The 46,264-nt window shown below is 70.7% G+C and carries 52 protein-coding genes and 1 pseudogene; 34 read left to right on the top strand and 19 right to left on the bottom strand.

All coding sequences use genetic code 11. From position 1 onward, the window contains the following. Positions 1–1,061, top strand: a 1,061-nt coding sequence (locus tag GFJ45_RS04575) for a glycosyltransferase (protein ID WP_153394619.1), incomplete at its 5' end; no start/stop codon positions are given. After that, positions 1,058–2,227: a glycosyltransferase gene (locus GFJ45_RS04570; protein WP_153394617.1), complete on the top strand. Its 1,170-nt coding sequence runs from the start codon at positions 1,058–1,060 to the stop codon at positions 2,225–2,227. The genes GFJ45_RS04575 and GFJ45_RS04570, both read left to right, overlap by 4 nt. On the opposite strand, the gene GFJ45_RS04565 is transcribed toward GFJ45_RS04570, so the two are convergent. The 3 genes from GFJ45_RS04565 to wecB all read right to left on the bottom strand — a co-directional run bounded on the left by GFJ45_RS04565 (position 2,221) and on the right by wecB (position 5,103). Continuing rightward, complete coding sequence (locus GFJ45_RS04565; protein ID WP_153394615.1) at positions 2,221–2,853, bottom strand: MBL fold metallo-hydrolase; 633 nt, start codon at positions 2,851–2,853, stop codon at positions 2,221–2,223. The two genes, GFJ45_RS04570 and GFJ45_RS04565, sit on opposite strands and share 7 nt — an antisense overlap. Further along, a complete protein-coding gene (locus GFJ45_RS04560; RefSeq protein ID WP_153394613.1) occupies positions 2,853–3,938 on the bottom strand; it encodes an S-(hydroxymethyl)mycothiol dehydrogenase in 1,086 nt (361 codons plus the stop codon). The genes GFJ45_RS04565 and GFJ45_RS04560 overlap by 1 nt, the downstream gene beginning before the upstream one ends. Positions 3,939–4,035: 97 nt before the next feature. Beyond that, on the bottom strand, positions 4,036–5,103 hold the full coding sequence (wecB, locus tag GFJ45_RS04555) for a non-hydrolyzing UDP-N-acetylglucosamine 2-epimerase (RefSeq protein ID WP_228386486.1): 1,068 nt from the start codon (positions 5,101–5,103) through the stop codon (positions 4,036–4,038). 289 nt (positions 5,104–5,392) lie between these two features. Between wecB and GFJ45_RS04550 the strand changes: the two genes are divergently transcribed. Continuing rightward, positions 5,393–6,010: a hypothetical protein gene (locus tag GFJ45_RS04550; protein ID WP_153394609.1), complete on the top strand. Its 618-nt coding sequence runs from the start codon at positions 5,393–5,395 to the stop codon at positions 6,008–6,010. Between the two features lie 24 nt (positions 6,011–6,034). Here GFJ45_RS04550 and GFJ45_RS04545 read toward each other — a convergent pair whose 3' ends face one another. Next, positions 6,035–6,460 (bottom strand): hypothetical protein, encoded by a 426-nt coding sequence (locus GFJ45_RS04545; protein WP_153394607.1) that lies wholly within the window; start codon positions 6,458–6,460, stop codon positions 6,035–6,037. A gap of 140 nt (positions 6,461–6,600) precedes the next feature. Beyond that, the gene (locus GFJ45_RS04540; protein WP_228386485.1) at positions 6,601–7,713 is read right to left on the bottom strand and encodes a pyridoxal phosphate-dependent aminotransferase; all 1,113 of its coding nucleotides are present in this window, start codon (positions 7,711–7,713) and stop codon (positions 6,601–6,603) included. A gap of 924 nt (positions 7,714–8,637) precedes the next feature. On the opposite strand from GFJ45_RS04540, the gene GFJ45_RS04535 reads away from it, so the two are divergent. From GFJ45_RS04535 to GFJ45_RS16260, 3 genes and pseudogenes are all read left to right on the top strand, one after another. Continuing rightward, complete coding sequence (locus GFJ45_RS04535; protein ID WP_153394603.1) at positions 8,638–9,063, top strand: hypothetical protein; 426 nt, start codon at positions 8,638–8,640, stop codon at positions 9,061–9,063. Positions 9,064–9,321: 258 nt separating this feature from the next. After that, positions 9,322–9,807, top strand: a pseudogene (locus GFJ45_RS04530) (dihydrofolate reductase family protein). A gap of 89 nt (positions 9,808–9,896) precedes the next feature. Continuing rightward, positions 9,897–10,049 carry a hypothetical protein gene (locus GFJ45_RS16260; protein WP_194288517.1) on the top strand — a complete coding sequence of 51 codons (153 nt, stop codon included), beginning with the start codon at positions 9,897–9,899 and terminating at the stop codon, positions 10,047–10,049. 326 nt (positions 10,050–10,375) lie between these two features. On the opposite strand, the gene GFJ45_RS04525 is transcribed toward GFJ45_RS16260, so the two are convergent. Further along, entirely contained in the window at positions 10,376–10,684 is a 309-nt protein-coding gene (locus GFJ45_RS04525; RefSeq protein WP_153394601.1) for a DUF1330 domain-containing protein, read from the bottom strand. A gap of 415 nt (positions 10,685–11,099) precedes the next feature. On the opposite strand from GFJ45_RS04525, the gene GFJ45_RS04520 reads away from it, so the two are divergent. Then, a complete protein-coding gene (locus GFJ45_RS04520; RefSeq protein ID WP_153394599.1) occupies positions 11,100–11,537 on the top strand; it encodes a VOC family protein in 438 nt (145 codons plus the stop codon). A 122-nt stretch (positions 11,538–11,659) separates the two neighbouring features. On the opposite strand, the gene GFJ45_RS04515 is transcribed toward GFJ45_RS04520, so the two are convergent. After that, a complete protein-coding gene (locus GFJ45_RS04515) occupies positions 11,660–12,241 on the bottom strand; it encodes a DinB family protein (protein ID WP_153394597.1) in 582 nt (193 codons plus the stop codon). Between the two features lie 185 nt (positions 12,242–12,426). On the opposite strand from GFJ45_RS04515, the gene GFJ45_RS04510 reads away from it, so the two are divergent. Continuing rightward, complete coding sequence (locus tag GFJ45_RS04510; RefSeq protein ID WP_153394595.1) at positions 12,427–12,822, top strand: VOC family protein; 396 nt, start codon at positions 12,427–12,429, stop codon at positions 12,820–12,822. Between the two features lie 323 nt (positions 12,823–13,145). Here the strand turns inward: GFJ45_RS04510 and GFJ45_RS04505 are convergent, their stop codons facing one another. Further along, positions 13,146–13,793, bottom strand: a complete 648-nt coding sequence (locus tag GFJ45_RS04505) for a response regulator (RefSeq protein ID WP_153394593.1) — start codon at positions 13,791–13,793, stop codon at positions 13,146–13,148. Next, entirely contained in the window at positions 13,790–14,938 is a 1,149-nt protein-coding gene (locus tag GFJ45_RS04500; protein ID WP_153394591.1) for a sensor histidine kinase, read from the bottom strand. The genes GFJ45_RS04505 and GFJ45_RS04500 overlap by 4 nt, the downstream gene beginning before the upstream one ends. Before the next feature lie 123 nt (positions 14,939–15,061). Between GFJ45_RS04500 and GFJ45_RS04495 the strand changes: the two genes are divergently transcribed. Continuing rightward, positions 15,062–15,589 carry a DUF6326 family protein gene (locus GFJ45_RS04495; RefSeq protein ID WP_323368709.1) on the top strand — a complete coding sequence of 176 codons (528 nt, stop codon included), beginning with the start codon at positions 15,062–15,064 and terminating at the stop codon, positions 15,587–15,589. Positions 15,590–16,235: 646 nt separating this feature from the next. Here GFJ45_RS04495 and GFJ45_RS04490 read toward each other — a convergent pair. After that, positions 16,236–16,844: a hypothetical protein gene (locus GFJ45_RS04490; RefSeq protein ID WP_153394589.1), complete on the bottom strand. Its 609-nt coding sequence runs from the start codon at positions 16,842–16,844 to the stop codon at positions 16,236–16,238. A gap of 131 nt (positions 16,845–16,975) precedes the next feature. On the opposite strand from GFJ45_RS04490, the gene GFJ45_RS04485 reads away from it, so the two are divergent. The 3 genes from GFJ45_RS04485 (at position 16,976) to GFJ45_RS04475 (ending at position 20,572) form a co-directional block, all read left to right on the top strand. Continuing rightward, on the top strand, positions 16,976–18,160 hold the full coding sequence (locus tag GFJ45_RS04485) for a sensor histidine kinase (protein WP_153394587.1): 1,185 nt from the start codon (positions 16,976–16,978) through the stop codon (positions 18,158–18,160). Beyond that, positions 18,157–18,813 (top strand): response regulator, encoded by a 657-nt coding sequence (locus GFJ45_RS04480; protein WP_153394584.1) that lies wholly within the window; start codon positions 18,157–18,159, stop codon positions 18,811–18,813. Before GFJ45_RS04485 ends, GFJ45_RS04480 begins: the two co-directional genes overlap by 4 nt. 274 nt (positions 18,814–19,087) lie before the next feature. Beyond that, positions 19,088–20,572 carry a hypothetical protein gene (locus GFJ45_RS04475; RefSeq protein WP_153394582.1) on the top strand — a complete coding sequence of 495 codons (1,485 nt, stop codon included), beginning with the start codon at positions 19,088–19,090 and terminating at the stop codon, positions 20,570–20,572. 649 nt (positions 20,573–21,221) lie between these two features. On the opposite strand, the gene GFJ45_RS04470 is transcribed toward GFJ45_RS04475, so the two are convergent. The 3 genes from GFJ45_RS04470 to GFJ45_RS04460 form a co-directional block, all read right to left on the bottom strand. Next, the gene (locus GFJ45_RS04470; RefSeq protein ID WP_153394580.1) at positions 21,222–21,944 is read right to left on the bottom strand and encodes an alpha/beta hydrolase; all 723 of its coding nucleotides are present in this window, start codon (positions 21,942–21,944) and stop codon (positions 21,222–21,224) included. A 282-nt stretch (positions 21,945–22,226) separates the two neighbouring features. Then, positions 22,227–22,820 carry a DUF305 domain-containing protein gene (locus GFJ45_RS04465; protein WP_228386484.1) on the bottom strand — a complete coding sequence of 198 codons (594 nt, stop codon included), beginning with the start codon at positions 22,818–22,820 and terminating at the stop codon, positions 22,227–22,229. A gap of 242 nt (positions 22,821–23,062) precedes the next feature. Further along, complete coding sequence (locus tag GFJ45_RS04460) at positions 23,063–23,452, bottom strand: four-helix bundle copper-binding protein (protein ID WP_228386488.1); 390 nt, start codon at positions 23,450–23,452, stop codon at positions 23,063–23,065. Positions 23,453–23,588: 136 nt separating this feature from the next. Between GFJ45_RS04460 and GFJ45_RS04455 the strand changes: the two genes are divergently transcribed. Next, positions 23,589–23,975, top strand: a complete 387-nt coding sequence (locus tag GFJ45_RS04455) for an ArsR/SmtB family transcription factor (RefSeq protein WP_153394576.1) — start codon at positions 23,589–23,591, stop codon at positions 23,973–23,975. Here GFJ45_RS04455 and GFJ45_RS04450 read toward each other — a convergent pair. Next, positions 23,943–24,710, bottom strand: coding sequence for an alpha/beta fold hydrolase (locus GFJ45_RS04450; protein WP_228386482.1), 768 nt, complete (start codon positions 24,708–24,710; stop codon positions 23,943–23,945). The genes GFJ45_RS04455 and GFJ45_RS04450 overlap by 33 nt on opposite strands. Positions 24,711–25,409: 699 nt before the next feature. On the opposite strand from GFJ45_RS04450, the gene GFJ45_RS04440 reads away from it, so the two are divergent. Then, entirely contained in the window at positions 25,410–25,661 is a 252-nt protein-coding gene (locus GFJ45_RS04440) for a hypothetical protein (protein ID WP_153394574.1), read from the top strand. Between the two features lie 24 nt (positions 25,662–25,685). Here the strand turns inward: GFJ45_RS04440 and GFJ45_RS04435 are convergent, their stop codons facing one another. Further along, the gene (locus GFJ45_RS04435) at positions 25,686–26,369 is read right to left on the bottom strand and encodes a DUF4386 family protein (RefSeq protein ID WP_153394572.1); all 684 of its coding nucleotides are present in this window, start codon (positions 26,367–26,369) and stop codon (positions 25,686–25,688) included. A gap of 405 nt (positions 26,370–26,774) precedes the next feature. Here GFJ45_RS04435 and GFJ45_RS04430 point away from each other — a divergent pair, with 405 nt between their 5' ends. Further along, on the top strand, positions 26,775–26,951 hold the full coding sequence (locus GFJ45_RS04430) for a hypothetical protein (RefSeq protein ID WP_153394570.1): 177 nt from the start codon (positions 26,775–26,777) through the stop codon (positions 26,949–26,951). 271 nt (positions 26,952–27,222) lie between these two features. Continuing rightward, the gene (locus GFJ45_RS04425; protein ID WP_153394567.1) at positions 27,223–27,426 is read left to right on the top strand and encodes a cold-shock protein; all 204 of its coding nucleotides are present in this window, start codon (positions 27,223–27,225) and stop codon (positions 27,424–27,426) included. An 80-nt stretch (positions 27,427–27,506) separates the two neighbouring features. On the opposite strand, the gene GFJ45_RS04420 is transcribed toward GFJ45_RS04425, so the two are convergent. Further along, complete coding sequence (locus tag GFJ45_RS04420; protein WP_228386481.1) at positions 27,507–27,914, bottom strand: hypothetical protein; 408 nt, start codon at positions 27,912–27,914, stop codon at positions 27,507–27,509. 47 nt (positions 27,915–27,961) lie between these two features. Next, the gene (locus tag GFJ45_RS04415; RefSeq protein WP_153394565.1) at positions 27,962–28,132 is read right to left on the bottom strand and encodes a DUF2200 family protein; all 171 of its coding nucleotides are present in this window, start codon (positions 28,130–28,132) and stop codon (positions 27,962–27,964) included. A gap of 52 nt (positions 28,133–28,184) precedes the next feature. On the opposite strand from GFJ45_RS04415, the gene GFJ45_RS04410 reads away from it, so the two are divergent. From GFJ45_RS04410 to GFJ45_RS04340, 16 genes are all read left to right on the top strand, one after another. Then, positions 28,185–28,679 (top strand): HAD family hydrolase, encoded by a 495-nt coding sequence (locus GFJ45_RS04410; protein ID WP_228386480.1) that lies wholly within the window; start codon positions 28,185–28,187, stop codon positions 28,677–28,679. A 7-nt stretch (positions 28,680–28,686) separates the two neighbouring features. Further along, the gene (locus GFJ45_RS16670; protein ID WP_267128844.1) at positions 28,687–28,932 is read left to right on the top strand and encodes an HAD family hydrolase; all 246 of its coding nucleotides are present in this window, start codon (positions 28,687–28,689) and stop codon (positions 28,930–28,932) included. Positions 28,933–29,005: 73 nt separating this feature from the next. Next, positions 29,006–29,605 (top strand): hypothetical protein, encoded by a 600-nt coding sequence (locus GFJ45_RS04405; RefSeq protein WP_153394563.1) that lies wholly within the window; start codon positions 29,006–29,008, stop codon positions 29,603–29,605. Between the two features lie 56 nt (positions 29,606–29,661). Further along, entirely contained in the window at positions 29,662–30,207 is a 546-nt protein-coding gene (locus GFJ45_RS04400; protein WP_153394561.1) for a GrpB family protein, read from the top strand. Between the two features lie 62 nt (positions 30,208–30,269). Continuing rightward, the gene (locus GFJ45_RS04395; RefSeq protein ID WP_153394559.1) at positions 30,270–30,884 is read left to right on the top strand and encodes a maleylpyruvate isomerase N-terminal domain-containing protein; all 615 of its coding nucleotides are present in this window, start codon (positions 30,270–30,272) and stop codon (positions 30,882–30,884) included. Positions 30,885–31,028: 144 nt separating this feature from the next. Beyond that, complete coding sequence (locus tag GFJ45_RS04390) at positions 31,029–31,427, top strand: hypothetical protein (protein ID WP_153394557.1); 399 nt, start codon at positions 31,029–31,031, stop codon at positions 31,425–31,427. Between the two features lie 34 nt (positions 31,428–31,461). Beyond that, positions 31,462–32,040, top strand: coding sequence for a dihydrofolate reductase family protein (locus GFJ45_RS04385; RefSeq protein WP_153394555.1), 579 nt, complete (start codon positions 31,462–31,464; stop codon positions 32,038–32,040). Between the two features lie 232 nt (positions 32,041–32,272). Beyond that, positions 32,273–33,196 (top strand): DMT family transporter, encoded by a 924-nt coding sequence (locus GFJ45_RS04380; RefSeq protein WP_323368708.1) that lies wholly within the window; start codon positions 32,273–32,275, stop codon positions 33,194–33,196. Positions 33,197–33,263: 67 nt separating this feature from the next. Further along, entirely contained in the window at positions 33,264–33,401 is a 138-nt protein-coding gene (locus GFJ45_RS04375) for a hypothetical protein (RefSeq protein WP_153394550.1), read from the top strand. Between the two features lie 138 nt (positions 33,402–33,539). Next, entirely contained in the window at positions 33,540–35,432 is a 1,893-nt protein-coding gene (nhaA, locus tag GFJ45_RS04370) for a Na+/H+ antiporter NhaA (RefSeq protein ID WP_153394548.1), read from the top strand. A gap of 21 nt (positions 35,433–35,453) precedes the next feature. After that, entirely contained in the window at positions 35,454–36,806 is a 1,353-nt protein-coding gene (locus GFJ45_RS04365; protein ID WP_153394546.1) for a dihydrolipoyl dehydrogenase family protein, read from the top strand. Between the two features lie 46 nt (positions 36,807–36,852). Next, positions 36,853–37,155 carry a UBP-type zinc finger domain-containing protein gene (locus tag GFJ45_RS04360; RefSeq protein WP_153394544.1) on the top strand — a complete coding sequence of 101 codons (303 nt, stop codon included), beginning with the start codon at positions 36,853–36,855 and terminating at the stop codon, positions 37,153–37,155. Between the two features lie 78 nt (positions 37,156–37,233). Beyond that, a complete protein-coding gene (locus tag GFJ45_RS04355; RefSeq protein WP_153394542.1) occupies positions 37,234–38,364 on the top strand; it encodes a glycosyltransferase in 1,131 nt (376 codons plus the stop codon). Continuing rightward, a complete protein-coding gene (locus GFJ45_RS04350; RefSeq protein ID WP_153394540.1) occupies positions 38,357–39,448 on the top strand; it encodes a glycosyltransferase in 1,092 nt (363 codons plus the stop codon). Before GFJ45_RS04355 ends, GFJ45_RS04350 begins: the two co-directional genes overlap by 8 nt. A gap of 90 nt (positions 39,449–39,538) precedes the next feature. Further along, positions 39,539–40,891, top strand: coding sequence for a nucleotide sugar dehydrogenase (locus GFJ45_RS04345; protein ID WP_153394538.1), 1,353 nt, complete (start codon positions 39,539–39,541; stop codon positions 40,889–40,891). Further along, positions 40,888–42,861, top strand: a complete 1,974-nt coding sequence (locus GFJ45_RS04340) for a DUF6541 family protein (protein ID WP_153394536.1) — start codon at positions 40,888–40,890, stop codon at positions 42,859–42,861. The genes GFJ45_RS04345 and GFJ45_RS04340 overlap by 4 nt, the downstream gene beginning before the upstream one ends. Before the next feature lie 3 nt (positions 42,862–42,864). Here the strand turns inward: GFJ45_RS04340 and GFJ45_RS04335 are convergent, their stop codons facing one another. Next, positions 42,865–43,644, bottom strand: coding sequence for a glycerophosphodiester phosphodiesterase (locus GFJ45_RS04335; RefSeq protein WP_153394534.1), 780 nt, complete (start codon positions 43,642–43,644; stop codon positions 42,865–42,867). Between the two features lie 61 nt (positions 43,645–43,705). Beyond that, positions 43,706–44,524, bottom strand: a complete 819-nt coding sequence (locus tag GFJ45_RS04330; protein WP_194288515.1) for a spermidine synthase — start codon at positions 44,522–44,524, stop codon at positions 43,706–43,708. A 65-nt stretch (positions 44,525–44,589) separates the two neighbouring features. On the opposite strand from GFJ45_RS04330, the gene GFJ45_RS04325 reads away from it, so the two are divergent. Beyond that, a complete protein-coding gene (locus tag GFJ45_RS04325) occupies positions 44,590–45,189 on the top strand; it encodes a CDP-alcohol phosphatidyltransferase family protein (RefSeq protein WP_153394532.1) in 600 nt (199 codons plus the stop codon). 3 nt (positions 45,190–45,192) lie between these two features. Then, positions 45,193–46,131 (top strand): phosphatidate cytidylyltransferase, encoded by a 939-nt coding sequence (locus GFJ45_RS04320; protein ID WP_228386478.1) that lies wholly within the window; start codon positions 45,193–45,195, stop codon positions 46,129–46,131. Positions 46,132–46,264 lie beyond the last annotated feature (133 nt).

Raw genomic sequence — 46,264 nt, 5'->3', positions numbered from 1 at the left:
CGGCCCCCGCGGGTCCGCCGGCCGGGGCCGCTACCTCCGGGCTGCCGGCGCGGGTCCGGGCTGTCGCCGCAGACGTCTGGATGCGGCTCTACCAGGCGGCGCGGCTGGGCTGGTTCTGGGCGGGCGTCGTCGCCGAGGCCCGCCGGTGGCGACCCGACGTCGTCCACGCCAACGACGCCAACACCCTGGCGCCGGCCCTGCTGCTGCAGCGGCTGGCCGGGTCGGCCGTCGTCTACGACTCCCACGAGCTGTGGCTGCGCCGCAACATCCGGCAGGACCGCTGGCTGGCGCCATTGGTCGAGGCGGTCACCGAGCACGTCGGTGTCCGGCGCGCCGCCGGGGTGATCACCGTCTCGCCGTCCATCGCCAGCTGGTTGCGGCGCCGCTACCGGCTGGCCGAGGAGCCGGTGCTGGTGCGCAACATCCCCCGCTACGACGGCCACCCGCCACCGCCCGAGGGCGGCCGGCTGCGCGAGCTGGCGGGGCTGGGGGCCCAGCACAAGGTCGTCGCCTACACCGGAGGCATCACCACCGGGCGCGGGCTGGAGGAGACCCTCGAGGCGCTGACGCTGCTGCCCGGCGACGTGCAGCTGGTACTGCTCGGCTACGGCGACCCCGCCTACATCGCACGGTTCGAGGCCCGCGCGGCCGAGCTGGGCCTGGCCGAGCGGGTCCACCTGGTCGGCAAGGTCCCGTCCGCGCAGGTACCCGCGACGCTGGCCGACGCCGACGCCGCGGTGGTGTTCGTGCGGCCGGTCTGCCTGTCCTACCGGTACTCGCTGCCCAACAAGCTGTTCGAGTCGATCCACGCCGGCCTGCCCGTGGTCGCGGCCGACCTGCCGGACACCGCCGCCGTCGTGCGCGAGCACGGGGTGGGGGAGGTGTTCGACGCCGCCACGCCCGCCGAGCTGGCCGAGGCCATCGCCGACGTGCTCGCCCGGCCGGAGGCGTTCCGCGCCGCCGCGCGCGCGGCGGCAGCCCGGCTGACCTGGCAGCAGGAGGCGCGGCGCCTGGTCGGCCTGTACGACCGGGTGCTGCGCCGCCGGGGAGACCGGATATGACCGGGGCGGGCGGCCGCCCGCGGCTGCTGGTGATGGCCTACTCCCCACTGGCCGGCGACGCGCGGGTGCTGCGGCAGCTGCGGCTGCTCACCCCCGACTACGAGGTCACCACCCTCGGCTACGGCCCGGCGCCGGCGGGGGTCGCGGCCCACCTGCGGCTGCCCGACGGGGTCTCCTCCTGGGCCAAGGACCGGCGGCTGCTGGTGCTGCGCCGCTACCAGGCGGCCTTCGACACCGCCCCGGTCACGGTGGCCGCCCGGCGGCTGCTGGCGGCGCACGAGGGCGACTTCGACGTGGTGCTGGCCAACGACGCCGACACCGTGCCGCTGGCGCTCGAGCTGGCCCCGCGCGGCGGCGTGCACGCCGACCTGCACGAGTACCACCCCCGGCAGAACGAGGAGCTGCGCCGCTGGCGCTGGTTCGTGGGCCCCTACTACGAGTGGCTGGTGGCCACCCATGTCGCGCGCGCCGACTCGGTCACCACGGTGGGGCCCCGGATCGCCGAGGAGTACCAGCGGCAGTTTGGCATCGAGGCCGGCGTGGTGATCAACGCCCCCCACCACGTGCCGGACCTGGAGCCGACGCCGGTGCATCACCCGCTGCGGCTGGTGCACAGCGGCAACGCCATGCGGGGGCGGCTGGAGACGGTGCTGGCGGCGATGCCCCGCATCCGGCGCGCCGCCACGCTCGACCTGTACCTGGTGGCCAACGACCCGGGGTACCTGACCGAGCTGCAGGGCCGCTACGAGGGCTCGCAGCGGGTCCGGATCCACGACCCGGTGCCGCCGGACCAGCTGCCCTCGGTGCTCAACGAGCACGATGTCGGCGTCTACGTGCTGCCGCCGGTGTCGTTCAACCACGAGTACGCGCTGCCCAACAAGCTGTTCGACTTCGTGCAGGGCCGGCTCGCCCTTGCCGTCGGTCCCAGCCCGGAGATGGCGGCGGTGGTGGAGCGGCACCGGCTGGGCTTCGTCGCCGAGGACCACAGCGCCGAGGCGCTCGCCGCCACCATCGACGCGCTGTCGCCGGAGCAGGTAGCGGCCGCCAAGGCCGCCAGCCACGCGGCCGCGGCCGAGCTGTCGGCCGAGCGGCAGGTGCAGGCGTGGGCCGAGGCGGTCGCGCGGCTGGCCGAGCAGGACGCGGGTGCCCCGCGTCCCCGTCAGTGACCCTGGTCCAGCCACTCCTGCCGGTGCGGGGCCTCCTGGCCGATGGTCGTGGAGTCGCCGTGGCCGGTGTGCACCACGGTCTCCGGGGGCAGCGTCAGCAGCCGGTCGGTGATCGAGGCGACGATCGTGGGGAAGTCGCTGTAGGAGCGCCCCGTCGCGCCGGGCCCGCCCTGGAACAGGGTGTCGCCGGTGAAGACGACGTCGAGCGCGGGCACGTGGAAGCAGCAGGCGCCGGGGGAGTGCCCGGGGGTGTGCAGCACCCGTACCTCGGTGCCGGCCACGGTCAGCACCTGGCCGTCGGCCAGCTCCTCGTCCGGGGCCCGGTCGTGCACCTGGTCCCACAGCACCCGCTCCTGCGGGTGCAGCAGGATAGGGGCGTCGGTCGCCGCCTGCAGCTCGGGCGCGACCCGCACGTGGTCGTCGTGGGCGTGGGTGCACAGGATCGCCAGCACCTCCCGCCGGCCGACCACCTCGCCGATCGCGGCGGCGTCGTGCGGGGCGTCGATCACCACGCACTGGTCGTCGTCGCCCAGCACCCAGATGTTGTTCTCGACCTCCCAGCTGCCGCCGTCCAGGGAGAACGTCCCCGCGGCCGTGCCGTGGTCGATCCGCAGCTCGCCGGCCATCAGAGCACCACCACCGAGCGCAGCACGTCGCCGCGGTGCATCTTGTCGAAGGCCTGCTCGACCTGGTCCATCCCGATGGTCTCGGTGACGAACCCGTCCAGGTCGAAGCGGCCCTGCCGGTACAGGTCGATGAGCATCGGGAAGTCCCGGGAGGGCAGGCAGTCCCCGTACCAGCTGGACTTCAGGGAGCCGCCGCGGCCGAACACGTCGAGCAGCGGCAGCTCGATCCTCATGTCCGGCGTCGGCACCCCGACCAGCACCACGGTGCCCGCCAGGTCGCGGGCGTAGAACGCCTGCTCGTAGGTCTCCGGGCGACCGACCGCCTCGACGACGACGTCGGCGCCGAAGCCTCCGGTGAGCTCCCGGATCGCCTCGACCGGGTCCTGCTCCCGGGAGTTGATGGTGTGGGTGGCGCCGAAGCGGCGGGCCTGCGCCAGCTTCCGCTCGTCCACGTCGACGCCGATGATCGTCGTGGCGCCGGCCAGGGAGGACCCGGCGACCGCGGCGCAGCCGACCCCGCCGCAGCCGATCACCGCGACCGCGTCGCCACGGGTGACGCCGCCGGTGTTGACCGCGGCGCCGAAGCCGGCCATGACGCCGCACCCCAGCAGCCCGGCCGCGGTGGCGGGGGCCTCGGGGTCGACCTTGGTGCACTGGCCGGCCGCGACCAGTGTCTTCTCGGCGAACGCCCCGATGCCCAGCGCCGGGCTCAGCGGCGTGCCGTCGGCCAGCGTCATCGGCTGGCTGGCGTTGGCGGTGTCGAAGCAGTACCAGGGCTGGCCGCGCTGGCAGGCCCGGCACTGCCCGCAGACCGCGCGCCAGTTCAGGACCACGTAGTCGCCGGGGGCCACGTCGGTCACGCCCTCGCCGACCGCCTCGACGGTCCCGGCGGCCTCGTGGCCGAGCAGGAACGGGTAGTCGTCGCTGATCCCGCCCTCGCGGTAGTGCAGGTCGGTGTGGCACACGCCGCACGCCTGCACCCGGACCACGGCGTCACCGGGCCCTGGGTCGGGCACGACGACGTCGACGAGCTCGACCTCGGCTCCCTTGCTGCGGGCGACCACGCCCGTGACGGTGCTCGGCACTGCCCCTCCTTGCGTCGGTGACCTGTGATCCTCCGGGACCGGTGGGTCGTCCGGATGGGGCCACGGTAGCGGCCGCCGTCCGGTCAGGGGAGGGGCGTCAGCCGGAGACGCCGGCCAGCGCGTCGAGGGTCCGGGCGGCGGCGTCGCCGGTGCCGTAGGGGGCAGCGTCGGTGGCCGGCGGCTGGTCTCGGGAGGCGGCGGCGGCCAGTTCGGGCCCGGGCTCGACCAGCACGTTCCAGCCCAGCTCGACGGTCTCGGTCCATTCCGTCTCGGTGCGCACCGTGGTGCACGGGGTCCGCAGCAGGAAGGCCTCCTTCTGCAGGCCGCCGGAGTCCGTCACGACCCCGCGGGCGGCGTCGACGGCCGCGACCAGGTCCGGGTAGGCCAACGGGTCCCGCGTGGTCAACGAGCCGCCGTGCAGGTCCAGCCCGTGCTGGGCGGCACGGGCCCGCAGCCGCGGGTGGGCCAGCAACACCACCGGGTGGTCCACCCGCTGCAGCGCGGCCACGACCGCGGCCAGCCGGCGCGGGTCGTCGGTGTTCTCCGCGCGGTGGATGGTGGCGACCGAGTACTCCCCGGGAACCAGGCCCAGCCGTGCGGTCACCGCGGCTGGGTCGGCCAGCTCGGAGCGGACCTTCAGCAGCACGTCGGTCATCACGTCGCCGACCAGCACCGACCGCTCGGCCAGCCCCTCGGTGGCCAGGTGCGCCATCGCGACCTCGGTCGGGGCCAGCAGTAGGTCGGCGGCGTGGTCAGTCATCACCCGGTTGTGCTCCTCGGGCATCCGCCGGTTGTAGGAGCGCAGCCCGGCCTCCAGGTGTGCGACCCGTCGGTGCAGCTTCACTGCCGACAGCGCCCCCGCCAGCGTGGAGTTGGTGTCCCCGTAGACCAGTACCCAGTCCGGGTCGTAGTCGGTGATCACGCCGTCCATCCGCGCCAGCATCGCCCCGGTCTGCTCCCCGTGCCCGCCGCTACCGACCTCCAGGTGCACGTCCGGGTCGGGGATGCCGAGATCGGCGAAGAACACGTCCGACAGCATTGGGTCGTAGTGCTGTCCGGTGTGCACGATCACGTGCTCCACGCCCCGCCGCGCCGCCTCAGCCGCTACCGGCGCCAGTTTGACGAACTGCGGCCGGGCTCCCACCACGCTCAGCACACGCTGCACCGCTGACTCCTCCCATTCGGACTGGTCGCCACTGTAGCCAGGCGTGGGCCAGGTGCATGGGCTGCAAACCAGCCTGTGCCCGAGCGGAGGAGGCAGGCCTTGCGGTGTTGGCCGGTGGCGCACTGGGCGTGACCGCACTCGAAACGGCCACCTCGTGCGCATCATTGACCTCAAAGGCAGATGAACGGGGTAGGGGCACAGGCACGGCGTGGAGGGCAGAGCGCCGTCCGGCAACGTCCTGACATGCCGATGACAGCGCGCACGCCTCGTTCGCGACTACAGTCCAAGCATGGGGCCGACATCGCGCGGTCCGGTCACTGCCACGGAACTGAAGGCTGAGATGGAGCGGCGCCTCGCGGAGGATTTGGAGTACCGCGCCAAGGTCGAGCGCCTTGAGGCTGAACGGGTGCGACAGTTGCGGGCCACGGAAGCGCCGGTCGTGGAGGACCTCGCAGGCGCTGGGATCGACGTGTCGACGGTGTGGGACCTCCGCAAGCGACCTGAGTCCCGGGCCGTTGCCATCCCGATCCTGCTGAACCACCTAACTCGGGACTACCCCGACGGCGTCCTTGAAGGAGTCGGCCAAGGACTCGATGACAGGACTGCCCGCGATCGGTGGAGGGAGCTGAAGGACCTCTATCTCCGGACCGAACGCCCGGTGGTTCGCGACCGATTGGCCGCGGCGCTCAGCGACTGCGCCGTCAAACGGCACTACGAGGATCTACTCGCGCTCCTGGCGAACACAGATCTGGGCGACACGCGCATCTACTTCCTGCGCCCGGTGAACCGAATCGGCAACCGGATGAGCCCGGGGGCCGGTCGAGCCGTGGTCGAGTCGTGGACTGACGATCCCGTCCTCGGCAAGGAGGCCAGTGCGATCCTGAATGGGCGCGGGCCCAACGACTAGGCCTGCCATCCGGAACTGCCGCGTTCAGGAGAGCATTCGATACGTGGCGTGGGACTCGACCCAGGCACCGCTCTCGCGATTCGGCCACGGAGCGTCGGCCGGCTCCGTCTCGCACAGCTCGACGTGAACCGTTCCTCGGTCCTCCCAATCCTGCCCCGCGTACCGCAGCTTAAGGACGAGGTAGCGCCCGGTCCTGACTTGTCGCTTGCCGCGTACGTCGCCGGTCGCAGTGATCGGCTCCTCGAGCTCGACGACGCACGCAGGACTGTCGTTCTGACCGGGTATCCACTTCAAGACAGTGCCGACGACCTGCTCGCGGCCACGCAGCCATGGCGGCTCGAAGTCGTAGCCGCCGGCCAGGCTGATGCGAGAGCCAACTGGTGTCTGCATGGTGGTCGTGAGTCTCTCAGCGCCCCGGCCGAGCACGTCCTTATCTGCCGCAGTCCCCATGGGGACGGGTCGTTGTCCGCCTCAAGTGGGATGGCCCGTGGCCGCTGGTTTGGCTGCTACGCCGGCAGACGACCGCAAGGAGTAGCAGTCGCTGTAGAGGTACTCGCCCGTAGACTGCCAGCGTTCGACCCATGCAAGCCTCAGCCTGGGGAACCAGCGTCCGTCGAGCTACGGCTGTGGGCTGTCAGCGCGTCACTGACCCGGGACAGTGCCTCGGTGAAATCGGCCGGCGCCAGGTGCCCGAAGCCCACTCTGAAGACCCGATCGTCCTCGCCGAACCAGGATCCGGGTGCCACCCGGACGTCGCGTTCGGCCAGGGCTCGGTAGAAGGCCGCTACAGCGTCGTCGGGGACGACGTCGGGGTCCAGCCGCAGGCAACATACGGCACCAGCGTCGGGAGGCACGTATCCGACGGGATGGTCCTGCACCCAGCGTGCCAGCTCATCCAGAGCTGCACCCAGCCGCTGCGCCCGGGGAGCCAGGATCTCGGCGCCCCGGCGGAGCACCGCGGCAGCAAGGGCCTCATCCACGGTGGAGCAGCTACTCGTGGAGACCGATTTGGCGTTGCTTAAGCGCTGGTGCAGCATCGGGTCGCTGGTCGTGAGCCAGCCGATCCGCAGACCCGGGGCGCCGTGGGCCTTGGACACCGACGCACAGGTCACCACCCGTTCCGAGAGGCCGGCGGCAGAGCGGGCCGGCAAGTCCTGGCCGTAGGTGCTGGCACGGTAGGTTTCGTCGACCAGCACGACCGCGTCCGGGGCACGGTCGGCGACCAGGGCGAGCAGCTCGTCCAACTCCTGTGCCGTGAAGGAGACACCGGAGGGATTCTGCGGCGAGGCCAGCGACACCAACCGGGTGCCCGTTGTCAGCACGTCGGCGAGGGCAGCCACCGGTAGACGGTAGCCGCCCTCGAAGCGCAGCTGCACCGTCTCGACCCGCGCGCCCAAACCCTCGGGCACCGCACGCGCCGGAGGAAAGCAGGGGGCGACGACCACCACATGATCTGCAGGGCCGCAGCGGTCCTGCGCCAGCAGGAACATGGCCGACACCGCACCGACAGTCACCAACACGTCTTGCGCGCCGACACCCGCCTCGGCGGCGATCAGGGCGCGCAGCTCGGCCCCGCCGTGCGAGCGGCCGTATCCAAGCGCGATAGACGTCAGCTCGTCAGCCTCGAGGAGGTCGCCCACGCGCAGCGGCGGACAGGTGCTCTGCGCCAGGTCATACCGCACCGGCACGTCGACCAAGCTCATCATGTCCCAGGGGGGGTAACTGACCACTCTCATTCCTCCGTGCCGCTGGTGGCGGCGGTTCATGACGCCGAACTGATCCACAACTCCTAGTTCCATCGAACCGCACACCGTGGCCGCCCGCCTGCCCACGCGCGGTCCGGCCGACCGCAGCCGACGCAAGTGCCCCACACACCGGCTCGCTCAAAACAACTTGCAGCCCTCGTCGGATGGGGCGTCTTAAACGTTGCCGAAGGGCTGCTCGACATCAGATGCTCGGCGTGCACGACGTCCGCGATGACCTCGGCGCGCCGTTGTCGTGGAACATCGGCTTCCTCATTTCGGGATGCTTCTCATCGTTGGCGGATGGGCACTGCACAAGCATGGGGTGGGCACGATGGAACGGCACCGGTCTGCCACCGACCGAGCGCGTCACGTGTCGTGAAGCGAGCCGGTCGATACGGGAGTCCAGCCGATTACGAGTTAGACCGTTCGATGGAGTGCGGACCTGGTCGTGGCGGCGGCTCCCGACTACTTCGCAAAGAACTTTCATCACGCTGTGCGCGCGGAGGGACGCCACCGCACTCCTTGGTCGAGCACGGTCATGTGCCCAGGGGTGCGTCGCTGACACGCTTCATGGATGCGCGCAGACGTCCCAAGGTCTCCGGGCGAGAGCGAACTGTTGCGCCAATGGCAGGTCCGTAACTTCTGCCCACGCCACGTACCCCTCACCCACGCCACGTACACCTACCCCCGTGTGGCAGCCAGGCCAGAGAGTCGGCGAGGACCGCCATGCCCCGATTCGCTTCGCGGTACTGCGTCTGGGTCGGGAGGTTCGTCATCTGGGTAGATGGTTTTCACACAGCCATCATCGCGTGTGCCTGGCTCAGCGCACGGATCTGCCGCGACCAGTGATTTCAACGTCCGGCTCGCCATAGGATCGCCGCCATGCAACCGCTGGCGGAGTTGACAACTAGGCGCCCCTGGCATTGGGGCGTCGCTGTGCTAGGCGACCTGCATACAGAGGTACCCACGGACTTCGGTAGAGGCGTAGTGGCTGTGGGACACGACGTGATCGCGCTGAAGGTTCGGCATGCCCAAGACATCGATAGCGACAAGTTCGAAGGCGACTGGGAATGGGCTACGGCCTCATTCCACGTGCGTTCCCTCGTAGACGAAGAAGCGACGACTAGGCACGTCCTGTGCGACACGGTCATCTCGACAGGTCAAGCCTCCGTCGGGCTCGGCGATGCGGACGGGATGCTCCTAATCCCCACGCCTGGCGCGCGCACTCGTGTGATCGTCTCTGTCACGGAGGTCGACTCCACAGGGCTCGAGTCGGTTTGGGTTGATCTCGTCGCAGTCGAGAGCTGAGCTGCCGACCGTGGGCAATGCACGCTCACCAGCGGAGGCTTCGGTGGCCGGAATATCCTCAACTGCCGCTGATCGTGCCGGTGTGGCGGACGTTACCCACACGGGGCGGAAGATTCTATCGTCAGACCACACGGAGGGTTGGCCTGTACGCCGAATACCGACTCACGAGAGGCTGACGCCGTGCGGCAGCTGACCTTCGGCATGAACCTGAGCCTGGACGGCTACATCGCCGCGCCGGGCGACGACCTCGGCTAGAGCGTGCCGAGGTGCTAGCTGTCCAAGTGGTTCTCCGTCCGGGTGGATGCGGCGGGCCTGACGCTGTACGGGCGCAGACTGTAGGAGACGATGAGTTCCACTACGCCGAGCGCCGACCAAGCAGCCTGTCGCCACGCCGGCGCAGATCGAGTTCGCCCGCCGCTGGCTGAACATGCGGAAGGTGGTGTTTTCCTCAAGGAGCAGCGCGGTCGACTGGAACGCCCGCCTGGTCACCGGCGCCGCGGTCGCCGGGACCACTCGGCTCACGACTGAGGACGGCGGTGCCAAGGACGTCGGCGGCGCCACCCTCGCCGCGGCGGCCCTGCGGGCGGGGCTGATCGACGAGTACGCGATCGTCACTCGCCCGGTCCTGGTGGGGGCGGCACGTCGTTCTTCACGGCGCTGGACCACTGGGTCAACCTGAACCTGGTGGAGACCCGGACGCTTCCCGACGGCGTGCTCCTGATCAGGTATGAGACAAGGCCCTGAGTACCCGACCTGGGATCGGCGCGGGCTCGGGCCATCCAAGGATCCCATGGCCGTTCGGGGATCCCTTAAACTCGGCACAGGAGGCAGCCATGAGCGTTCAGCCCGACCGTGAGCTCGAGGTCCTCGAGGAGGACCAGACCGTCCCGCCGCGCCCGGAGGAGGCCATCGCCGACGTCGACCATTCGCGCGAGGGCGAGAGGGCGCCTGCGCCGGACGGGGACGGCACCTCTGCAGAGAGGTAGTACGCGCGCGTGGTAAGCCTCGAGACATCGACGCTCAGCGCTCCCCGTGAAGAGCTAAAGCGAGGCTAATGCCTCACCTCGGGCAGCCGGGCAGATCGCGCTCATGCCGCACGGGGCGTGGTAGCACGCTACTCCCGCGTAGCGCAGTCGGAAGGTGGGCGACTCGACTGGCGTCGGGCCTGAGGCTCGCGCTTCACTTCCGCCAGGGGTTGAGGCGGTAAGAAGTGTGTGGGCGACGTCTAGATCTGTGTCCTCACGCTGATCTCTTTGCGGCTGACGTGACTTTGGCGGTGCACAGCGCCTGAAGTGCGGCGCGGCCGGACTGCCTACTCTCGCGGCTGCGGCCCGTCGTACCCCTCCACCACGACGATGTCGGCGTCCGCAGCCTCGCGCCTGAGTGCCATCGCCTCGGCATACTCCGGGGAGCGGTAGCACGCCAGCGCGGTGGCGTAGTCAGGGAACTCGATGACCACGTTTCGGCCGCGCGATTCCCCCTCGACGCACTCGAACGTCCCGCCACGCACGAGGAAGCGCGCCCCATACCGCGCGAACGCCACCGCGTTCGCCTCCACATACCTGCGGTATCCCGCGTCGTCGGTGACGTTGACCCGTCCGATCCAGTAGCCCTTCGCCATGACCCGACCGTAGACCGCGCACGTTCAGTGGGGCACGTCGGGAGTACCAATGGGTCACGCCGGTGATCCACCGAGCATCAATACCGTCGTGTTGGGGCTGGCGGTAGGCTAAGTCGAAGGGTGGCACGCTTGCTCCCCGAGTGGCTGGCCACCAATGACCAGCCAGGACATCCCGATCTGCCGCGCGGAGGACGCTGGCCTTCGGCGCGTCCGCTCATGCCGCGATCCCCTCGTGCTTGAGGCCGCGTCGGGCGTGTCAAGGATCGAGCACGACCCTGGGGCGCACCTTTGCCGCTCGATCCCACGAACCCTCGAGGGGCGTACAGACGCTCGACTGGGAGCCTTCCCGTGGCCTGCCGGGCCTGGGTGAAGTGTTGGCCGAAGCAGATCGTCGCGACTCAGTAGCCTGCAGTGCATGCCCATCGAATTGGAGAACGTCGGTATCGCCGTCCGCGACCTTGAAGCGACGATTGCCTTCTTCACCGGCTTGGGGCTGACCGTCATCGGCCGTGACACGGTCAGCGGAGAGTGGACCGACACCGCCGTCGGCCTCGACCGTAACCACGCAAAGATCGCCATGCTGCAGACACCAGGCGGCAACGGGCGCCTTGAGCTCTTCGAGTACATCCATCCCGACGCAGTCGACACCGAGCCCACTCGGCCCAACGAGATCGGCATGCACCGAATCGCCTTCTCGGTTGACGACATCGACGAGGCCCTCCAGATCGCAGCAAGGCACGGCTGCCGCCCGCTGCGCGGAGTGGCGACCTACGCCGACATCTACAAGCTCACCTACATCCGCGGCCCGAGCGGCATCCTCGTGATGCTCGCCCAGGATCTGACCAAGAACTAGCCGCCATCGAACGCGGAGAGACCCGCATCCCTGCGCCGCTTCGCGCGCACCTCCCCCTGACGGGAGCGCAAGCGTGCGCCTCTGCCGCTGACGGTGAAATGCGTTGAACTGCCGGTTGGCGCTCAGAAGCGTTCAGCAAGGGCAGTCAGCTTGGCGACGTAGGCCGGCCAGTCCTGATGTTCTGGGAGGTTGAAGAACTTGGCGTGGAGGCCAGCTTGGCCGTCGATCTGCTCGCGGAGGACGTCTGCGTGTCCGACGTGTCGGGACAGGTCGACGATCACGTGCACCATGAGCTCATGCAAGGTGACCGGAGTGGTGTCCCGCCACCACGGCACCCGCCCGAGCGCGTCCAGCGGAAGCTCCTCGATGGTCGCGTCAGCGAAGGCCCACACTCGCCGGTAGAGGTCGATGATGCCGTCGCAGGTCTCGTCTTCGGTGGCGTACAAGTCGACCTGAGGGTCGGCCTCATCCTCACCCGTGATCCGCTCATCGGGAGTCGGCCATTCGCGGCCAAAGGTGTCGCCGAAGTACCAGATCTCGGTGTTGGTCATGTGCTTGACGATCCCAATGAGGTTCGTGCCGGTGGCTGTTCGCGGCATACGCAGGTCGCGCTCGCCGAGGCTCTCCACCTTCCACAGCAGCGCCTCTCGCCCGCCCCGCAGATAGTGACGAAGGACAGCCTTGGGCTCCATCAGACCGTTCATGGGGTCAGTCTGGACCGTTGGCCCGGGATCCCTCTCCAAACGACCGGGACGGGTCATCGCCACGGGGCTCCGACCCGCGCACGCTCATCCGCTCTTGCCGCGATCAGCGGAGGCGCCGATGAATCTGTGGTCTGGCGTCGGTCCTAGTGTCGAGCCCTTCACAAGTACGCAGAGAGAGGCATCCGATGACCGACGAGCGCACACACGAGTACACGCCCGGCCTGCACGGCTGGATCACCCACACCGAACTGTCCAGCAACGACCCGCAAGCCACTCGTAGCTGGTGTGCCGACGTGTTCGGCTGGGTTTTCCAGCCGGCCTTCCCGAGCCCCGCGGGTGAATATCACCTGTTCGCCTACTCCGAGCAAGGCGGTGGTGGCATCCGGCAGACCGCATCGGGCGAAGTGCCCGGCTCGATGCCCACGGTGCACGTGAAGGACACCGACGAGGCGTACCAAGCCGCGCTCGCTGCTGGCGCGGAGCCGGTCGGGGAACCGCACGACGTGATGCCCGGCGTGCGCATCGCGCTGGTTCGTGCGCCCGGCGGCGTACCCTTCGGGCTGTCCGGGCCGACCGCTTGACGGCGGACAGGAAGGGCAGGGATCCACGCTGACGCGCCAAGCTGCTACACCGAGCATGCGTTTTGCGGCCATCCGGTCATGCCGCCCCGAGGACGCGCGCGTCCGACTTTGCCGCGGCGAGGACCGCTTGGCTCGTCGCCTGTGCCTTGGTGAGGCTCGCTACAGTGCATCGTGTGTCTCAGCGACTCTTGTGCTGACGCTGGTTGGCTTCCACAGCGCGGCCGTTCGCTCGGCTGTCGGACTGGCTTGGGTGGGCGCGACTTTCGCCTCCCGGCTTTCTGGTCTGTTACCGGTGATGCGGTGTGAGCAGTGGCGCTCGGAGCTCAGGTGCGCCCCGTCTCGTGAGCCCAGATAGCGACTTCGACCCGGTTGCGCGCGCCGAGTTTGCGCATCAGGCTGGCCAGGTGGGTCTTGACGGTGCTCGGACTGATGTGGAGCTCGGCGGCAATCTCGCTGTTGGTTCGGCCTTGCGCGACTGTGACGAGCACTTCCTCCTCACGGGCGGTGAGCGGTTCTATCGGCTGCGTGGGTCGTGCACTCTGCGAGGCGGCGAAGGCTTCAAGTAGGCGGACGGTGACGTTGGGGGCGATGAGGGCGTCTCCATCGGCAGCCGCGTGGATTGCCTGGGTCAGGAGTGCTGGTCCGGCGTCCTTGAGCAGGAAGCCCCGGGCCCCGGCTTGCAACGCTTCGTAGACGTACTCGTCGAGGTCGAACGTGGTGATCACCACGATTGGTAGGGGGTCGGTGACGTCGGGTCCGGCGAGCTGGCGGGTGGCTTCGATGCCGTCCATCAGCGGCATGCGGATATCCAACAGGCCGACATCAGGACGTAGCTGGCGAGCCAGGCTCACGGCCTGGCGTCCGTCGGCGGCCGCGGCGACGACCTCGATGTCGGGTTGGGCGTCCAGGAGCATCGTCAGGCCGGTGCGCACGATGTTCTGGTCATCGGCGATGAGCACTCGGATGCTCATAGCGCGGTACCGGCGCGGGGCAGCATCGCCTCGACGCGCCAGCCGCGGCCGGCGGTGGGGCCGGCGTGGAATGTGCCGCCCAGCAGGGTGGCCCGCTCCCGCATACCGATCAGGCCATAGCCAGACGCGTTGCCGACGGGTGTGCTGGGGACCCCATCGTCCTCGACCGTCAACTGCACCCGCTCGGGGTTCCCCACGACGCGCACCGTGACCCGGGTCGCGTAGCGCGCGTGCCGTCGGGCGTTGGTGACCGACTCCTGGGCCAAACGGTAGAGCGCGGCGTCGAGCGCGGGGCTGAGGTCGTCGAACTCACCTAAGAGGTCCACGTGGACCTGCGGCCCTCCCTCGGCGTCGCCGGCGAGCCGCTCGAGGTCAGCCACGCCCGGGCGTGGCGCGAAGTCCGCCTCCTCGGTGGCGCGCAGGACACCGACCATGGTGCGCAGTTCGGTCAGCGTTCGCGAGGCCGCGTCCTCGATGACAGCAAGGACCTCGGTGGCACGCTCGGGGTGGGAGGCTGCGACGGCACGTCCGGCCTGGGCCTGGATGGCGATGCCGGAGACGTGGTGAGCGACTGTGTCGTGGAGGTCACGCGCCAGCTGCTCGCGCTCCCGGGCCTTCGCCTCGTCGATCTCCCGGGTGCGCGTCTTCGCGTGGTAGCGGACCGCAGCGCCCAGGGCTGCGGCGAACAGGAAGAACCCATACGCGGCCACCATCTCTGCCGCGCCCTCCGGGTCGGCGACGTGAGTGATGACCAGCCAGACCAGGATGACCCCGAGCCCGACCGCGGCCTCACGGCCGGCTCCCCACCGGAACAGCGCATAGGCCAGGACGCTCACCGCCGAGATGCTGAACAGCAGACCGGCCTCTTCCCCTAGCAAGATCCTGGCGACATCGACGGCGGTGAGCGTGCCGAAGGAGACCGCGACCGCCCCCAGAGGGTGGCTTCGTCGCCACAGCAGGGGGGCAAGGACAACAAGCACGACGAGGAGCACCAGCGGGCGCGACGCCAGGTCCTCGCGGAGTACCGCCTCGGCCACCGACCACGCCAGGAGCATCGCGACGAGCGCCCAGTCCCGCCACCCCCGTCCTGGCGGGTCCGGGGGTCGAGGCTCAGCCCACAACGAGCGGAGCGCCTTCATCAGCATCTGTCCAGCGTAGGGACGCCGCGGCAGCCGCGTATCAACCAAAAGGACGAGACAGCGACCGTGCCATCGGCCAGCCGAACTCCGGCCCGCGGGCCGATGTAGCCACCGCTGCACTCAACGATCGTGAACCTACCGATCCTCACCACGACAACGGAGCCCATGATGAGAAACCGTCAACCCACCACCCCGCTGGAGAGCCTGCGCATACCGGTGCAAGCCAAGCTCGCGGCCGCCTGGACCAGCTTCATGTTCCTCTACATCTACGTCGACTACTTCCACCTGTACAAGCCCGGCGTCGTCGACGACATCCAGGCTGGCGTCGTCTGGGAGTTCGACATCAGCCCGCTGTTCTTGACCGTTGGGCTCGCGTCCGTGGCGATCCCGGCCCTGATGGTGATGCTCTCCACGACCCTGCCCGCCCGTGTGAACCGCGCTACGAACCTCGTCGTGGCATCGCTGTACATCCCCTACTCGATGTTCAACGCGGTAGGGGAGTCCTGGGACTGGGCCTTCTTCTACGGCCTGTCCATCGGACTCGAAGTGCTGCTCCTGGCATTCATCCTTCGCTCCGCCTGGACCTGGCCCCGCACCGCGTCGCCGGCGAGCATGCCGACCAGCCGTGAGGCCGATCGCATCCGGCAGCGAGCGTGAGCCCAAGAACAGCCACCGCCTGCTCGCAGCGGCCGGTCTCGATGCCGCGGTGTGGGGTCCGCTCCCTAACCGTGGGACACCGACCTCTACGGGACGAGGGGGTAGGGGCCTCCCATGGCCCCTACCTGTAGGTCCAGGTCATCGGATGCAGCAGCTGAGGTCATCGGGACAGCGGTCATGACAGCTGCTCCGACCGGCCCGCCGCACCACGTGCACGCACCCCCCACCGCCGGGACACCGGCCCGTTGCACCTTTGCGCTGCGTCACAGACATCGTTCCGCACGTGTCGGCGTCCGCGTCGGTGGGCGCACGGACGCTCCGGTGGCAGGCAGGCGTGCCCCATCGTGCACATGGAGGGCGGCATGCTCGCTCAACTCGGGCTTGTCCAGTCGTTGGGCCGCGCCGTCGCTAAGCCTGGCGAAGTCGGCAGCGGATCCTGAGATGACTTCGATGACCGCGCGTCTGTGCGGGGTGGTGCCGTAAGCGGCCCAGCAAGCGGCGCAGGAAGTCCCGGCCGGACCTCCCAGGCCATGCTCGGTGTGGTGAGGAGGTGGCGAGTGTCGTCGGACGATGATCCGCGACCCTGCGCGGGCGGCCGATGACTGGTCTGGATTACACCGGCCACCCGCCAGCCCTCGCGCAGTCTCTAACGGTGCGCGAGACGAAGAGCACCGGCCACCATGCCTGCGGCGATCAGCCAATGCGATACGACCTCGACCACGCCGCTGCCGGAAAAGAAGTGGAGCACAGCACCGACGCCCACCACCGCGGCGGCCCACCAAGGGACCTCACCGCCCCGGGCCAGGCCGGCGAGCAGGAGAAGCAGCAGGAACGGCCCGAGGAATGCTGCAACGAACACTGGAAGCCCCCAGGCACCGAAGCCTTGGAGCCGCTCCAGCCCCGAGTCATTCATCTCTAGCGCCAGGAGATGGAGCATGCCGAACGCGCCAAGGCACGGTGCAAGTACGCCACAGAGGAGGGCGCCGGCCCGCGCCGGCATATTTCTTCGCCCTTGGCCGACCAGACCCATCAAGGCATAGGTAAGGAGGACAGCCGCGACAATGTGCAGCAGCCCGGCGGTGGTCACACGGCCGCCGTTGGCAGCCAGTTCTGCGGCCGAGTGAAGGGCGTCCAGCTCCCCGATCACGGTTTCGGCGAGGGCGAAAGCGATCCAGGAGCCGCCCAGACCGATCAGGGCCAGCGTGGGCAGCTCACGGCGTACGACGGTCTGTTGGGAGAATTCTTGAGTCGTCATGGCGCTGACGCTAGGCACGACAACACGACCGCACATCCGCCGTTCGATGTCGGTCGTTCCTCCTGCAGGAGGATGCACGATGTCCTCCGTAACGACGTATACGGCCGTGTCCAGCGGTTACCGTGAGCCTCATGACGAGCGGGCGACGCGCGATGGTCGAGGATTTCGCTCTCGCGGTTTTCCTCACTGTCGTGGCGCAAGTGGAGCTCCTCGATGCCCACCGTGCCGGGTCCATCGGACAGCCCGCGGACATGGTAGGTCCCTATCCCTTCGATGTGGTTTTCGTTGGTGTGACCACTCTGGCCGTCGCTCTCCGGCGGCGCTGGCCGGTGACCGTCCCCGCCGCAGTCTTCGCCGGTCACGTCCTGGCGAACCTGGCCCTGCCCCATGCCTTGCCGTTCTTCGGCTGTTTCAGCGCTCTCGTCGTTCTCGCCTACACGGTGGGTCGCTGGTCCGCTCCGTCCACGGCGCGCCTGGGCTGGATCGGACCCCTGGCGTGGGCGGCAACGTTCTGGGTCCACGTGCCAGCGGCGCAGGACGTGTGGAGCCTGGCGTTCCAGCTCGCCATGCTGCTCACACCCTGGTTGGCGGGCTGGACGATCAGCCGGCTCCACGAGCAGCGTGCCGCGCTCAACGCAGCGCTGGCCGGCCTGGCCGCGGCCGAGGAGGAGAACCGACAGTCGGCGCTCTTCGCCGAGCGCGCACGGATCGCCCGGGAGATGCACGACGTCGTCGCACACGGCGTCAGCGTCATGGTGGTGCAAGCAGGGTCGGCGCGGCTGGACCTCGCGCCCGAGGCCGAGGCCGCACGGCAGTCGTTGCTGACGGTGGAGCGCACCGGACGGCAGGTACTCAACGAGATGCGGCGCACCGTGAGCCTGCTGCGTGAGGGCGACGGGGCAGCCGGCGTCGCACCGACGCCGGGACTCGCCGACCTACCCGCACTGGTCGCGGTGATGACCGAGGCTGGGCTGAAGGTTGAGCTGGACCTGCCCGACCTGCACAAGTCAGGACGCGCGCCGGACCCGGGGCGGGAACTGACGGTCTACCGCATCGTCCAGGAGGCCCTCACCAACACACTCCGCCACGCCGGCCCGACGCGGGTAACGGTCGAGGTACGCGACAGTCCAGCCCTCAGCGTGCACATCTCCGACGACGGTCCCGGTCACCGCGCGCCGTCCCGTCATACGTCCGGGGGCAATGGACTGGTGGGGATGCGTGAGCGGGTCGCGATGTACAACGGCGACCTGGACGCCGGCCCCGACCGTCGCGGCTTCACCGTGCGCGCCGACATCCCATGGGAGGAGTACCGATGACCATTCGCATTCTCCTCGTGGACGACCAGCAGCTTGTGCGAGCAGGGTTCCGCTCGATCCTTGAGAAGCAGCCCGACCTTGAGATCGTGGCCGAAGCTGGCGATGGTCTGGTCGCCGTCCGGCTCGCCCATGAGCAGCGCCCCGATCTGGTGCTCATGGACGTCCGGATGCCCGTCTGCGATGGGCTCGTCGCCACCCGGCAGCTGCTGCAGCTGCCCAACCCACCCGTGGTGGTTGTCCTCACCACCTTCGACGCCGACGAGTACGTCTACGACGCGCTCCGCGCCGGCGCGGCCGGCTTTCTTCTCAAGGACACCTCGCCCGAAGATCTCATTGAGGCGGTGCGGATGGCGATGACCGGCGCCGCGATGCTGTCACCCGGCATCACCCGACGCCTGATCGAGGCATACGTCACCCGCCCCAACCCAGCCGAAAGCCCTGCTGCGCTCGCGACCGTCAGCAAGCGCGAGCTGGATGTACTCCGCCTCCTTGCGGCGGGCCGCACCAACACGGAGATCGCCGCCGAACTGTACGTGGCGGAGAGCACTGTGAAGAGTCACGTGGCGAGGCTGCTCCAGAAGCTGGATCTCCGGGACCGTGTTCAGGCAGTGGTGTTCGCGTACGAGAACGGCATCGCCCGACCAGGCGAGTGACTTCGCCGGAACGGCAGTAACAGGGCCCTCGTGCCGGAGCCATCGACGCTGGCGCACCCGCGCTGCGCCGGGCCGCCGGTGCGCCAGAGCCGGAACTGCGGCGCGCCTGGCCGGGTGTCGTCAGTCGAGAACCAGCTCCCCACGTCGCCACCGCGGTCACGAGGCGCCGTGATTGGCCTGCCCGCGCTATGGCTCGGCGGACGTATGTGCCCCTAATGTGAGCGCGGCATGCGTCGCGCGGACGCAAGCGATCACATCCTCATGAGGGGGAGCCGTGCCCGAGGTGCGTCGTCCATTGCTCGAAGGCCTGGACAGGTTGAGACCCCGTCCACCGTGGACGACCATCCGTGACCGGATCGTGCCCCGATCGCCGGCAGCGGCCACGGAGAACGCCGGGCCGACGCCGGTCGCACGGCTGACCACGGTCATCTTGTATGACCGCCATCGCGCTTGGACCCGGCTGCAGGAGCTCCACGACCGCGCGGTGAACACTCCTGACTGGCAGCCCCGAGTGGTGGATCAAGCTCTCAGCGTCGACAAGGCGGCAGGTGCACACGCACGCTCGGTGGGGGCCGCCCTGGCCTCGTTCGCACTGAGTTCAGACACTCGTCGTCAAGAGCTCACGCACTCGCTCTCTGAGTACCTGCGGGAGGTCGGCTCTACGGCGGGACTGGAGGGGCCGATCCTCACTGCACTCACGGCGACCATCGAGAGCCGTCGATCCGGGTACGACAGGCTGGTCGAGACCGTGTCGTCACTGGGTTTCGACAAAGGGCTGGGCGCTGGAGCCGGTGGAGCCCCGCTTCTCGACGTCCGGGATCACTCCATCGGCTTCGTTGGCGAGTCCACGCTGATGTCTGGTTTCGCGGCGATCGAGGCAATCATCGGCCGCCCCGGCGACGAAGGTCCGCCCTTCAGACAGGGCAGTGGCCGCTCCAACGATCCCACTCTGGTGGGCATGGACCCGGATCTGGGCGAGCAGGCCATTCGCGCGGCCGCCCGAGGCATCGGCACTGGCGTCGGTGCCCTCCAGAGTGTCCTCCGTGGTGGGCTCGAAGCGACGCAGGGTACTGCTGGGGAGACGAACACCTGGATGGCTCTGGCGGTCCTGGCCTCCATCGACGCGGAGGCGATGGCCAGCGATGCCATGTTTGCCTACTTCTACGACGCGGACGACGGGGGCGGAGGCAGAGTCAAGGACACTGACGCCGAGGAACGCGGCGAGGACACGACAGATGAGCCAGCGAGCCAGGATGAGGAGCCCAAGCCCGACCCCTCCGGAGACGACAACGGGGACGACGACGGGGACGACGACGGCAGGGAGGACCAAGACGAGGACACCGACGCCGAGGAGCGCGGCGAGGAACCTGTGTGGGAGGAGGGCGAAGAGACAATGCCGGACCCGTCCAAGGACGACGGCGCCCCTGTGATGGACATCCGCTATGTACAACAGCTGATCGACGCCCACTCACCGAGATTTGTCAACGATGGGTCCGGGCGCAGCTTCTGGGCCAGCGGCGACTTGCTCATCAAGCCCGGTGATCTGGTGACTGACCCACCACCCGAAAGTGCGACATGGTCTCTGGAGCAGCCCATCGACCTGGACGCGCTGCTGATGAGCCGGAAACGGCCCATCAACCCCAAGTCGGTCGCAAACTACGGGGATGGCGCGAGCGTGGCCGGCGTTCTGGCGGTCGAGGACGCGCCGGCTTCGCCCCTCCTCGCCAGCAAGGACGGATCGGTACGCCTGCCCTGGTGACGACTCAGCGTCTTCGCCGGTTCCCCGCACGCGCCGTGATTGGCGAGGGGAGCGCCGGCTGCGGTGACGGCCACAGCGCTAACGGTCACGCCTCGCGGCGCCCTCCTGCCTTCCAGGGCGGACCATGGGGCTGACTCCTTGGCAGGGTCCCGGTGGGCCGATCGCCGGTAGTGCCAGGATGCGAGAGTGACTTAGATGGCCGGCGTCGGATGTCTCTGCGGCCGATTGGTGACGGAGCATCCCCAGCCGTGGCCGAGGCTGCCGCCTTTCAGTCCGCCGACCTTTCGCCGTTACGCGCGGCTACGGTTCTGCCCGACCCGGTGCGGCCAGACCAGGCGGGAAGCTGATGCGGTGATCGAGGAGGGTAAGCCTCGTCCGGAGATCCACCACTTGTGACGGCTGATTGTGGTCCTGCTGCAGCACACCACCACGCCCGACGACGCCTACCACCGTTTCTGGGAGGGCGGGGGCGAGCTTCGTGGGGCCACGCTCAGGTTCCCTGGTCGACCCGACCTCCGGCGAAGCACTCGAGCTGCCGGCCCTCCGGCGTTCCCTTCTGAGGTACTCGGGGGCCGGATGGTCAGTTCGCGTATGGAGACAGGCTCTGTTTGCTACTGCCCAGACAAGTGAACGGCGACCAGCTCGCGTGTCAGGACCGAGGCGTCAGGAGCCGGGACAGGTGTTCGCTCCATGCGGTCACGTCGTCGGCGCGGGTCTGATGGTGAGGCCCTGGACGAGCTCTCATGGATTTCTCGGGGGAGGTGAACGTGTCGAAGAGTTCGAGCTGCCCGTGCAGCGGGAAGATCTCATCGTTCCACTGCACGTGGTGCAGCAATGGTGCGGTTATCTGAGCGGCGAATCGCCGAACGAGCTCGTCCACGGCCATGGCCGCCATCATCGGATCGTCGGTCGCTAGACCGAACTTGCCGAGTACCGCTGTCCGTAGCCGGGCACCCAGAGCGGCACACACCGGGATGCCGTACCGTGCGCCCATCGAGAGTCCGAAGTACCCAACGGCGGTTCCATCAAGGCCCCAGGCCTTGGATGCGGCCTCCAGCACGGTGAGCCATTCCTGGCACATCCGGGTATGAACGGCAACGGGCCCCTCTGCGACTACTCGCTTCTGATAATCCAGTGGATCGTCACCAGGGACGGCGCGGTCTCCGTGATACGGCCCGTCGATGGCCAGGCAGGCCACACCCATTCCGGTTGCCAGTTGGAGCGCGAGGCGTCGATGCAAGTCGATGGCCTTGTGACCGCTGCCGCCGTGGCCGAGCAAGACCACGGGCATCTCCTGCTGCTGGGTGGGTAGCCACGCCATAGCTGGGATCTGGTGCCCATCCCGTGACGCTGTGAACATCGCCTCGGTCACGCCATCGCGAGGCTGATCTTCCCGGACTGCCTCAACCCCGGTCATCACCACAGTCAATCACGCTGGTCACCCGGCCACCCGCCCTCGGAGGAGGGACTCGGCGGGCAACTTGCGCCGGCATCAACGCGCTGTCATGCCGCTGCGACGACGTGTTGCGGCTGCTCTCCCCCCTCGGGAGACCGGACTCCCAGGACTCTTGCTCCACCCGATGCTGCACGGGGCAGGATGCTGCCCGCTGGGGCTAGCCGCGCTTGGACCCTCGCCGTACTGCAGGCCTCGATATCAGCCGGTCGGGCACTGGCGTTCTGCAGGCTCCTGGAAGTCTGGGACTGGCCGAGACCGGGCCTCCTGGGGCGTCGCCGCAATACCGTGGCTCTGGATGTCCTGGATCAGCCATTCCATTTCGGAGATCTCCCGGCGTTGGGCCTCGCTGATCGCAACCGCGAGCTCGCACACCCGGACGTCCTGGATCTGGGCACGCTCGCTACGGGTGATGGCCAGGGAGTGGTGGGGAATCATCGCGCTCATGAACCCGTCGTCGTCGACGGTTGTCTGGCTGCGGTCGAGGTAGGCGCCACCACCGAGCAGCAGCAGGCTCGCTACGACGACGGCCAGGTTCGCCTTCATGTTCCGGTACATGTTCAGCATCCACCCGAGCATGACCAGGCCCATGGCTCCGCCCATGGTGAGCGCCATGAACAATCGGCTCTGGCTCCAACGCACGTGGCTCCATTCCCAGGAGCCGACGAACATGACCGCATACATGACGGCCATGCCAGTCAGGATCATGGCGGCGAACCGCAGATACATCGGCACGGAACCGTGAGAGGAGTGATCGCCATGCTGATGTGCGTTCTCGGTTCCCGACGTCGACATCGAAGAGCCTCCGTTCTGTGATCTCTGGCTGACTACGCGGCAACGAGCTGCCGCCGCCCCGGTCTCGTAGAAGCGGCTTGCGGTCGTGATCAGGACGGACTCGCGCAGGTGATGACCGGTCCACTCTCCTCAGCGCTGCAGTGTGGACATGGCCTTCATCACGCCTTCACCGGAGGGGTCACTCCGGGCAGCGGGCCTCGAGCTGACGGTCCTGCACCTGCCGAGTCTGCCCGAGGGGCTGTTCAGCCCAGGGAGGTGATTAGGTCGCGGCAGGCTTGCTCGCACCGCCGGCAGGCCTCGGCGCACACCCGGCAGTGATCGTGCATCTGGGCGTGTTCGGCGCAGTTGTCACCGCAGGCCTTGCACGCGGCGGCGCACGCCTCGAGAAAGGCCCGCGTGATGTTGGCGTCGTAGCCGGTGTGGCGGGACAGCGCACGCCCGGTCGTCTCGCAGATGTCGGCGCAGTCGAGGTTGGAGCGGATGCACTTGGTGAGTTCGGCCACCGAGTCCTCGCTCAGACACGCGTCCGCGCACGCGGTGCAGGTCTGCGCGCACTCAAAGCACGCCTCGATGCACTCGACCAGCTTGGTGCGGTCGATGTGGCCCAGGTCCTTGGGGTAGGTCTCCAGCATCTGGCTGATCTGCACGATTCCTTCTCCTTCCGGTCAGACGGTGGCTGGGGCCGTACCCTGAAGGTGAGGCCCTAGCCCTCGGACACACGAGCGTATACCCGCACGGCCGTGCGGGCATTGAGAGCGAGGAGCGACAGTGTCACCATCGGCGGCACCCCGGCCCCACCCGGTCGACCCCGCACGGGTGGCTCGTGCCCGGGAACGGGTGCCCACGGTCGCCCAAGCCGCCGACGTCAGCGCTGTCCTGTCCCTCATGGCCGATCCCACCCGCGCCCGGCTGCTGTACGCCCTCGATGTGGTGGAGGAGCTGTGCGTCGGCGACTTGGCCCTGGCTCTTGACACCGGTGAGGACGCCGTCGGATACGGGCTGCGGATCCTGCGCACCGCTGGACTTGTCACCCGGCGCAAGCAAGGAAGGATGGTCTATTACCGCCTGGCCGAAGGATTCCCTGAGCCGCTGCGCGAAGAGTGCCTCCGTAAGCTGGTGGACCTATCTCATGGACCTGTGACCGAAGAAGACTAGTAGGGGAGCGAGGAGCACATCCGCGAGTTGGTCGGGGGCTTCCTCGGCCATGTGGTGACCCGACTCGATGACGGCTGAGTTCAGTGGGATGCGGCACCAAGGCTGCCATACCTCCACCGGATCGCCGTACAGGTCTCCCATGTCGTCGTACCGAGACCAGGCCACGAGTGTTGGGCACCGGATCTGTCTGCCTGCGGCGCGGGCTTCTTCATCGTGGCGGCGGTCGACGTGCAGCCCGGCACGGTAGCCCTCGATCATTGCCCCGACCGTGGCCGGGTTGGTTACGGCGGCCACCATGTCGGCGTAGTTCTCTGATCCCATGGTGTCGGCGTCGGGGCGGTACCAGGCGAGCGGGTCTGGTTGACGACCCGCTCGGCGTGAGGTGAGGCGCCGAAGAAGAACCAGTGCCCACCACGATTCGGCGAAGGTGGCTCCGGCTCGCTGTAACGCCTCCAGGATGGGCACGCTGTCCAGCACGGCTGGACTGCTGACTCGCTTGGGATGGTCCAGCGCTGCGCGGTAGGCGACGTAACTACCCCGGTCGTGTCCGACAACGGCGAACCGGTCGTGTCCTAGGCCGGTGGCCACCGCCGCGATGCCGGTCGCCATCGTGCGGTCGCAGTAGGTGCCATGGTCCGGGTCGGGGACTGGCTTCGAGGACTGGCCATAGCCGCGCAAGTCGGGGCAGACCACCGAGTACCCCGCGCCGCAAGCCGAGGCGCCACCTCGTACCACGTCGTGTGGGTCCGTGGGTGTCCATGAAGCAGCACGACCGCGGGACCGTCCCCACCCACGCGGACTCGCAGTTCGACCCTGTCTCTACTGCTACGCGCCGAACCTCGAAGCCTGGAAACACCTCTTCAGGTTGACCCGAACGGCGGCTCGAGTTAAGCCGGGCGTTCAATCAGCGCTGAGCCGCGTCAGCTTCAATGCGACGCGCGGTTGGCTCATCATCACGACGTGGCAGTTTGCTGTTGTCGCGGTAGTGGCTCCAGCGCGGCTCGTCATGACGCGCTGAGCCTCGGGCGGGATGACCCAGTCCTGGCTTGCGAGGAGATACCACCCCGGAGTTGTCGACCAAGCCGGTAAACAGAGCGGACAGCCGGGGGTGTATGCGTCGGCGTCGCCGTGCTGGGCGCCTGGGAGCGGCCGGAGCTCGAGTGGTCAGTGACTTCGGTTTGGCCACCCCAGGGCGTTGGGGCCGCGATGCTCGCCTTCGTCGCGGGCATAGGCAGTGACATAGACCAGCAACTTGACGTCAGGACTGCCCGTCGCGGCACTGGTGATCACGGCTCCGCCGTAGGAGTGGCCGACCAGGCGCGCGGCGTCGGGCCGCCGGCGTGGCCATCACCTCAGCACCGACCCGTGGGGCACGTCGCGGAGGCGAGTGCCGACCCGCGCGTCGCCGGCTTTGTCCGTGCCGTGCGCGCGGTGATGACCGAGCCCGAGGTCGTGGCCGCGCTCGCGTCCGATGAGGAGTCGGTCCGCCGTGGACTGTTGCCCTGGGTGCGTCGAGCGATCGCATCCGGGGAGGTCCGCTCCGACCTGCGAGCCGAGCGAGTCGTGGCCTGGGTGCAGGCGCTGCTCGGCGGCTACCCGAGCAGGCTCAGCGTCGACGAGTCATTCGACGCGGTTCGCGAGCGCGACGCCCTGCTGGACGCCATCCGGCGACTGATCAGGGCCTGAGCACGGCCACGGCCTCGGTCCGGTTCACACCGGTTCGGATTGGTGGGCTTCGGTCGAGCTACGCACTTCCCAGACTCCGACCGGGGTGCGCCAGATGGTCAGTGCTAGCGCACCGAAGGAGGCGAGGTAGAGCGCGCTGCCGGCCGCGGTCGCCCAGACGGTGATGGCGGTGCCGATGAACTCCACGAGCAGGAACGCGGCGAGCGCGGCGGGCACCCAGCGGGGCCCCACGCCGGCGCGCCACAGGCCGACTGTCAGCAGGATGAGGCCAACTACGGTGCCCAGCAGCCCCATCGCCGAGAAGATCGCCACCGGACTGTTCTGGTACTCCTGCAGGGCAGTCTCGAGTGCTGCTCGGTCGGCCGTCCCTTGCGCCATCGAGACGACCAGCAGCACGCCGCCAGCATGCACCGTATGACCGAAGGCGCCGAGCACGGCGAGGGTGCCGCCGACGTTGGACAACCTCGGCGTGCGCTGCCGCAGCAGGTGGGCGATGCCGAGGACACCGGGGATCAGCGCCAGCTGAGCCAGCGTGTAGGTGATCGCGGAGAGCCAGGCCCGTCCTCCCGCGGCGTCCATCTCGGTGAGCACCTCCTCCGGGTCGCCCGAGAACGGCACGTTGATGCCCATCGCGATCGTCATCAGGACGGCAGCCAGGACGAGCCCGACGGCTGCCACGGCGCGTCGGTAGGTGGCGGGGTTCTTCATGACCTGCTCCTTGCGTTGAGGTGTGTCGAACCTAGGAACTGGTCGACGTCCCGGTCATCGGCTGCCGGGCTCGACCCGGTCATCCTCGGTTGACGGTGCGAACAACTCGGGGTGGAAGACGCAGCCGGGGCCTGCTCCTCGGGTTGACGACAAGGCCGCCCAGCTCGAGACAATCGAAGGAACGATGCGGCTGAGGCGCGTGAGGCGTCAGCGCGTTGCTACACGGGGACGACAACGCGAGTACTCTCATAGACAAGCCACGTCTCTTGCTGCGGCTTCGCCAATCGAGTGGAGTGGTATCGAGTGACTGTCGGCCCGCCAGTGCCCCGCGTTGCAGGGCCGAGAACGCTGACGGAACTGGCCTCAGACGTGCGTATCGCTCGCGATGTTGTTCACGCTCGGCGGATGTCCCCGGTGGTCCGCAAGGACCTGCTCCAGGCCCAACGCTCGCTGCTACAGGTCATGGAGGCCTACGCAACCGAGCTGGCCGTCCGGCGGCTGCCGATCCCGTACCGCTTGCGTGACGGCCTGCGGCTGCAGCGGGAGTTCGGCCGGCGACCCACGCGGCCGCGCCGACCCTAGCCACCAGTCAGTCGACCGGTTCCCTCCCCGCCTCAGGGCCGGGCCTCGGCTGCGTGGCGGAGGAGGCGGTCGCGCTCAAAAGATGCCGTGGCGCCGTGCCCGGGTGTGTCGAGGTCCCGCCCCGTGCTAGCGTCGAGTGGACGTACCGCGCCAGTGCTCTTTGGAACTCGGCGTCTCCCACAGAACGGGAGCCGCACCAAGGACACTCGTGGCACTCCGGAGGCGCCGCACACGTGGGCCCCGACAGCGATCAAAGAATGAGGCAACACCAGTGGCTACAGGCACCGTGAAGTGGTTCAACTCCGAGAAGGGCTTCGGATTCATCGAGCAGGACGGGGGAGGCGCGGACGTCTTCGTCCACTACTCCGCCATTGACAGCTCCGGCTACCGCGAGCTCCAGGACGGCCAGAAGGTGGAGTTCGACGTGACGCAGGGCCAGAAGGGCCCGCAGGCGGAGAAGGTCCGGCCCCTCTGAGCTGACCCACCACCGACTGCACAAGAGGCCCCGCGCGATCCGCGCGGGGCCTCTTGCGTCGTTGGGGCGGGTGCCGCGGTTCAGCCAGGGAGCAGGTGAGCGAACCCGGCATGAAGCTGGTGCACGCGTACCGACCCGCTGCCCAGCAGCTCGGCCTTCTGTCGCAGCCGGTCGACGAGCGCGTCTCCCGGATGGCCGTACACGTCGATACCGAGCATGGTGATGTACGGCCCGATCGGGGCGAACTTGGGTCCGGCCACCTGCATGTGGAACTCCAGCGATGCCGAGTCCGGATGGATGTGCAGAACAGTCATCCGGGACCCGTTCTCACTGAAGTACACGTGGTAGGCGACCATCCGTGGTTCGGTGGCCTCCACGAACTCCGTCAAGTCGTCCATGGCGAGCTTGAGCTCATCCAGCCGCCCATTTCGAACCTCGGAGGTATCCACGTACACGATCGGTCGTGACATGTCGGCGAAGGTCTCCATGGAACCATCGTGCCGCCTCGGGCAGCGGCAATGCATGGACTCTGCCGCTACGCGGGGACCAGCTTGTCCAGGTAGCGAATCTTCTGCCGCAACGGATCCTCGATGTCATGGACGCCGATGGCCTGGTCCTGCTGGGCCTTGGACCGTGCCTTCTTCTCCACCTTCGTGAGGTAGTGGGGGTACACCGACGCAAAACTGGTGGTGAAGATCCGGCTCATCCTCGCGAGCGTACTGTTTCGATGCACACCACCGAGCACGTGGAGGGAACGCATGAGCCAGGCCAAGTCACCCGATGGCGAGAGTCAGCGACTAGCGGAGTACCGCTGGCTCAGCTTCGACGTCGTCGGCACGCTGATCGACTTCGAGCAGGGGATCGTCGAGTGCCTTGCCGAGATCGCCACCGCCGAGGGTGTTCACCTGGACGAACAGCACGCCCTGGCCAGCTTTGCGGCCGCGGAGGACGAGCAGCAGCGGCTGACCCCGGAACTAGCCTTCACCCAGATGTTGACGCCTATCTACCACCGCATGGCCGGTGAGCTGGCGCTGCCAGACAGCGAGGAGCACAGTGCCCAGCTGCGGGAGTCCATCCGGCGGTGGCCCGCCTTCAGCGATGCCCCCGAAATGTTGGCCAAGCTCGCCCAGCGCTACCGGCTCGTGGCGCTGACCAACGCCGACAACTGGGCGCTGCGGCAAATGGCAGCCACCCTGGGGGGACCCGTTCGACGACGCTGTCACCGCCGAGGACGTGGGAGTCAACAAGCCTGATCCGCGAGTGTTCGAGTACTGCGCCGACCGGCAGCGCGACCATGGCTACCGGCGTGAGGACTGGCTGCATGTGGCGCAGAGCCAGTACCACGACATCGCCACCGCCAGCCGGCTCGGCGTGGCGACCTGCTGGATCGAGCGCCGTGCCGGGAAGGGGGGCTTCGGTGCGACCCCGACGCCTCAGGAGATCACCGTGCCGGACTACCACTACCCGTCGCTGGCAGAGCTGTGGGCCGCCGTCGAGCGTGCCTGAGCGGGGGAGCGGCGGCCGTTGACCTCGCCCCTCCGGCCTCGGGCGCTATGGACGCTTACAACTTCGTCACGGGATGACGGTCGACCTGCTGCGACGTGCCCAAGTTCCCTTGGCGGAGCTGGCGGCCGGCCCGGAGTTCTCATTCGCGCGGTGGCGGAGTGTCGTCGAGATGCGGCGAGCGCTGGAAGACTTCTACCTCGCGGTCGACATCCCGGCGGTCGGTGACGCGTTCTTCGATGCGCTCGTTGAGTGCGGGCTGGCACCAGCACCGCGGCACTGGACCGCGGCGGGTGAACCAGCGCCGAAGCCAGCCAGCATGCGGATGGTCCTGGCGCGTCCTGGACGGCTCCCGCTTGACCGGGCCACCCGCGAGTTCCTCGAGGAGCGCGTCGGCGCCCGCACCGGATGCCGGGTCCGCGCGATGACAGGCGTGCTGCCGCCACGTCTTGAGGTCACCTTCCCGGCAAGTGCGGACGCATCCTCCCCGATGGAGGAGGCTGCGGACGGCTACCTGTGCCAGCTGGCGGTCGACCACCATGTCGCCACCCATCACCTCACTGCGATCAGCCCCACTCCACGGCAGGTCAGCCGCGGCTCGTCCTGGTCTGACCCAGACGTGGGCCAACCCGTCAGCGTCTTCGACCTGCACCCGCCCACCGCCGACACCGAGTAAGGGGCACCGCCAGCAGCGCAGCCACCGGCTGCCAGCACACGGGTACGGTCGCTTCCGTGGCGGTCGCAGTGGTTCGGTACTCGCCAGCGTGGCCGCGGCAGTTCGAGCGGGCCGCCGGCAGCCTTCGTGTCGCGCTCAGGCGGGTTCCCTCGGCGGCGGTGGAGCACGTCGGCTCCACCGCGGTGCCCGGCCTCGCGGCCAAGCCGATCATCGACATCGACGTTGTGGCGGACGACGAGGATGTCGCGGCGGCGGTGTCGGCGCTGGAGGCCGTCGGCTACGTGCATCGGGGCGACCTCGGAGTGGCTGACCGGGAGGCGTTCACTGCACCGGACGACGCCCCGCGGCGCAACGTGTATGTCTGCCGCCGCGGCACCCTCAGCGTCCGCAACCACCTGGCAGTGCGTGACGTGCTCAGGGCACATCCACGGCTGCGAGATGAGTACGGCGCCGTGAAGCTCGCCCTGGCATCGGACCCAGCCATGGACATCGACACCTACGTCGCACGCAAGTCCGCGGTGCTGCAGAAGGTCCTCGCCGAGTCCGACCTGACCGTTGCGGAACGCCGGCAGATCCTCCGCCTCAACGGCCCCTCGGCTTGACCCGCCCGCGGCCATGCCGCGTAGGCGCCAGCCTCGCCCGTCCCCGCAGTAGTGTGGCGTGCATGCGCGGCTCCTGGGACGAGTCACGGCGCGCCTTCGCTGCAGCCGCCGAGTGGTTCGTCAGCACGGTCGGCCTCGTCGGTGACCGGTGGGAGCGGCCCGGCCTGGGGGAGTGGGACGTGCGTGCCCTGGTCGGGCACACCAGCCGGGCGCTGCTGACCGTCGAGGCGTACCTCGCTCGGCCCGCCGCCACGGTCGAGGTTGCCGGTGCGGCCGAGTACTTCCGGACGGCCCGGGCACTGGCCGCGTCCCCCGCCGTTGCCGAGCGCGGCAGGGAGGCCGGAGCGTCCCTTGGTGAGGACCCGGCTGCTGCCGTCGCGGAGATCGCCGGACGCGTCCTGGCAGTCGTCGACGACCACGACGGCACTGAGCTGGTGACCACGGCCGTGGGCGGGATGCGGCTGCTGGACTACCTGCCGACGCGGACGTTCGAGCTGACGGTCCACACCGCCGACCTGGCTGCGGCACTCCAGGCGCGCCTGGACGTCCCGCCAGCGGCGGCCGCCCAGACGCTCGGAGTCATCGCCGACCTGGCGATCGGCGACGATGCCGCCGGGCCGCTGCTGCTGGCGGCCACCGGGCGAACGGGCTTGCCCCCGGGCTACTCGGTGATGTGAGCGGAGGTCGCGGCCGGCTCCGTTGACGCCAGGGGTGCTGCTGCTGCCGACCACCACGACCCGCCCGCCCGGAGCCCTGACAGGCGACCACGCGGCCACTACCGTTGGGCACCGGGAGCGCAGACCAGGAGGGGGTTGCCACCGATGCCGCAAACGAAGGCCGTCGGTTCTGCCGGAGCTGTCGCCGTTGCCCTAGCGACGCTGGTCATCGGGTGCGCGCTCGGGTTCCTGTGGGGCCGCGGGACCTCGGGGCCGGACATCTCTGCGGCCGGGCAGGTCAGCTACGCGTGCGCGTTGGCCGAGAAGGTGCGCGAGGGGCACCAGACCGAGGCTGACTGGGGTCCCGTGGGCGAAGACCGCGCCTGGAATGAGCTGCATGCCATCCCCGGGTTGCTGGGTGTGGCGGCGCCGCAGGGCGACGGGGAGAACCCCTTCGAGGACGTCGGCTGGCTCGCCCCCCGGGGCATCGGAGAGGGCGACTGGGAGGAAGTCCACGCAAGCCTGGATGCCACGATTGAACGCTGTGGGGACCGGGGCACCTGATCCCTCGGACACGTGCCGGCGGAAGGACAGTCCGATGGTGAGCCTGACGATCGACTTCATCACCTCACTCGACGGCTACGGGGCCGCGGAGGGCTGGCCCGGCTACTGGGGGATGGAGGGGCCCGAGTACCTGGCATGGATCGAGCGCGCAGCCGAGCAGGAGCACGTGGCCCTCATGGGGGCGACCACGTACCGGCTGATGTCCGCGCTGGCCGCTGAGATTCCCGATGACCCCGGGGTCGCCGCGTTGACCGCGTTGCCCAAGGTGGCGTTCTCCTCGACCCTGGAGACACCGTTGTCATGGCGCAACACCGAGCTGGTCGACGGGGACGCGGTCGAGGCGGTGCGGGATATGAAGCGGCGCGACTCGCGGCCGCTGCGCACCATCGGCAGCCTCAGCCTGTGCCGGTCCCTCCTCAACGCCGGCGTCGTAGACCGCCTTCGGGTGGTGATCTTCCCCGTCATCACCGGCGCCACCGGGAGCGACCCCATCTTCGCCGGGTACCCCGACCTCGCCCTCGACCTGGTCGACAGCCGCACCTTCGACGGGCGGCTGCAGCTGCTCGAGTACGTCCCCACCGTGCTCGAGGGACCATCTGCCGCCGGTGACTAGGCGGGCGGCAGGCGTCCAGGCCGGCATGGCGACAGTCATCGACCAGCGTCTCCCGTAGCGGCGAGCGGCGAGAACCTACGATGGTCGCCATGGGCGGATCGCCGACGGCTGGACGGCGCTGCCGGCTGCCCTCCTACGACCGCTGTGACGACGAGGCAAAGCGGCCCGAGCGCTGACGCAGCGACCCGCGTCAGCCGAGCACCGAGCCCATCCACTCGTCGCCCTGACCGGAGTGCCAGCCGTGTCCCCACCATCGTCGTACCGTCATGTCCTCCTGCTGGTTGCCGCGACCGCCTGCTGGGGGTGCGGCACCGTGCTCAGCAAGCACGTCCTCGGTCGTGGCGTCGCGCCACTGACCCTGCTTGCCGTCGAGCTCGCCGCCAGCTCCCTCGTCCTCACGCTCGCCATGCTGCTGCTGCGGGTCCGCCCGACCCCCTCACCAGCCCTCGTCACGCTCGCGGCCCTGGGCATCCTCAACCCTGGCCTGGCGTACGCGCTCGGCCTGCTCGGGCTGGTGAGCATCACCGCCAGCATGTCGGTGCTGCTGTGGGCCACTGAGCCGATCCTGATCATGCTGCTCGCCGTCGTCCTGCTCCGAGAGCGGATCGCACCAGCCACGACGGCAGCGGTGATCACGGCCATGGTCGGCGTGCTGCTGGTGACCTACCGCCCGGGAGCATCCGGGGATGCCACCGGTGTGGTGCTGACGGTGGGCGCGGTGTCGGCCTGCGCGTGCTATGCGGTGCTCACCCGCAGGCTGCTGCTCGACGACAGCTCGCTGGCCGTGGTCCTCGCGCAACAGCTCGCGGCGCTGTGCTTCGCCATCGTCGTTGCCGGTACCGCGTCGGTGACCGGCGCCGCGGAGCTCGGCCTGCCCGCTGACCTGGCCACGTGGGCACTCGCGGCGGCATCCGGGATGGTCTACTACGGCTTCGCCTTCTGGTTCTTCGTCGCCGGCCTCCGCGGCGTGCCGGCGTCGACCGCGGGAAGCCTGCTGCCGCTGGTGCCGGTCTTCGGCCTCGCCGCCGGGTACCTCCTCGGCGACCGTCTCATCGACCGGCAGTGGCTCGGAGCGGTCCTGGTCATCCTGGCCGCTGTCGCGGCGGCGGCGTGTCACCTCGGCGACCGGCCGGTCACCGGGCGAGTCGACCGTTAACGGCATACGGTGGTGACTAACCACGCCGCCACGCGAGCGGCAGCCGAACGACGACGAAGGAGCCAGCATGGGACTCTTCAGTGGACTGGCCAAGGCCGGGCTGGCCAAGAAGGCCGTCACCGAAGCGCGCAAGCCGCAGAACCAGCGGAAGCTGAAGGGCGCCGTCGCCAAGATGCGCGGCCGCAGAGGCACCACCCCCCGCTGACCCCGGTGTCAGGGACGCCGTGACCGGCGTCCCGCGTGACGAGCGCGCCCCCACTCCCTGTCGGAGCTGGGGTCGCGCTCGCGATCGGCCCGGCAGGCGGGTGATGACGGCGATCTCCCCGTACAGCAGGATGTGGCCATGCGCGTGGGCCGCGGTCCGGCTGGGCCGGGACAGACCCGGTGCCGTCGACGGTCCCTGACGGCACAGCTCGCCGCCCCCGCACGCCGCTTCCTCAGCACCGAGGCGGGTGGGGCGGTGATGCTGCTCGCCGCGACCGTCGTCGCCCTGCTCTGGGCCAACTCGCCGTGGTCGAGCACCTACCAGGCGCTGTGGCACGCCGAGGCCGCGCTTTCCGTGGCCGGGTGGGAGCTCTCGATGGACCTGGAGCACTGGGTCAACGACGGGCTCATGGCGCTGTTCTTCTTCGTCATCGGCCTCGAGGTGCGCCGGGAGTTCTCCGTCGGGGAGCTGACCGACCTGCGTCGCGCTGCCGTCCCGGTGGCCGCCGCCATCGGTGGGCTGGCTGTGCCGGCGCTGCTGTACCTGGCGCTGGCCCCCGGCGGGGAGGCGAGCAACGGCTGGGGCGTCGTCATCGGCACGGACACCGCCTTCATGCTCGGCGCGCTCGCGGTCGTGGGCCCGACGTTCGCCACCCAGCTGCGCATCTTCCTGCTGACCCTCACGGTCATCGACGACATCGTCGCGGTCAGCGTTATCGGGGTGTTCTACAGCGAGGCGCTGGACCTCGGGGCGATCGCCGTCATGGTGGTCCTGGCCGCGCTGCTGGGCCTGCTGAGCCAGCTCGGCGTGTGGCGGGCCGCCCCCTACCTGCTGGTCGGCCTCGGGCTGTGGCTGGCCACGGTGCAGGCCGGGCTGCACGCGTCGATCGCCGGGATGCTCGGCGGCCTGCTGGTGGCGGCCCATGCGCCCGCCAGAGAGGCGGTCGAGGGCGCCGCCACCCGGTTCCACGCCTTCCGCCAGTCACCCGATGTCGAAGTGGGCCGGCGGGCACGGCTGGGACTGGTCCAGGCGGTGTCGGTCAACGAGCGCCTCCAGCTCACCCTGCACCCGTGGGCGAGCTACGTCATCGTGCCGCTGTTCGCCCTGGCCAACGCCGGCGTCGACCTGCGTGACGGCGTCCTCACCGAGGCACTGGGGTCCCGGGTGACGTGGGCGGTGGTGGCCGCGCTGGTCATCGGCAAGTTCCTCGGCGTCGGACTCGTCTCGCTGGCCGCCGTCCGCGCCGGGTTGGGCGGGCTGCCGGTGGGGGTGGGCTTCGGACACGTCTTCGGAGGAGCGGCGTTGTCGGGCATCGGCTTCACCGTCTCGCTGCTGATCGCCGGGCTCGCCTTCGACGACCCCGCGCTGCGGGACCAGGCAACGGTCGGGGTGCTGCTCGCTGCCGTGCTGGCCACCGGTCTCGGGTGGGCCGCCTTCCGCGCCGCGGCCGTCTTCCGCGGGCAGACCGACGCCGACCTCCCCCGGGTCCTCGACCGCCCCGTCGACCCGGACACCGACCACGTCCGCGGCAACCGGGAGGCCCCCCTCACCCTGGTGGAGTACGGCGACTTCGAGTGCCCGTTCTGCGCCCGTGCCACCGGCGTGGCGCAGGAATTGCTGGCGCAGTTCGGCCCCGACCTGCGCTACGTCTTCCGGCACCTGCCCCTGGTCGATGTCCACCCGCACGCCGAGCTCGCCGCCCGGGCCGCGGTCGCCGCGCAGGCACAGGGCCGGTTCTGGGAGATGCACGACCTGCTCTTCGCCCACCAGGACGAGCTGGAGTACGCCGACATCGCCGGCTACGCCGCACAGCTCGACCTCGACGTCGAGACCTTCCTGCGCACCCTCGACACCGAGCAGACCGCCGCCCGCGTGCGGGCCGACGTGGCCAGCGCAGAGGCCAGCGGCGCCCGCGGCACGCCCACCTTCTTCATCGGCAGCACGCGGCACACCGGCCCGCACGACACCGAGACCCTGGCCCGGGCGCTGGAGGGTTCCCGTCACCGGGTGGACGTGCCGGGCGGCAGCTGAGCAACGAGAACGGAGCAACGCATGACCGAGCGGTACGACGTCGCCATCATCGGCATGGGCCCGGGCGGGGAGGTAGCAGCCTCCCGGCTGCTGCAGGCCGGCAAGACCGTGGTCATCATCGAGCGCGAGCTGATCGGTGGCGAGTGCGGCTACTGGGCCTGCATCCCCTCCAAGACGCTGCTGCGCCCCGTCGAGCTCGCCCTGGAGACGGCGGCCACGCCCGGCATCACGGCCGGCGCGCTCGACTGGGAGAGCGCCCGCGCCTGGCGCGACGACATGGTCCGCCACCTCGACGACAGCCGGCAGGTCGCCGGCTACGAGGAGCAGGGCGCCACCGTCATCCGCGGCACCGCCCAAATCACCGCCCCCGGCACCGTGGAGGTCGACGGGCGGCTCCTGTCGGTCGAGCACGTCATCGTCGCCACGGGCTCGACCCCGGTCATGCCCGACATCGCCGGACTGGACCCGGCCACCGCGTGGACGAACCGGGAGGCCACGAACCTGCAGGAGGTCCCGGGCCGGGTGGTCATCGTCGGTGCGGGCCCGGTCGCCGTGGAGGTGGCTCAGTACCTGCGCGGGTTCGGGTCCGAGGTGACCATCGTCGGGCGCGGGCCGCGGGTGCTGGGGCGCGAGGAGCCTCGGGTCAGCCAGCTCGCCGCCGAGCACCTCGGCGCCCAGGGCATCGACCTCAGGCTCGGCAGCCCCCCGGTCCGCGCCGTCCGTGACGGTACCGACCACGTGCTGGAGCTGGACGACGGCACCACCGTCAGCGGGGACGTGCTCGTGCTCGCCACCGGCCGCCGGCCCCGCACCGACGGGCTGGGGCTGGCGTCGCTCGGCCTCGACCTCGACGGGCGCGGGGCCATCGAGGTGGACGAGCGCTGCTACGCCGGCTCACGCGTCTGGGCGATCGGTGACGTCACCGGGATCATGCCGTTCACTCACGTCGCCAAGTACCAGGCCCGCGTCGCCGTCGACGCGATCCTGGGCCGGCCACGGGCCGCCCGCTACACCAGCATCCCGCGGGTCGTCTTCGGCCACCCCGAGATCGCGGCGGTCGGACTCACCGAGGAGCAGGCCACCGCCGAGGGGCGGCGGGTCACCACCGCCGAGGTCGACCTCACCGCGGCGCTGGCGCGGCCCTGGACCCACGAGCGGGAGCCCACCGGCTGGGCACTGGGGCTCGTCGCCGACGCGGACACGGGCCTGCTGCTCGGGGCCTGGGCCGTCGCGCCGCAGTCGAGCGAGTGGATCCACCAGGCGGCCCTGGCCATCGGCGCGCAGATCCCGGTCGAGCGGCTCCTGGACCAGGTCGCCCAGTTCCCGACCTACAGCGAGGGCTACCTCACCGCACTCGAGCAGCTCCACCGCTGACAGCGGCTACTGTCGGTGGCACCACCGCGGCCAAGGAGATGTCGCCATGAACGCACCCTGCCAGCACCTCGCCGACGCCCGGGACATCACGCCCTCGGCCAACGGCTGCGAGGACTGCCTGCGGACCGGGGACTCGTGGGTGCACCTGCGCGTCTGCATGTCGTGCGGCCACGTGGGCTGCTGCGACAGCTCACCGAACCGGCACGCCAGCGCGCACTGGCACGGCAACCCCGAGCATCCCCTGGTCAGGTCCTTCGAGCCGGGCGAGAACTGGTGGTGGTGCTACCCCGACAGCCTGGCCTTCGACGTGCCCGGCGCCGACCCGGCGCCGTCGTACTCGGCCGGGTAGCCCCCGAGGTGTGCCAGGGACCCGGCCGGCCCCGGCACCGGGCCCGAGGCTGCTGCGCCGACCGGTAGGTTTGCCGGTATGCGCGTGCTGGCCGTCACCACCTGGCTGCCGTCGGCCGGCCGCCCGGGGGTGGGCGGCTTCGTGGTCAGGGACGCCGCCGCGATCGCGAGCCGGGGGCACGACGTGCACCTGGTGCACCTCGTCCCGCCGGAGCAGGTAGCGGCCGGGGACCGGCTGCACCCGGACCGGGACCAGGTCGGCGGGCTGCCGGTGAGCCGGGTCCCGATGGGGACCCAGCGTCCGGACCAGGTGCTGCGCGCCGGAGCGGTGCTGCGGGGGCTGGCCAGGCACGCGGACCTGGTGCACACGATGGCGTTCTCCTCGCTGCTGCCGCTGGCGTGGTGGCGGCCGTCCGGGCCGTGGGTGCACACCGAGCACTGGTCAGGGCTGACCGCGCCGCAGACGCTGCCGCGCAGCTGGCGGGCCATGCTGCCGGCGCTGCGCCCGCTGCTGGGGCGGCCCGACGTGGTCACCACGGTGGTCGACTACCTGGCCCAGCCGGTCAGGGCGGTGCGGGGCGGCCGGCCCACCGTGGTCGTGCCGTGCATCGTCCCGCCGCTGGAGCGGGTGCCGGAGCGGCGCGGTGGTGGGGACGGCGAGATCCGGCTGGTCTCGGTCGGCGCGCTGGTGGAGCGGAAGGACCCGGTGCTGGCTGTCGAGGTGGTCGCCGAGCTGCGGCGCCGCGGGCGTCCCGCCCGGTTGACGCTGGTGGGTGAGGGCGAGCTCGCGGCAGCGGTGCGGCAGCGGGCGGCGGCGCTGGGGGTAGCCGACGGGGTGCGGCTCACCGGCTCCCTGGACCGGTCCGGCGTGCTGGCCGAGCTGGCCGACGCCGACCTGTTCCTGGGCCCGACCCGCGGGGACAACTTCTTCGTCTCCTGCGCCGAGGCCCTGGTCAGCGGCCGGCCCGTGGTGGTCGGGTCGACCGGCGGGCAGGGCGAGTACATCGCGCCCCGGGTCGGTGAGACGGTCCCGGTGCAGGAGCCGGGCGCCTACGCCGACGCGGTGGAGCGGGTACTGGCCGGCACCGCGGGGATGACCGCGGGCCAGATCGCCGCCACCGTGGGGGACCGGTTCGACCCGGACACGGTGGGGCGGGGCTACGACGAGGGCTACGCGCTGGCCGCACAGGTGTGGGAGAGCCGTGGCTGAGGCCGCCGCCCAGGCGCCGAGCCCGGTCGAGGTAGTCATCGCGGTGCACACCCCCGAGCGCCCGATCGGGCAGGCGGTCGCCAGCGTCCTCGACGGCAACGGCGACGTCGCGTCGGTGACCGTGGTGTGCCACAACACCAGCACCGACCGGATCGCGCCCGGGGTCGCCGGGCGGCACCGGGACCGGGTCCGGTGGCTGGAGCACCATGACGACCGGCGCAGCCCCGCCGGCCCGTTCAACGCCGGGATGCGGGCCGCGCGCGGCCGCTACGTCTCCATCATGGGCAGCGACGACACGCTGGCGGAGGGCGCCGTGGCCTCCTGGCTGGCGCTGGCCCGGCGGACCGGCGCGGAGACGGTGGTCTCCCGGCTGGTGATCGGGTCGGGCCACCGGATCGTGCGCACCCCGCCGACCAGGCCATGGCGACGGGGCGTGCTGGACCCGGTGCGCGACCGGCTCAGCTACCGCAGCGCGCCGCTGGGGCTGGTGTCGACGGCGGCCCGGGCGCGACTCGGCGCCGAGCTGGTCGAGGGGCTGGCGGTGGGCGACGACGTGCCGTACGTCACGCGGCTGTGGTGCGAGACCGCCGTGGCCTATGACCGCGGCGGCCCGCCGTACCAGATCGGGGTGGACGCGGCGGACCGGGTCACCTACGCCACCCGACCGGTCGGGACCGAGCTGGCCTTCGTCGACCACCTGCTAACACAGGCGTGGTTCACCGGCTACCCGCCGGCGGTCCGGCGGGCCGTGGTGACCAAGCTGGCCCGGATCCACGTGTTCGGGCTGGTCTGGCACCGGGACCGGCCGGCCCTCTGGGACGAGCCGGAGCGGCGCCAGCTGGCGGCGGTCACGGCGGCGCTGGAGGCGGCCGCGCCCGGGTACGCCGGGCCACTGTCACGGGCGGACCGGGCGCTGCTGGACGCCTGCGCGGACCCGGGCGTGCCCGCCGCCGAGCTGGTCGCGCGCGCCCGGGCCCGGCGACGGCACGGCACCCCGGCCACGCTGCTACCGCGTGACCTGCGCCACCTCACCGACCGGGAGGCGCCACCGCGGTTCATGGCGGCCAGCCTGCTGGTCCGCTGACGCGTATCCTCGGAGCCGACCGGCCGGACCACCGCGCCACCCCACCCACCCCGACCGACCCCGACCGACCCGACCAACAGGAGAGCACGCATGAGGATCGCCGTCGTCGCGCTGGGCAAGATCGGGCTGCCGCTGGCGGTCCAGTTCGCGGACGCCGGGCACGAGGTGGTCGGCGTGGACGTCAACGCCCAGCTGGTCGAGACGGTCAACCGGGGCGTGGAGCCGTTCCCCGGCGAGGCGCAGCTGGCCGAGAAGCTCGCCGAGCTGGTGCCCGCGGGACGGCTCCGGGCGACCACGGACTACGGCGAGGCGGTCCCGGGGGCGGACGCGGTGGTGCTGGTCGTGCCGCTGTTCGTGGACGAGGCCACCGGCCAGCCCGACTTCGGCTGGATGGACCAGGCCACCGCCAGCCTCGCCGAGCACCTGACGCCGGGCACCCTGGTCTCCTACGAGACGACGCTTCCGGTGGGGACCACCCGCGGCCGCTGGAAGCCGATGCTGGAGCGGGGCTCGGGCCTGACCGAGGGCGCCGAGGACGGGTTCCACCTGGTGTTCAGCCCCGAGCGGGTGCTGACCGGGCGGGTCTTCGCCGACCTGCGCGCCTACCCCAAGCTGGTGGGCGGGCTGTCCGAGGTCGGCGCCGCCGCGGCCGTGGCGTTCTACGAGGCGGTGCTGACCTTCGAGGACCGGGCGGACCTGCCCCGCCCGAACGGGGTCTGGGACATGGGCAGCGCCGAGGCCGCCGAGATGGCCAAGCTGGCCGAGACCACCTACCGCGACGTCAACATCGGCCTGGCCAACCAGTTCGCCGTCTTCGCCGACCAGGTCGGCATCGACGTGCAGAAGGTCATCGAGGCCTGCAACTCCCAGCCCTACAGCCACATCCACCAGCCCGGCATCGCCGTCGGCGGGCACTGCATCCCGGTCTACCCACGGCTGTACCTGGCCACCGACCCGGAGGCCACCGTGGTCCGGCAGGCGCGTGCCGCGAACGCGGTGATGCCCGGCTACGCCGTCGCCCGGGTGGCCTCCGTCCTCGGTGACCTGGCCGGGCTGCGGGTGGCGGTCCTGGGAGCCTCCTACCGCGGCAAGGTCAAGGAGACCGCCTTCTCCGGGGTGTTCGACACCGTCGAGGCGCTGCGCGAGCGGGGCGCCGAGGTGGCCGTGCACGACCCGATGTACACCGACGAGGAGCTGGCCGGCTACGGCTGGACCCCCTACCACCTCGGCGAGCCGGTCGACGCCGCGCTGCTGCAGGCCGACCACCCCGAGTACGCCGCACTGACCCCCGCGGACCTGCCCGGGATCCGGCTGCTGCTGGACGGCCGGCGCACCACCGACCCCGCCGCGTGGGCCGGCACCCCGCGGCTGACGATCGGCGGCGGGGAGCTGCCGGTGGGTGACCGCGGAACCGAGGGCGCCACCGCCGCCACCGCCCCATGAGCTGGTGGGCGGTCCTGCCCGGGATCCTCGGGCTGGCGGCCCTGTGGGTGCTGCCCGGGTACGGCCTGCTGCGGCTGGTCGGCGTGCGGGGGCTGGTCGCCTGGGGCGCCGCCGCCCCCGTCACCACGGGCGTGTCCGGGGTGCTGGCGATCGGCTACCCGCTGGTGGGGCTCCCGTGGACGCTGGTCACGTTCCTGCTCGGCTGCCTGGTGCTGCTGGCGCTCGCGGCGGTCATCGGGCGGATGCTGGGCACGGTCAACGAACCGGACGGGCTGCGCGTCGCGGGGGAGCGGCGGCCGCTACGGTCGGCGGAGCGGGGCTGGCTGGCGCTGACCTGGGCGCTCGGCGGCGGCACGCTCGCGGCGGCGATGATGGCCGGGATCGGCCGGGCCGACATGCCGCTGCAGGCCTGGGACGGGGTGTTCCACCTCAACGCGCTGTGGTTCATCCGGGAGACCGGCAACGCCTCCAGCCTGGGCGGCCTGGCGCCGTTGTACAACGACCAGGTCGCGCCCTACTACCCGGCGGTCTGGCACGGGCTGGTCGCGATCGCGCCCGGCTTCTCCCGGGTCACCGAGGCCGCCAACGGGGCCAGCGTGGTGCTGGCCGCGGTGGTGTGGATCGCCGGGCTGGTGGCGCTGTCGCGGGTGGTCTGGCCGTCGCGGGCACTGCCGGTGGTGCTGACGCCGGTGGTGGCCGCGACCTACGTCACCTTCCCGGTGGTCGCGGTCTCGATGCTGGGCGTCTACCCGTTCGCGCTGAGCACCGGCTGCCTGCCGGGCACGCTGGCACTGATGATCGCGGCGCTGCGCGGCGACCAGCGGCTGGCGCTGCACGCCGTCCACCTGCTGGGGTTCCTGGCCGCGCTCGGCGGGGTGGTGCTGGCCCACGGCTCCGGGCTGTTCTCCTGGCTGCTGCTGGCCGGCCCGCTGCTGGCGGTGCTGCTGGTCCGGCAAGGCCGCCGGATCTGGCGGCGGGGCCACCGGGTGCTGGTCGGGACCGCCGGGGTGGTGGCCGTGGTCGGTGGCGCCGGGCTGTTGGTCTTCCTGGTGACGTTCCCGCCGGTGGCGGCGATCCTCGACTACGAGCGCGGCGGCCAGGACAGCTACTGGGGCCCAGTGGCGAGCCTGCTCATCGACCACCCGCTGATCTACGTCTACCCGGTCCGCACCGTCAACCTGGCCGTGACCGCACTGGTGGTGGTCGGCGCCTGGCAGGCGGTGCGGCGCACCCAGGCGCGGTGGCTGGTGGTGGCGCTGCTGGCCGCCGCCGTGGTCACGCTACTGGCGGCCGGCCCGCCGGAGAACCCGCTGCGGGTGGTCTCGGGGTTCTGGTACACCCAGCCCTCCCGCGTCAACCAGCTGCTGGTGATCCCGGCGGTCGTGCTCGCCGCGGGCGGCGCGGCGTGGGTGGCCCGGTGGCTGGCCCGCCGGACCGCCGTGGCGCTGCCGGTGGCCGCCGCCGCCGTGGTGCTGCTCATCATCGCCCTCACCTCGGGGCTGCGGTGGGCCACCCACGTGGAGGTGATGGCCTCGGTGCACAACCACTGGCCGATCGCCTGGGGCACCATGCTGGAGAAGGAGGAGCTGGCGATGGTCGACCGCGCCCGCGACACGCTGCCCGACGACGCGCTCGTGCTCGGCGAGCCCGTCAACGGCTCCTCCTACCTGCTGGCGCGCAGCGGCGTCGACGTGGTCTACCCCCAGCTCAGCCCGATCCCGGACAGTCCGGACCTGGTGCTGCTGGCCACCCGGTTCGACGAGTGGCGCACCAACCCCGAGGTGTGCGAGGTGGTCCGCGAGCTCGGGGTCACCCACGTCTACACCGACACCCTCAGCTTCGAGGAGGGCGCCAAGTGGGAGGAGACCACGCCCGGGCTGCGGGTGGTGCGCCCGCGGGGCCCGGAGTTCGAGCTGGTGGACGAGGGCGGGCAGGCCTCGCTGTGGCGGTTCACCGGGTGCGAGCGGTAGCGGCTACACCCACTCGCCGCGCTCCCGCAGCACGTCCTTGAGCAGGTCGGCGCGGTCGGTCACCAGGCCGTCCACGCCGGCGTCCAGCAGCCGCACCATGGTGGCCCGGTCGTTGACCGTCCACACGTGCACGCCGACGCCGGCAGCGTGCACGGTGGCCAGCACCGCGGGGGTGAGCACCGGCACGCGGCCGAACTGCTCCGGCACCTGCAGCAGGTGCACCCCCGCCAGCAGCCGCCGCGCCACCGGTGCCCGGGCGGCCGGCGGGAGCCGCTGCACCGCCAGCAGCCCGCCGACCACGGCCTGCCCGGCCGAGGTCGCCACCGGCCGGCTGAGCCGGCGCAGCGCCGCCAGCCGGCGACGGTCGGAGAAGGAGGTCACGCACACCCGGTCGTGGGAGCGGGTGCGCTCCAGCAGCTCGGCCAGCGGGGTGACCGCGGCCGGCGCCTTGATGTCGATGTTGAAGCGGGCCGCGGGGAACTCCTCCAGCAGCTCGGCCAGGCTCGGCACCGGCTCCATGCCGCCGATCCGCGCCCGGGCGACCTCCGCCCAGGGCAGCGCCGCGACCGCGCCCTGCCGGTCGGTGACCCGGTCCAGCCGGGTGTCGTGGAAGGCGACGACCATGCCGTCGGCGGTGGCGTGCACGTCGGTCTCCAGGTACCGGTAGCCCAGCTCCACGGCGGCCGCGAACGCGGCGCGGGAGTTCTCCAGACCGGTGCTGGAGAAGCCGCGGTGCGCCAGCGGCACCGGCCCGGGGTGGTCCAGGTAGGGCAGGGTGGGCACACCCGGCACTCTACGGACAGGGCACGGGGGCGGCAGATCGCCCGGTGGCGGTGACGCGGCGTCAGCGCCGTCGCCAGCGGTCCGGCAGCGACGGCAGCGGGGTCGGCTCGCCGACCTCGCCGAACGGGACGGCGCCGGAGGCCCGCCGGGCAGTCGCGGCGACTCCGACGAAGCCGGTCGGCAGCGCCGCCCGGCGCACCGCCCGGGCCAGCGCGGCCTCCGGCAGCGGGGCCGCCGAGGCGACCAGCACCACGTTGCCGTAGCGGCGCCCCTTCAGCTGCTCGGAGAGGGCGATCAGCGCCACCCGCGGCAGCAGCGGGCGGACCGTGGCGACCACCCGCAGCGCGTGCCGCCAGCCGGGCTCGTCGGAGAGGTTGACCAGGTAGACCCCGCCAGGGGCCAGCACCCGGGCCGCCTCCCGGACCGTGGCCGCCCCGGTGAGCTCGCCGGGCACCTGGCCGCCGTCGTAGGCGTCCAGGACCACCACGTCGGCCGAGCCGTCCCGCAGCGCCCCCAGCCCGGCCAGCCCGTCCTGCGGGCGCACCCGGATGCGGTGACGACGGGGGAGCGGCAGCTCGCGCCGCACCAGCTCGGTCAGCGCGGTGTCCGGCTCCAGCACGACCTGCGGCGACCCGGGACGGGTGTGCTGCAGGTACCGCGGGACGGTAAGCGCGCCGCCCCCGACATGGGTGACGCGCAGCGGCGCCGGCGGGGCCGGCGCGAGGGTGTCGAGCACGAGCGCGATGTGCTGGACGTACTCGAACGTCAGCAGGCCCGGGTCCTCCGGCTGCACGTGCGACTGCGGGTGCCCACCGAGCAGGAGGGTGAGCCCGCCGCGCTCGTCCCGGACGAGCTGCAGCCGTCGCCGCTCGTGGTCCATCGGCGGAGCCTACTGCGGCGCGGCCCGCCGTGAGGGTGGCCCCTGCTCTGGCACACTCAGGGCCCGTGCAGGGGCTCTATGCGTTGAAGCCGTGGTACACCGCCCGGCTGGGGGTCGTGGTCGACGCGGCGGTGCGCTGGGGGATCTCCCCGGACGCCTTCACCGTGCTGGGGGTGCTGGGGGCGGCCGTGGCCGCCGTCGCCCTGGGGCTGGGGTGGTGGCCGGTGGCCCTGCTCGCGCTGCTGGCCCGGCTCGGCGGCGCCAACCTGGACGGCGCCGTCGCCAGGGCGCGCGAGGTGTCCCGGCCGTGGGGGTTCGTCGTCAACGAGCTGGGCGACCGGGTCAGCGACCTGCTGCTCTTCGCGGGGCTGGCCTGGCTGGCGGCCCGCACCGGTGAGGGCCCCGAACCGCTCGGGTGGGTGCTCGTGGCCGCCCTCGCCGCGACGCTGCCCACGTTCGTGTCCCTCGCCGCTGCCGGCGCGGGTGCGGCCCGGCGCAACGGGGGTCCGCTGGGCAAGACCGAGCGCTGCGCGCTGGCGGTGCTGGCGTGCGCGGTGCCCTCCTGGCTGGTGCCGGTGTCCGTGCTGCTGGTGGCCGGCTCCGTGCTGACCGCGCTGACCCGGCTGCGGGGCGTGCGGGCCGAGCTGGCCGACCGGGAGGGCTGAGCCGTGCCCAGCCTGTCCGGCCTGTCCGGCCTGTCCGGCCCGTTCGACCTCGGCCACTGGTGGGACCTGCTGCTGCACCACGACCGCGTGCTGACGCTGGTGCTGCCGTTCGGGCTGCAGGTGGAGGGGCGCGGCGTCTTCCTGTTCTACGTCACGCTCGCGGTGCTGGCCCTGGGCGGCCTGGCGGTCGCGGCGACCCGGCGGGCCGAGCTGCGCCGGCGCTGGACCACGTGGGTGCTCATCGCACCGGTCGTCGGCCTGCCGATCTGGGCCGGCCGGCCGACCACGGCGGTGCTGGCGGTGCTGCTGGCGGTGCTGGCGGTGCGCGAGTTCGTGCTGCTGGTCCGGCTGCCGCGCCCGGAGGCGCTGCTGCTGTACGGCCTGGCCGTGCTCTACCCGCTCGCCGCCTGGCAGTGGCCGGACCTGCTGCTGCTGGCCCCGGTCGTGGCGCTGGGCTGTGCGCTGCCGACGCTGCTGGCCGGGGACACCGAGTACGGGCTGGAGCGGTCGGCGTTCACCGCGTTCGGCTCGGTGTGGCTGTGCTGGTCGATCGCCCACCTGGTGGTGCTGTGGGAGGACGCCTTCCTCGTCGTGTTCGCCGCCGCGGCGGCCGACGTCAGCGCCTACGTCGGGGGGACCGCGCTGCGGCGGTTCGGCTGGGCGGGCCGCCCGCTGTCCCCGCTGTCGCCGAACAAGACGCTCGGGGGCCTGGCCGGGGCAGTGGCGGGCACGGTGCTGATACTGCTGGTGCTGGGGTCGCTGTCGTGGGGGCTGGTGCTGGCGGTGGCCCTCGGCGGGGTGGCCGGCGACCTGCTGGAGTCGATGCTGAAGCGGCGCGCGGGGGTCAAGGACGCCGGGTCCTGGCTCCCCGGCTTCGGCGGGCTGCTGGACCGGATCGACTCGCTGCTGGTGGTGCTGCCGCTGGCGGCGGTGCTGGCATAGTGCCCAGCAGGCGCGCGAAGGGAGCGGGGATGACACCGGACCGGACGGACCCGGTCGCGCCCGCCTCGCGGGCGCCCCGGCTCGGCGCGGCGTGGGCGCGGCACCTGCTGTGGCGTGCCGCGACCCCGCTGGT

Origin of the sequence: Ornithinicoccus halotolerans, from assembly GCF_009602535.1 — a bacterium.
Classification (GTDB): Bacteria; Actinomycetota; Actinomycetes; order Actinomycetales; family Dermatophilaceae; genus Ornithinicoccus; species Ornithinicoccus halotolerans.
The sequence above is the reverse complement of the archived record's forward strand: the minus strand, read 5'-3'. Positions and strand labels throughout refer to the sequence as shown.

What these genes read in the sequence shown, in the direction of transcription:
- GFJ45_RS04365 (WP_153394546.1), top strand. Translation starts at nt 35,454, where the DNA reads ATGACCGAGCGGTACGACGTCGCCATCATCGGCATGGGCCCGGGCGGG.
- GFJ45_RS04345 (WP_153394538.1), top strand. Translation starts at nt 39,539, where the DNA reads ATGAGGATCGCCGTCGTCGCGCTGGGCAAGATCGGGCTGCCGCTGGCG.
- GFJ45_RS04505 (WP_153394593.1), bottom strand. Translation starts at nt 13,793, where the DNA reads ATGAGCATCCGAGTGCTCATCGCCGATGACCAGAACATCGTGCGCACC.
- nhaA (WP_153394548.1), top strand. Translation starts at nt 33,540, where the DNA reads ATGCGCGTGGGCCGCGGTCCGGCTGGGCCGGGACAGACCCGGTGCCGT.
- GFJ45_RS04395 (WP_153394559.1), top strand. Translation starts at nt 30,270, where the DNA reads ATGCGCGGCTCCTGGGACGAGTCACGGCGCGCCTTCGCTGCAGCCGCC.
- GFJ45_RS04510 (WP_153394595.1), top strand. Translation starts at nt 12,427, where the DNA reads ATGACCGACGAGCGCACACACGAGTACACGCCCGGCCTGCACGGCTGG.
- GFJ45_RS04360 (WP_153394544.1), top strand. Translation starts at nt 36,853, where the DNA reads ATGAACGCACCCTGCCAGCACCTCGCCGACGCCCGGGACATCACGCCC.
- GFJ45_RS04385 (WP_153394555.1), top strand. Translation starts at nt 31,462, where the DNA reads ATGGTGAGCCTGACGATCGACTTCATCACCTCACTCGACGGCTACGGG.
- GFJ45_RS04420 (WP_228386481.1), bottom strand. Translation starts at nt 27,914, where the DNA reads ATGGAGACCTTCGCCGACATGTCACGACCGATCGTGTACGTGGATACC.
- GFJ45_RS04545 (WP_153394607.1), bottom strand. Translation starts at nt 6,460, where the DNA reads ATGGGGACTGCGGCAGATAAGGACGTGCTCGGCCGGGGCGCTGAGAGA.
- GFJ45_RS04465 (WP_228386484.1), bottom strand. Translation starts at nt 22,820, where the DNA reads ATGTCGACGTCGGGAACCGAGAACGCACATCAGCATGGCGATCACTCC.
- GFJ45_RS04525 (WP_153394601.1), bottom strand. Translation starts at nt 10,684, where the DNA reads ATGGCGAAGGGCTACTGGATCGGACGGGTCAACGTCACCGACGACGCG.
- GFJ45_RS04550 (WP_153394609.1), top strand. Translation starts at nt 5,393, where the DNA reads ATGGGGCCGACATCGCGCGGTCCGGTCACTGCCACGGAACTGAAGGCT.
- GFJ45_RS04485 (WP_153394587.1), top strand. Translation starts at nt 16,976, where the DNA reads ATGACGAGCGGGCGACGCGCGATGGTCGAGGATTTCGCTCTCGCGGTT.
- GFJ45_RS04540 (WP_228386485.1), bottom strand. Translation starts at nt 7,713, where the DNA reads ATGAGCTTGGTCGACGTGCCGGTGCGGTATGACCTGGCGCAGAGCACC.
- GFJ45_RS04435 (WP_153394572.1), bottom strand. Translation starts at nt 26,369, where the DNA reads ATGAAGAACCCCGCCACCTACCGACGCGCCGTGGCAGCCGTCGGGCTC.
- GFJ45_RS04565 (WP_153394615.1), bottom strand. Translation starts at nt 2,853, where the DNA reads ATGGCCGGCGAGCTGCGGATCGACCACGGCACGGCCGCGGGGACGTTC.
- GFJ45_RS04500 (WP_153394591.1), bottom strand. Translation starts at nt 14,938, where the DNA reads ATGCTGATGAAGGCGCTCCGCTCGTTGTGGGCTGAGCCTCGACCCCCG.
- GFJ45_RS04440 (WP_153394574.1), top strand. Translation starts at nt 25,410, where the DNA reads ATGACCGAGCCCGAGGTCGTGGCCGCGCTCGCGTCCGATGAGGAGTCG.
- GFJ45_RS04480 (WP_153394584.1), top strand. Translation starts at nt 18,157, where the DNA reads ATGACCATTCGCATTCTCCTCGTGGACGACCAGCAGCTTGTGCGAGCA.
- GFJ45_RS16260 (WP_194288517.1), top strand. Translation starts at nt 9,897, where the DNA reads ATGAGCGTTCAGCCCGACCGTGAGCTCGAGGTCCTCGAGGAGGACCAG.
- GFJ45_RS04390 (WP_153394557.1), top strand. Translation starts at nt 31,029, where the DNA reads ATGCCGCAAACGAAGGCCGTCGGTTCTGCCGGAGCTGTCGCCGTTGCC.
- GFJ45_RS04355 (WP_153394542.1), top strand. Translation starts at nt 37,234, where the DNA reads ATGCGCGTGCTGGCCGTCACCACCTGGCTGCCGTCGGCCGGCCGCCCG.
- GFJ45_RS04515 (WP_153394597.1), bottom strand. Translation starts at nt 12,241, where the DNA reads ATGAACGGTCTGATGGAGCCCAAGGCTGTCCTTCGTCACTATCTGCGG.
- GFJ45_RS04460 (WP_228386488.1), bottom strand. Translation starts at nt 23,452, where the DNA reads ATGCTGGAGACCTACCCCAAGGACCTGGGCCACATCGACCGCACCAAG.
- GFJ45_RS04340 (WP_153394536.1), top strand. Translation starts at nt 40,888, where the DNA reads ATGAGCTGGTGGGCGGTCCTGCCCGGGATCCTCGGGCTGGCGGCCCTG.
- GFJ45_RS04490 (WP_153394589.1), bottom strand. Translation starts at nt 16,844, where the DNA reads ATGACGACTCAAGAATTCTCCCAACAGACCGTCGTACGCCGTGAGCTG.
- GFJ45_RS04405 (WP_153394563.1), top strand. Translation starts at nt 29,006, where the DNA reads ATGACGGTCGACCTGCTGCGACGTGCCCAAGTTCCCTTGGCGGAGCTG.
- GFJ45_RS04430 (WP_153394570.1), top strand. Translation starts at nt 26,775, where the DNA reads ATGTCCCCGGTGGTCCGCAAGGACCTGCTCCAGGCCCAACGCTCGCTG.
- GFJ45_RS04520 (WP_153394599.1), top strand. Translation starts at nt 11,100, where the DNA reads ATGCCCATCGAATTGGAGAACGTCGGTATCGCCGTCCGCGACCTTGAA.
- GFJ45_RS04375 (WP_153394550.1), top strand. Translation starts at nt 33,264, where the DNA reads ATGGGACTCTTCAGTGGACTGGCCAAGGCCGGGCTGGCCAAGAAGGCC.
- GFJ45_RS04415 (WP_153394565.1), bottom strand. Translation starts at nt 28,132, where the DNA reads ATGAGCCGGATCTTCACCACCAGTTTTGCGTCGGTGTACCCCCACTAC.
- GFJ45_RS04330 (WP_194288515.1), bottom strand. Translation starts at nt 44,524, where the DNA reads ATGGACCACGAGCGGCGACGGCTGCAGCTCGTCCGGGACGAGCGCGGC.
- GFJ45_RS04535 (WP_153394603.1), top strand. Translation starts at nt 8,638, where the DNA reads ATGCAACCGCTGGCGGAGTTGACAACTAGGCGCCCCTGGCATTGGGGC.
- GFJ45_RS04570 (WP_153394617.1), top strand. Translation starts at nt 1,058, where the DNA reads ATGACCGGGGCGGGCGGCCGCCCGCGGCTGCTGGTGATGGCCTACTCC.
- GFJ45_RS04410 (WP_228386480.1), top strand. Translation starts at nt 28,185, where the DNA reads ATGAGCCAGGCCAAGTCACCCGATGGCGAGAGTCAGCGACTAGCGGAG.